General features: G+C 38.7%; 49 protein-coding genes and 1 other annotated feature (1 of these 50 cut by a window edge). Of the genes, 15 read left to right on the top strand and 34 right to left on the bottom strand.

Translation table 11 applies throughout. The features are described from left to right. The 10 genes from LI951_RS08135 to opp3b form a co-directional block, all read right to left on the bottom strand. A partial coding sequence (locus LI951_RS08135) for an adhesive domain-containing protein (RefSeq protein ID WP_229441825.1) occupies positions 1-1,965 on the bottom strand: 1,965 nt, incomplete at its 3' end. Between the two features lie 824 nt (positions 1,966-2,789). Next, positions 2,790-3,647 (bottom strand): AraC family transcriptional regulator, encoded by an 858-nt coding sequence (locus LI951_RS08140; protein ID WP_202064193.1) that lies wholly within the window; start codon positions 3,645-3,647, stop codon positions 2,790-2,792. Between the two features lie 1,534 nt (positions 3,648-5,181). Continuing rightward, positions 5,182-5,541, bottom strand: a complete 360-nt coding sequence (gene rplT, locus LI951_RS08145; protein WP_202064192.1) for a 50S ribosomal protein L20 — start codon at positions 5,539-5,541, stop codon at positions 5,182-5,184. 269 nt (positions 5,542-5,810) lie between these two features. Then, complete coding sequence (rpmI, locus tag LI951_RS08150; RefSeq protein ID WP_202064191.1) at positions 5,811-6,011, bottom strand: 50S ribosomal protein L35; 201 nt, start codon at positions 6,009-6,011, stop codon at positions 5,811-5,813. 60 nt (positions 6,012-6,071) lie between these two features. After that, positions 6,072-6,593, bottom strand: a complete 522-nt coding sequence (gene infC, locus LI951_RS08155; protein WP_202064190.1) for a translation initiation factor IF-3 — start codon at positions 6,591-6,593, stop codon at positions 6,072-6,074. A 63-nt stretch (positions 6,594-6,656) separates the two neighbouring features. Beyond that, positions 6,657-6,790 (bottom strand) — a sequence feature (ribosomal protein L20 leader region). Between the two features lie 542 nt (positions 6,791-7,332). Then, positions 7,333-8,436: a transposase gene (locus LI951_RS08160; RefSeq protein WP_229441826.1), complete on the bottom strand. Its 1,104-nt coding sequence runs from the start codon at positions 8,434-8,436 to the stop codon at positions 7,333-7,335. 487 nt (positions 8,437-8,923) lie between these two features. Further along, a complete protein-coding gene (locus LI951_RS08165; protein WP_202064188.1) occupies positions 8,924-9,883 on the bottom strand; it encodes an ABC transporter ATP-binding protein in 960 nt (319 codons plus the stop codon). Next, a complete protein-coding gene (locus tag LI951_RS08170) occupies positions 9,883-10,947 on the bottom strand; it encodes an ABC transporter ATP-binding protein (protein WP_202064179.1) in 1,065 nt (354 codons plus the stop codon). Before LI951_RS08170 ends, LI951_RS08165 begins: the two co-directional genes overlap by 1 nt. Positions 10,948-10,952: 5 nt before the next feature. Then, a complete protein-coding gene (gene opp3C, locus LI951_RS08175; protein WP_202064177.1) occupies positions 10,953-12,005 on the bottom strand; it encodes an oligopeptide ABC transporter permease in 1,053 nt (350 codons plus the stop codon). After that, positions 12,005-12,946, bottom strand: coding sequence for an oligopeptide ABC transporter permease (gene opp3b, locus LI951_RS08180; RefSeq protein WP_202064175.1), 942 nt, complete (start codon positions 12,944-12,946; stop codon positions 12,005-12,007). Before opp3b ends, opp3C begins: the two co-directional genes overlap by 1 nt. 87 nt (positions 12,947-13,033) lie before the next feature. Between opp3b and LI951_RS08185 the strand changes: the two genes are divergently transcribed. Continuing rightward, entirely contained in the window at positions 13,034-13,384 is a 351-nt protein-coding gene (locus tag LI951_RS08185) for a DUF3899 domain-containing protein (RefSeq protein ID WP_229441827.1), read from the top strand. 74 nt (positions 13,385-13,458) lie between these two features. Here LI951_RS08185 and LI951_RS08190 read toward each other — a convergent pair whose 3' ends face one another. Next, positions 13,459-15,141: a peptide ABC transporter substrate-binding protein gene (locus LI951_RS08190; RefSeq protein WP_229441828.1), complete on the bottom strand. Its 1,683-nt coding sequence runs from the start codon at positions 15,139-15,141 to the stop codon at positions 13,459-13,461. 334 nt (positions 15,142-15,475) lie between these two features. Here LI951_RS08190 and LI951_RS08195 point away from each other — a divergent pair, with 334 nt between their 5' ends. The 7 genes from LI951_RS08195 (at position 15,476) to fni (ending at position 23,158) form a co-directional block, all read left to right on the top strand. Beyond that, positions 15,476-16,108, top strand: a complete 633-nt coding sequence (locus tag LI951_RS08195) for a pentapeptide repeat-containing protein (protein ID WP_229441829.1) — start codon at positions 15,476-15,478, stop codon at positions 16,106-16,108. A 703-nt stretch (positions 16,109-16,811) separates the two neighbouring features. After that, positions 16,812-17,033, top strand: coding sequence for a hypothetical protein (locus LI951_RS08200; RefSeq protein ID WP_202064167.1), 222 nt, complete (start codon positions 16,812-16,814; stop codon positions 17,031-17,033). A gap of 1 nt (position 17,034) precedes the next feature. After that, a complete protein-coding gene (locus LI951_RS08205; protein WP_229441830.1) occupies positions 17,035-18,390 on the top strand; it encodes a tripartite tricarboxylate transporter permease in 1,356 nt (451 codons plus the stop codon). Positions 18,391-19,095: 705 nt separating this feature from the next. Then, positions 19,096-20,040 (top strand): mevalonate kinase, encoded by a 945-nt coding sequence (gene mvk / locus LI951_RS08210; protein ID WP_229441831.1) that lies wholly within the window; start codon positions 19,096-19,098, stop codon positions 20,038-20,040. Further along, on the top strand, positions 20,037-21,038 hold the full coding sequence (gene mvaD, locus LI951_RS08215; RefSeq protein WP_229441832.1) for a diphosphomevalonate decarboxylase: 1,002 nt from the start codon (positions 20,037-20,039) through the stop codon (positions 21,036-21,038). Before mvk ends, mvaD begins: the two co-directional genes overlap by 4 nt. Beyond that, positions 21,031-22,128, top strand: coding sequence for a phosphomevalonate kinase (locus tag LI951_RS08220; RefSeq protein WP_229441833.1), 1,098 nt, complete (start codon positions 21,031-21,033; stop codon positions 22,126-22,128). Before mvaD ends, LI951_RS08220 begins: the two co-directional genes overlap by 8 nt. Continuing rightward, entirely contained in the window at positions 22,109-23,158 is a 1,050-nt protein-coding gene (gene fni / locus LI951_RS08225) for a type 2 isopentenyl-diphosphate Delta-isomerase (protein WP_229441834.1), read from the top strand. The genes LI951_RS08220 and fni overlap by 20 nt, the downstream gene beginning before the upstream one ends. A gap of 408 nt (positions 23,159-23,566) precedes the next feature. On the opposite strand, the gene LI951_RS08230 is transcribed toward fni, so the two are convergent. The 3 genes from LI951_RS08230 to LI951_RS08240 form a co-directional block, all read right to left on the bottom strand. After that, positions 23,567-23,740, bottom strand: coding sequence for a hypothetical protein (locus LI951_RS08230; RefSeq protein ID WP_229441835.1), 174 nt, complete (start codon positions 23,738-23,740; stop codon positions 23,567-23,569). Between the two features lie 12 nt (positions 23,741-23,752). Next, entirely contained in the window at positions 23,753-24,109 is a 357-nt protein-coding gene (locus tag LI951_RS08235) for a hypothetical protein (RefSeq protein ID WP_229441836.1), read from the bottom strand. 103 nt (positions 24,110-24,212) lie between these two features. Continuing rightward, the gene (locus tag LI951_RS08240; RefSeq protein WP_229441837.1) at positions 24,213-25,388 is read right to left on the bottom strand and encodes an RtcB family protein; all 1,176 of its coding nucleotides are present in this window, start codon (positions 25,386-25,388) and stop codon (positions 24,213-24,215) included. A gap of 923 nt (positions 25,389-26,311) precedes the next feature. On the opposite strand from LI951_RS08240, the gene LI951_RS08245 reads away from it, so the two are divergent. Then, positions 26,312-26,980, top strand: coding sequence for a CPBP family intramembrane glutamic endopeptidase (locus LI951_RS08245; protein ID WP_229441838.1), 669 nt, complete (start codon positions 26,312-26,314; stop codon positions 26,978-26,980). 1,072 nt (positions 26,981-28,052) lie between these two features. Here LI951_RS08245 and adhE read toward each other — a convergent pair. From adhE to LI951_RS08275, 6 genes are all read right to left on the bottom strand, one after another. Further along, the gene (gene adhE / locus LI951_RS08250) at positions 28,053-30,650 is read right to left on the bottom strand and encodes a bifunctional acetaldehyde-CoA/alcohol dehydrogenase (RefSeq protein ID WP_229441839.1); all 2,598 of its coding nucleotides are present in this window, start codon (positions 30,648-30,650) and stop codon (positions 28,053-28,055) included. A 523-nt stretch (positions 30,651-31,173) separates the two neighbouring features. After that, positions 31,174-31,431: a GNAT family N-acetyltransferase gene (locus LI951_RS08255; RefSeq protein ID WP_267491711.1), complete on the bottom strand. Its 258-nt coding sequence runs from the start codon at positions 31,429-31,431 to the stop codon at positions 31,174-31,176. 336 nt (positions 31,432-31,767) lie between these two features. Then, entirely contained in the window at positions 31,768-32,055 is a 288-nt protein-coding gene (locus tag LI951_RS08260) for a post-transcriptional regulator (protein WP_202064440.1), read from the bottom strand. Between the two features lie 200 nt (positions 32,056-32,255). After that, positions 32,256-32,666, bottom strand: coding sequence for a preprotein translocase subunit YajC (gene yajC, locus LI951_RS08265; RefSeq protein ID WP_229441841.1), 411 nt, complete (start codon positions 32,664-32,666; stop codon positions 32,256-32,258). A gap of 59 nt (positions 32,667-32,725) precedes the next feature. Beyond that, positions 32,726-33,871, bottom strand: coding sequence for a tRNA guanosine(34) transglycosylase Tgt (gene tgt, locus LI951_RS08270; protein WP_229441842.1), 1,146 nt, complete (start codon positions 33,869-33,871; stop codon positions 32,726-32,728). 886 nt (positions 33,872-34,757) lie between these two features. Further along, positions 34,758-35,855, bottom strand: coding sequence for an iron-containing alcohol dehydrogenase family protein (locus LI951_RS08275; RefSeq protein WP_202064143.1), 1,098 nt, complete (start codon positions 35,853-35,855; stop codon positions 34,758-34,760). Positions 35,856-36,031: 176 nt separating this feature from the next. Between LI951_RS08275 and LI951_RS08280 the strand changes: the two genes are divergently transcribed. The 3 genes from LI951_RS08280 to LI951_RS08290 all read left to right on the top strand — a co-directional run bounded on the left by LI951_RS08280 (position 36,032) and on the right by LI951_RS08290 (position 39,924). After that, positions 36,032-37,495 carry an ABC transporter permease subunit gene (locus LI951_RS08280; protein ID WP_202064141.1) on the top strand — a complete coding sequence of 488 codons (1,464 nt, stop codon included), beginning with the start codon at positions 36,032-36,034 and terminating at the stop codon, positions 37,493-37,495. Then, a complete protein-coding gene (locus tag LI951_RS08285; RefSeq protein WP_202064139.1) occupies positions 37,488-38,210 on the top strand; it encodes an amino acid ABC transporter ATP-binding protein in 723 nt (240 codons plus the stop codon). Before LI951_RS08280 ends, LI951_RS08285 begins: the two co-directional genes overlap by 8 nt. A 562-nt stretch (positions 38,211-38,772) precedes the next feature. Continuing rightward, positions 38,773-39,924: a pyridoxal phosphate-dependent aminotransferase gene (locus LI951_RS08290; protein ID WP_229441843.1), complete on the top strand. Its 1,152-nt coding sequence runs from the start codon at positions 38,773-38,775 to the stop codon at positions 39,922-39,924. Positions 39,925-40,233: 309 nt separating this feature from the next. Here LI951_RS08290 and LI951_RS08295 read toward each other — a convergent pair whose 3' ends face one another. The 4 genes from LI951_RS08295 to LI951_RS08310 form a co-directional block, all read right to left on the bottom strand. Next, positions 40,234-40,845 (bottom strand): hypothetical protein, encoded by a 612-nt coding sequence (locus LI951_RS08295; protein WP_229441844.1) that lies wholly within the window; start codon positions 40,843-40,845, stop codon positions 40,234-40,236. A gap of 219 nt (positions 40,846-41,064) precedes the next feature. Further along, complete coding sequence (gene rsmA / locus LI951_RS08300) at positions 41,065-41,952, bottom strand: 16S rRNA (adenine(1518)-N(6)/adenine(1519)-N(6))-dimethyltransferase RsmA (protein WP_202064134.1); 888 nt, start codon at positions 41,950-41,952, stop codon at positions 41,065-41,067. Next, entirely contained in the window at positions 41,949-42,521 is a 573-nt protein-coding gene (rnmV, locus tag LI951_RS08305; protein ID WP_229441845.1) for a ribonuclease M5, read from the bottom strand. The genes rsmA and rnmV overlap by 4 nt, the downstream gene beginning before the upstream one ends. Continuing rightward, on the bottom strand, positions 42,518-43,288 hold the full coding sequence (locus LI951_RS08310) for a TatD family hydrolase (RefSeq protein ID WP_229441846.1): 771 nt from the start codon (positions 43,286-43,288) through the stop codon (positions 42,518-42,520). Before LI951_RS08310 ends, rnmV begins: the two co-directional genes overlap by 4 nt. A gap of 735 nt (positions 43,289-44,023) precedes the next feature. Between LI951_RS08310 and LI951_RS08315 the strand changes: the two genes are divergently transcribed. Next, positions 44,024-44,611, top strand: a complete 588-nt coding sequence (locus tag LI951_RS08315) for a hypothetical protein (protein ID WP_229441847.1) — start codon at positions 44,024-44,026, stop codon at positions 44,609-44,611. 115 nt (positions 44,612-44,726) lie between these two features. On the opposite strand, the gene metG is transcribed toward LI951_RS08315, so the two are convergent. The 10 genes from metG to LI951_RS08365 form a co-directional block, all read right to left on the bottom strand. Then, the gene (gene metG, locus LI951_RS08320; RefSeq protein ID WP_229441848.1) at positions 44,727-46,736 is read right to left on the bottom strand and encodes a methionine--tRNA ligase; all 2,010 of its coding nucleotides are present in this window, start codon (positions 46,734-46,736) and stop codon (positions 44,727-44,729) included. A 193-nt stretch (positions 46,737-46,929) separates the two neighbouring features. Further along, positions 46,930-48,318 carry an amino acid permease gene (locus LI951_RS08325; protein WP_229441849.1) on the bottom strand — a complete coding sequence of 463 codons (1,389 nt, stop codon included), beginning with the start codon at positions 48,316-48,318 and terminating at the stop codon, positions 46,930-46,932. A 22-nt stretch (positions 48,319-48,340) separates the two neighbouring features. Then, entirely contained in the window at positions 48,341-49,204 is an 864-nt protein-coding gene (locus LI951_RS08330) for a GRP family sugar transporter (protein WP_229441850.1), read from the bottom strand. A 276-nt stretch (positions 49,205-49,480) separates the two neighbouring features. Further along, positions 49,481-50,506: a two-component system sensor histidine kinase SapS gene (gene sapS / locus LI951_RS08335; protein WP_202064122.1), complete on the bottom strand. Its 1,026-nt coding sequence runs from the start codon at positions 50,504-50,506 to the stop codon at positions 49,481-49,483. An 18-nt stretch (positions 50,507-50,524) separates the two neighbouring features. Next, positions 50,525-51,199 carry a two-component system response regulator SapR gene (gene sapR / locus LI951_RS08340; RefSeq protein ID WP_202064120.1) on the bottom strand — a complete coding sequence of 225 codons (675 nt, stop codon included), beginning with the start codon at positions 51,197-51,199 and terminating at the stop codon, positions 50,525-50,527. Between the two features lie 217 nt (positions 51,200-51,416). Beyond that, positions 51,417-51,899 carry a TrmO family methyltransferase domain-containing protein gene (locus tag LI951_RS08345; RefSeq protein ID WP_229441851.1) on the bottom strand — a complete coding sequence of 161 codons (483 nt, stop codon included), beginning with the start codon at positions 51,897-51,899 and terminating at the stop codon, positions 51,417-51,419. A gap of 48 nt (positions 51,900-51,947) precedes the next feature. After that, positions 51,948-52,775 carry a MerR family transcriptional regulator gene (locus LI951_RS08350; RefSeq protein WP_229441852.1) on the bottom strand — a complete coding sequence of 276 codons (828 nt, stop codon included), beginning with the start codon at positions 52,773-52,775 and terminating at the stop codon, positions 51,948-51,950. A gap of 40 nt (positions 52,776-52,815) precedes the next feature. Continuing rightward, positions 52,816-53,007: a hypothetical protein gene (locus tag LI951_RS08355; RefSeq protein WP_229441853.1), complete on the bottom strand. Its 192-nt coding sequence runs from the start codon at positions 53,005-53,007 to the stop codon at positions 52,816-52,818. 165 nt (positions 53,008-53,172) lie between these two features. Further along, positions 53,173-54,285, bottom strand: a complete 1,113-nt coding sequence (locus LI951_RS08360; RefSeq protein WP_229441854.1) for a 3D domain-containing protein — start codon at positions 54,283-54,285, stop codon at positions 53,173-53,175. 210 nt (positions 54,286-54,495) lie between these two features. Next, positions 54,496-55,335 carry a putative ABC transporter permease gene (locus LI951_RS08365; RefSeq protein ID WP_202064113.1) on the bottom strand — a complete coding sequence of 280 codons (840 nt, stop codon included), beginning with the start codon at positions 55,333-55,335 and terminating at the stop codon, positions 54,496-54,498. Positions 55,336-55,543: 208 nt separating this feature from the next. On the opposite strand from LI951_RS08365, the gene LI951_RS08370 reads away from it, so the two are divergent. Both LI951_RS08370 and LI951_RS08375 read left to right on the top strand, forming a co-directional pair. Then, positions 55,544-57,280 (top strand): ABC transporter ATP-binding protein, encoded by a 1,737-nt coding sequence (locus LI951_RS08370; protein WP_229441855.1) that lies wholly within the window; start codon positions 55,544-55,546, stop codon positions 57,278-57,280. Further along, a protein-coding gene (locus tag LI951_RS08375; RefSeq protein ID WP_229441856.1) for an ABC transporter ATP-binding protein crosses the window boundary here: on the top strand, positions 57,270-57,671 show its beginning. Its footprint extends 1,365 nt past the window's final position; the window shows 402 of its 1,767 coding nt (coding positions 1-402); it begins with the start codon at positions 57,270-57,272; the stop codon falls past the right edge of the window. The genes LI951_RS08370 and LI951_RS08375 overlap by 11 nt, the downstream gene beginning before the upstream one ends.

Here is a 57,671-nt window from a genome sequence, read left to right on the forward strand (position 1 = left end):
AGGATCTGTAATTTCTATTATCACATTAGGATCTGCTTCACCTGTTACCGTGTATCCATCCACACTGTCTCCTGTAATTTCTGCTGTTGGTGTTTGTAAAGTAATATCTTCCGGAACAACTACTTTTGCAGGTGCACTTTCATTCCCTTTATCATCCTTGGCAACCACTGTTAATTCTTCTAATGGATTCACTTTATCTGCTGGGATCTCCACCACATAATTACCATTTTCATCGGTTTGTCCGATTCCCACAACATTACCATCAGGATCTGTAATTTCTATTATCACATTAGGATCTGCTTCACCTGTTACCGTGTATCCATCCACACTGTCTCCTGTAATTTCTGCTGTTGGTGTTTGTAAAGTAATATCTTCCGGAACAACTACGTTTGCAGGTGCACTCTCATTCCCTTTATCATCCTTGGCAACCACTGTTAATTCTTCTAATGGACTTACTTTATCTGCTGGGATCTCCACCACATAATTACCATTTTCATCAGTTTGTCCGATTCCCACAACATTACCATCAGGATCTGTAATTTCTATTGTCACATTAGGATCTGCTTCACCTGTTACCGTGTATCCATCCACACTGTCTCCTGTAATTTCTGCTGTTGGTGTTTGTAAAGTAATATCTTCTGGTACAACTACGTTTGCAGGTGCACTTTCATTCCCTTTATCATCCTTGGCAACCACTGTTAATTCTTCTAATGGACTTACTTTATCTGCTGGGATCTCCACTACATAATTACCATTTTCATCAGTTTGCCCGATTCCCACAACGTTACCATCAGGATCTGTAATTTCTATTGTCACATTCGGATCTGCTTCACCTGTTACCGTGTATCCATCCACACTGTTTCCTGAAATTTCTGCTGTTGGCGTTTGTAAAGTAATCTTGTTCTCATACCAAACAGAGGTTTTTCCATCACTGTTGATCACCCAATCCAGGTCAATCAAATTGTCTTTAACAACTGTTCCATTAAAAACAGCATTATAAGGAACTGTAGTATCAACTCCGTAACTTTCTAACCGCTCAAATGTAGGGTCAGTAATTAGCGTTGGAATATCTATAGAAGTATCGCCTAATAATACGCCGTCTCCAAATTCATTAGCAATATTTCCAGTCGTATTGACAACACCTATAGCAACATTAATGGCACTAACAAATGCAGCTTTTGGAGCAATCAAGGCGGCATTTATTGCTGCTGCTATTGTAGAAGAAAATATATTATTTCCAGTCGCCTGAAGACTGTTTGTAGCAGTTTTCAGATTTTCCAAAATAATATTAATACGTTGCGCAATAACTAACGCTAAACCATCATCAAATTGCGCTACTATTTCTTTTTCATTACTTGTCAAATACTCGTCTACATAAAAATCAGCTTGCCCAAACTGAGCTAAATTATTAAGTAAATCCAGTTGATTGTGAATTTCATCAACATTAAATGTGATACCTGTCATGCTGCCAAAACCACCATTAATAACATTTTCAGTAAATGAAAGGAATGTGTTGGCGGCACCAACCAAGGTTTGTATGAATCCTATCTGATCCATTCTTAATGTCACACTTGTATTAATATGTGCTTGCCCATTTGGAGAAACTAACCCAACTAATGGTTCTGGTATTGCTAGTACAGCAGCCTTATTACCAGATAGCGCTACCGAAGCTCCAGCTAATTCATTTCCGCTAATCGTAAAATTTACTTGCCTAGTTACTCCCTCTATAGGGTAAGGTGTTTCAAATGAAGTACCACTATTATTATTTGCAATTAAATTAGTAAATATTTCACCTTGAAGAGCAGCCGCTTCAACTGTCTGAGGTGCTACTAACAATGTTGCCGGTACTACTGCACTTGTCAAAAGAATCCCAGTTGTTGCAACATTCATCAAAACAGATTTTCTGCTTAACGAGCGTTTTCGACTTTTACTGTTAAATAATCTCTTATAATCTCTACTTTTCATTAAATATCACTTCTCTTTCAATTTTTTTGATAGCAAACATTAAGGAAGTAAAAACATTACATTAGAACTATTTAACTTCCTTTACGAAACTAATTACCGATTATCATCTAATGAAAATACTAATTTTTGACAATAAAAAACAGATTGAAAAAACTAAAAAGAGAAATATACTCTCTATAATTTGTTTTTTAATCTGGATTTTTATTAGTATCAGTAGCATTCCTTATTCAAATTTTATTAAGAATAACTGTACTTGGGATCTATTAATAATCCAGCTATTCTAAAATCAGCTGACAGCTCCCCACTGCTACAATAAAAAATCTCTTAGCCCTATACTGTGCTTTTGTCTTTTATATTCGAAGTGGAAATCGTAGCTGTAATACATACTTACAACACTTCTCATTTTAAAATCACCCCCTTTGATACTTTCTTGCCTATTACCAAAAATACTTTGTACATTTTAACTCACATACCTAGATGTACACTTTATGTCTTTTTGATATCACATCCTTCTAATTTTATTAAAAGAATTTACGTGCCTAGATAAATCATTTCTTTTTGATACAGCTCCTTTTATTCAATAATTTGTTTATTTCAAGTTTACATCTATACCAATTATAATTTTGTTATTTCGTAACCTTTTTCACATAAACATAAAAAACAAATAAATCAGACTTAAAAATATCTTTAACGACTAAATGAATATATTTTTATCTATACTGAATAAAACACATCTGGATCAAAAATATATCAAGATCAGATTATGTGCTAAATTCTATGTATTCCAGTTAACAACTTCTTTAGTCAAAGATAACATGTAACAATCAGTCAAAGTTCTCATTTTTATTTTTTTTATTCCCAATATTTTTTTTTCTAAAATTTTGCGGTGTCATTTTGTAATAATTTTTAAAGTTTCGTATAAAGGATTTTGCATCATAAAATCCCAGCTGTATTGCAATATCTTTGATTTTTAAATCCGTTTCAAGCAATTGAAATTTAGCATCATTCAATCTCCTAAATAAAATATATTTATATATGGTCATACCAAATACTGATTTGAACTCTTTTCTGATTTTTGACTCCGATAATTCTGAAAGAGAAAATAAATCATCCAGAGAGATATCCTCCAAATAATGAGAATCTATAAATTCTTTGATTACTTTAATATCTTTATCCATCATTTTCTTTTGAATCAATGATTCATCTCCTGCACTTTCTGTATCCTTTGATTTTGAATACATTTCATACAGAATCAGATTGAGATAGCCATATAGACCCATTTTTTTATTAATCAAATTTTGCTCATTATTGGCAACCTCAATAAAATCTTCAAAGAAGGTCGCAATTTTTTTTGAATTTGATTTTCCTAAATTAAACTTGCTATCCCTTCCCAAAAGCGAAAACATATACGACTTTACAAGAAAAATTGTAAGTACCACATTTTCTTTGCGATATTTTATTCTTGCTGAATGTGGTACTTCCGAGTTAACTACAATAAAATCACCTTTTTCCAGCGAGTAAATCCTATCTGAAATCTGAAAATAATCAATTTTTCCACTTTTGACATAATTAAGTTCTATTTCATTATGCCAGTGTGGCTCTATTCTCCCCCCAATCTCTTTTTGAATTAAGTATTTAAAATTAGCATCTACATTTGCTTCTACAAATTTATATTTGATCATTTTCTTCTCCCCTCAATCTTTACTTTTTAAAGCTGGTTTTCAAATGACAATCACCATTTTTTAACTTCCTACAACTATTTTTTCATTGAATATCCATCAAGCTTTCATCGTCTGTTTTTATATATACCAATTTTTTATAAAATCATAATATTTCTTCATATTTTGACTCCCCCCTATATAATCCTTATTAAAATAACACTGTATCTATAGTATGTCTATTAATTGTTCTCTAAATATTTCTAACAATGCTTTTAAATAACGATCTATTACTATAAAAAAAATAGTGTTATTCAATTTATGCTTTTTTCATTAACAAACCTTAAAATGAATATTATTTTTTCAAAAACTGATAGTTTTAAATATAACGCGCTTTCTTTATTCTTTAATTCATCAATAAAGAACTTCTTGTTTATCAGATAAAAAAGTACTATTAAATTATATTTAGTTAGTTTTTTTCATCCCAAAATAAATATTTCAATTCTTTGTATTTCCAAATGAAAACTGTTGTTCATCTACATTTTTTATACTCTTTTAATTTTCCAGCAAATAATTGATGCTGTTTAGAAAGTAAAAGCTTCACAATGATTATATTTCTATTAATTCACATTTAAAGCATCTATAAATTGTTTAAAATAACGAAAAAAAATTTTTGATTTTATACATAAATTTCCAGAATTTAGTAGAAAAAGATGAAGAAGTATAGACCTTTCCTATATTAATTCTAAATTATTAACTTCATTTGATAGTGGATAACTCTTATTAATGCTTCCATATAGACATGCATGCGTAACAATCAATTAGTTTATAAAACTTGATTTTATTCCTCAAAAATAGCTTGTATACCTCAGTTATGTATACCTCTCTATTGGACTACTACTATTGCTCTAACTATAGAATCTCAAGAAAGCGCTTTCTGAATGAGGTTGTATTCATATTATGCTTTGATTAATTAAACAATAGGAGCACAAACAATACTTTGAATTTACCCAAAGAATAGGAATAGAAAAACCAAAGAGGCAAATCACAATAAAAAACATGTGATTTGCCCCTATTTTAATCAGAAATAAAATAAAAAAATACCCCTCTTTCTATGTTAACGTTGAATCATCACAAAACAACGGTTAAACAACGAGAGGAGCAACTTCACTTTATCATGAGATCAATTGATTTACATCTAGTAAAAGAAGAAGTGGTTGCTTTTTCAGAAAAAACTTGTCCTGGGATTTTCTAACCCACAGCAAAAATTCATTCAGAGTATGGTTTTTAGACTGGTAAAAGAACGGATATTCCTCGCTTCCTTTTATCAACCGGGTATTGGAAGAGTCCAACTAACTGAGTTCAATATTATCAGTTCCATTTTTGCAAGTTTTTTATTGGAATGATATAAGCACAATAGTCAAATAAATTAGTGATCATTCATTCCAGAAAAAGAAGTAATTAATCGCAAATACATATAAAGACTGGAACCCTGTTCATTCGATTTTTAAGGGGTGTGACAAACTATGTCACACCCCTTAAAAATTATATAGTTAAATTATTTATTTAAAGCACCTTTTGCTTGATCTGCTAATGCAGTAAATGCTGCTGCATCATTAACAGCCAAGTCAGCTAACATTTTGCGGTTGATGTCGATTTCAGCCAATTTCAAACCGTGCATCAATTTTGAGTAGCTTAAGCCATTCATACGAGCCGCTGCGTTGATACGAGCAATCCATAATTTACGGAAATCACGTTTTTTCTGACGACGATCTCTGTATGCATAACTGTAAGATTTCATTACTTGTTCTTTTGCTGTTTTGAATAAAGTATGTTTGGATCCGTAGTAGCCTTTCGCTAACTTAAGGATTTTTTTACGACGTTTACGGGTTACTGTTCCACCTTTAACACGTGCCATGTTGATTTCCTCCTAAATATCTATATCTCTTTGAATTTTTTTATTTTTCGTTACAAGAATCGGCCGCTCAAATAATTGCAGCCTTTCAAAATTTAAATTTTGAATGAAAGGAGTGAATTAATCGCAGACAACATCCTGGAAATAAATCGTAATATCTCAAAAATTTATAAAGTAATTTTTAGATATTTCTCAGAATTAACTGCTTTTGCTTCTACGATTCTCACTTTGTTACAACGCTCAAGTCACATAGAGATTATTACAATCTTCTATTATTTCATTCTCGCTAATTGTTGGCGAATACGTTTGAAATCGCCAGCTGATACCATTCTTGCTTTACGTAATTGACGACGTTGTTTTTTAGTTTTACCGTGGAAACGGTGACTTGTAAACGCGCGAAATCTTTTTAATCCGCCTTTACCAGTACGCTTGAAGCGTTTCGCTGATCCGCGGTGTGTTTTTTGTTTTGGCATGACTAATTTCCTCCTCAAAATCTTTTGTTCTAACGAACATATCCATTGATATTTCTCGAATTACTTGTCGTTTTTCGGTGCCAGCGTTAGAAACATGCTGCGTCCATCCATTTTCGCTTTCTGTTCCACTGTAGCAATATCTGCAGTTTCTTCAGCTAAACGATCAAGAACTTTTTGACCAATCTCTTTGTGGGTAATGGCACGGCCTTTGAAACGGATCGAAGCTTTCACTTTGTCTCCCTTTTCCAAAAACTTGCGTGCATTACGAAGTTTTGTGTTAAAGTCATTGACATCAATTGTCGGACTTAAACGAACTTCTTTTACGTTGATCACTTTTTGCTTCTTACGAGCTTCACGCTCTTTCTTCTGCTGTTCAAAACGGAACTTACCATGATCCATTATCCGTGCTACAGGTGGTTTTGCTCCTGGAGCAACAAGGACTAAGTCTAGGTTCGCAGCTTCAGCTATTTGTAGAGCTTCAGCTTTAGTCTTTACACCTAATTGTTCACCATCTTGTCCGATCAATCGTAACTCACGCGCACGAATGCCGTCGTTCACCATCATATCCTTTGCTATGGTCATTCACCTCCAAGTTTCTTAGAGAACATCAAGCAGAGTAATTGATCCGATTTTTCCTCTCATAAAAGAGTATAAAAAAAGCCGGTCCCATAAGAACCCGCGTTAGCTCACACTTATATCTTACTGATATAAGGAATCTACTTATCCGGCCCAGTGATATGCTCAACTTAGGCGAGAAGCGGGTGCTTCTGCTTTTATTTCTCAACTAAGATAGTATAAAACAAATTTGATTGTTTGTCAACATTTTAAATTTTTGAATTTATCCAAAATAAAAACTAATATGAAAAAAGAGAAGTCAATCTAAACAAATTCTTTATAACAAGGAACCGCCTATATTTTACCCTGAATTCTTCTGAACTGTATCAATCTAAACGATTTTGCTTCTCTTTTTCTAAAAATCTTTCTTTGAGTCTCTCCAAACCAAATCAACACTTCATTCGCGGCATGTTTTATGGCATTAGTAAAGTACAAATAGTGATTATTTCTAATATTATTCATGTTCTTGAGAGACCTTCTATTTTCAGAAAAACAAACGACTATGCAGAAGTTCCGCTTCTTTTTATCATTTTCAACTGCTTCGTTAAATAAAAAAGTCACCCTCACTGATTAGCCAAGGTGACGTATTTGTCCATTTAATAATTAGTGAACTGCATGTCTGAAATCAGAATGCTTCCTAGAAAGAGATAATTTGGATTATCTTATATGCCCTAGGCTATCCCTGTAGTCCCTACAGTTTTTATACTTACTTATTTTTTAATCCTTGAAGCAGCAGTTGAATACTGGCATCTGTTTCAGAATCTTCCTTTGCCAGTTCCAGATCAACATCACCAATTAGTCCATTCTTTAAGCTGACAGCCATCTTTTCATCACATTTTTTCAGCTTGATCAGCTGCTTGTCATGCCACGTCGCTTTATACTCCAGTTTAGAAACAAACAAAGCCCATGAGACATCGGAGACTCGCTTATTCAGTTTGTAGTTTCTGCAGAAGTCCTCCTTATGGGCATCTTCCACACAGATAACATCATAGGTATCAATCAGTTCTGTTGTTACTTTATTTAAGAAATCATGACGCTGATTCAAAAGTTTCTCCCTTAATTTAGCAACCTTCATTTTTTGCTTCTGGTAGTTTTTTTGATTCAGCAAATCCAATCCTTTTCTACCAGCCAAGTGTTTTTTTCTTGCCAGTTTCTTTTCCTCTCGTCGAATTCTCTGTTCTATTTCGTCAGTCAGCTGGTCATTATCTATTTTTTGACCATTTGATAAAACCGCAAATTCTGTCTGCCCAAGACTGATTCCCACAGCCCTATTTGTCTTTTCCTTGCAATGAATTTTTTCCTCACAAAGAAGAGAAACAAAATATTTACCGCTGGGAGTTTTGGAAATCGTTGCAGATTTAATTTTACCCTTTATCTCCCGATGTGCCTTAACTTTCACAAATGTTTTTAATTTCGGAATTTTCAAATAATTTAAACCGATAATTTTTATTGTTCCTCCCTGATTATTCGTCGTATAGGAGGTCACCGGATTTTTCCTGGATTTCAATTTGGGAAAACCAACATTTTTTCCCGTATAGTAATATTTTAACCCTCTTTCCAAATAGACCTGCGCATTTGCCAGCGCAAGGCTGTCGGCTTCCTTTAAAAAAGGATATTCTTTCTTATATTTTGCAGGAGTGGGAGGCTTTAAATGCAGATCGGGATTTTTTTTAGAAGCTCTGTACTGCATGATCCGATCCTGCAGCAATAAATTATGAACCAGACTGACACTGTAAAAATTTTTTTCAAAAAATTCAATTTGGGAAGGAGTTGGATAAAGTCTATATTTATAGGCCTTTAATACTTTCACCAATCCACCGCCCTGTATGAGCCAACGAATAAAGAACCCTTGGCGAATAGAAGACTTCCAACAAGTTGTTCCATATCCAGCCAGCTTATATTTTCTCTATTTTCATTTATACACCGAATATAATACAAAAGAGGTCGGGACAAAAGCGATCAGCTCCGAGAATCAAGAAAAAATATCCGAAAATTGTCAAGGAATACTATTCATAAAATGAATAGCTGTGAATGGATACCTTCCTGGAGCTGCTATTATTTTCAGGATCATTCGGCTTAATTCCGAAGGAGCTGCTTTTGTACCGCCATTTATTCGGGGTTAGATATGAAGAGAGTTTGAAACGTTATTTCTGTCCCAAACTCCTTTGTATGGCCAGTCAGAGAACTTAAAAGTCAGAATCATCCGATACTTTCTCTGACTGTATAACAACAAAATAATCATCCGAAAAATTTTGGAATCTCTCATCCTATTACTCAGTTTTAAAAAGCGCCACACCTCACTGATGTGCCTGTGCTTTTCTATTTTCAATTTTTTCATGATACATTTCAACTTCATCTTCTGAACAGTAAACATAGTGCTCTGGAGCCACTTCACGCAATTTGCGCTCTTTTCCATCTTCCGGCTGCGGTTTATAAATAATCCGTTTACGTGTACGTTCGTAGTCAGGGTCCGGCAACGGAATCGCAGAAAGTAAACTTTCTGTATAAGGATGAACACCGAAGTTATAGATATCATCACTTGAACCCATTTCAAGCAGTTTTCCGCTATGCATTACACCAATACGGTCACTGATATGTTTCACCATTGACAAGTCATGGGCAATAAACAAATAAGTTAAGCCTGACTCTTTCTGCAGATCCTGAAGCAGGTTTACAACCTGAGCCTGAATCGATACATCCAATGCAGAAATTGGCTCGTCACAAATAATAAATTTAGGATCAACTGCCAATGCGCGGGCAATTCCTATTCGCTGACGCTGTCCGCCAGAAAACTCATGAGGGTAACGAGATGCATGATTCGGATCAAGTCCAACTACTTTAAGCAATTCTTCAACCTTCGCTGTCCGCTCTTTATCATTATTTACCAGATGGTTAATATCTAATCCTTCAGCGATAATGTCATTTACTTTCATTCTAGGATTTAGAGAAGCATACGGATCTTGAAAAATCATTTGAACTTCCCGTCTAAACGCCTGCATCTTCTGTTTGGAGCGAATATCAGCGATATTTTCTCCATCAAAAATGATTTCTCCAGCTGTCGGATTGTACAGACGAATAACACTTCGTCCAGTTGTTGATTTCCCGCTGCCTGATTCACCAACCAATCCAAATGTTTCACCTTCATAGATATGGAAACTAATGTCATCTACTGCTTTTACTTCATCTGGACGGCCAACATTGAAATATTGCTTCAGCCCTTTAACATCTAAAAGTAATTTACGTTTTTCAACATTCATTAATTAGCTCCTCCTGTTTCTGAAAAATGATGACGTTCGTTATAAAGAGCCCAACGTCTTTGTATTTCTGCTGGAGGAGTTACTTTTGGTGCTTGCGGTGCTAAAAGCCATGTCGCAGCTTTATGCGTAGGAGAGACTTCAAAATATGGAGGAGCCTGCTCCGCATCAATTTTCAATGCAAATTCGTTTCTTGGATAGAAGGCATCCCCTTTGGGAGGATCCAGCAAATCGGGAGGAGAACCGGGAATCGCATAAAGTTTTTCCTCAGTCCCTTCCAAAGTCGGCATTGACCCCAACAGTCCCCATGTATATGGATGCTGCGGATTATAGAAGATTTCTTCTGAAGTCCCGACTTCGACAATACGACCACCATACATAACTGCCACACGATCAGCTACGTTGGCCACAACCCCTAAATCATGGGTAATGAAAATAATGGAGGTACTGATTTTTTGCTGCAAATCTTTCAGCAATTCCAGAATCTGCGCCTGAATTGTTACGTCCAACGCAGTCGTTGGTTCATCTGCAATCAGTATTTCTGGGTAACAAATCAAAGCGATCGCAATAACGATCCGCTGACGCTGACCACCTGAAAATTGGTGAGGATAGTTCTTCAAACGCTTTTCAGCATTCGGAATCCCTACAAGCTTTAACAATTCCAGCGCCTGAGCCAATCCTTCGCTTTTTGAAACTTTATTGTGCTTAATCAGCGATTCGGCAACCTGTCTGCCAATCGGCATTGTCGGGTCTAAAGAAGTCATGGGATCCTGAAAGATCATCGCAATTTCTTTCCCACGAATCGTCTGCATTTCTTTTTCAGTCTTTTTAACGATGTCAGATCCTTTAAACAGAATCTCACCCTTATCGATATTCGCATTGTCACTTAACAGGCGCATGATTGTTCTAGTCGTTACAGACTTACCACTGCCTGATTCACCAACGATAGCCAGTGTCTCACCTTTATGAAGATCAAAGTTCACACCGCGAATGGCATTGACTTTTCCTGCGAATGTATCAAAAGATATGTGTAAATCTTTTACTTCCAATACTTTTTCCATAGTCATTCACTCTACTCTTTCATCTTAGGATCTAAGGCATCACGCAAACCGTCAGCCAGTAAATTGAAACAAATCATAATTACAGATAATGTTGCTGCTGGTATCCACATCAGGTATGGCAGGAATCTGAAGGTCTTATATCCTTCATTCAACAACGTACCTAGTGAAGCAGTCGGCGGTCTCAGACCTAAACCGATGAAACTCAGGAATGCTTCGAAGAAAATTGCTGCTGGAATACTGAACATCATTTGAACAATAATGACACTTGAAATATTAGGCAGGATATGTTTTACAGCGATCTTCAGACGGGATTCGCCCAAAGTCTGAGCAGCTAAAACAAATTCCTGATCCTTCAATTTCAAGGTCTGGGCTCGAACAATCCTGGCCATCGATATCCAGTTGGTCACGACCATGGCCAAAACAATTGAAAGAATACCTGGATCAAAGACAGTCAGCATCAAAATCATAACCACCAGATTGGGAATCCCGGAAAGAACTTCCAGAATACGCTGCATTACTGTATCAACACGACCGCCAAGCAATCCTGATATCAGTCCATAGGTTACCCCTATCGAAATATCCAGTACAGCTGCAATGAATGCAATCAACAGCGATACACGTGTTCCCATCAGCAAACGGCTCAGAACGTCACGTCCAAGTCCATCTGTTCCCAAATAAAAACGCAGATCATCTGGAACGTTTGCCTGTGCGTATTTATCTACAATCTGTCCTGCAACAACCGCTTTACCATTCAAGCCATTAATTCCATCCAAACCCGGAATTTTAGGCGGCAGGTTAATATACGAGATATTCTGCTTTGTCGGATCATGTGGAGATAACCAAATTGAACCAATAGAAATAATTACAATGACCACTAAAACAGCCATTGAAATAACCGCAGCTTTATTTTTCTTTAAACGGCGCCATGAATCTTGTAGGAAGCTCAAAGACGGCATTGCAATCCGTTCTCTCTCTTTAGTCGTCGAAGCATCAAGAAGCTGAAATTCATCAGCAGAAATATTTTTAATCGTATCTGGTACTTTATTCAAATTAATACTTTCCATTAGCTTCGGTCACCTCCTGAAACACGGATTCTCGGATCAACCAATCCATACAACAAATCGACAACAAGAATAACTATAACCAATAAAGTGGAATAAAGTATCGTTACAGCCATAATTGTCGGATAATCATTTGTCATGATTGATTTAACAAACTGCTCCCCGATTCCCGGGATAGCAAAGATATTTTCAACTACCAGTGAACCTGTCATCAAACCAACAGCCAAAGGTCCCAATAAAGTGATCAATGGGATCAAGCTATTTCTCAAACCGTGTCTGAATGCCACTTGCCAGCGGCTTAAACCTTTTGCTCGAGCCAGCTCTACATAATCACTGTGCAGCACCTCCACCATCTCGGTTCGAATGAATCTGGCTGAGTCTGCCATAGGACTCATCGCTAATGCGATTGTCGGTAAAATTGTTGAAGCAAATGTTTCCCATTTTGCAATAGGCAGTATACCCAATTTCATTGCAAACACATACTGCAGCAGCACGGCAAAGACAAAGTTGGGAATCGAACGCCCTAAAATTGCCATTAATGTTGCCAACGTATCCACCCAGGTATTTTGACGCATTGCTGCGATAATCCCCAGTAGTATACCTACAAATGTACCGAATAGAATCGCCTGTCCTCCTAATTGTACAGACGGACCGATACGATTAATCAAGAGTTTGGCTACCGGCTGATTTTTAAATTGGAACGAAATCCCAAAATCACCCACCAAAAGATTTTTTAGATAAATTCCGTATTGAACGATAACCGGTTTATCCAGCCCGGACTGCTTGTTCAACATGGCAATTGTTTCAGGACTAAGTTTTTCTTGGTTGGTATATGGAGTACCAGGTAATAATTGCATTAAGAAAAACGTAATCGTTGCGATTAACCACAATGTGATTATCATGAAGAAGACACGTTTAAGAAAATATTTCCCAAAACTGTTCAAGAATGACACCTCCGAAATTATTTTGACTTCAACAGCTGTTTTCGATAAAGTATAGACAATAAAACTAATATAGACAAGGATGACCTCATGAAAAAGTTAAAATGGTCTTTTACCACATTCGTTATTTCAAGTTTTTGCATTTTTATCTATCTGTTCCTGATAAAAAAATCAGTGACTATCCAATCAGTATCAGATACGTTCTTCATCGTTTCACTTTTCTTTCTCATTATCGGTATGGCCCTATGGATTATGTCTTCAGGATTTTTTGATAATTTTCAGTACTTCATGAAAAAAGCGCTTCGTCTGAGAAAGAAAAACGAACCGAAAGAATATATCCCATTCTCAGAAATCGGTAAAGCCCATCGGCTGTACTGGCTTACAACAGGGGGATATTTACTGATTCCAGCTATTGTTTCTTTACTATTTTACTTTTTCTAAGCAAAGATAGCAAGAGGACCGTTGTCTTTTTAAGAAGACAAGGGTCCTTTTGCTATAAACGGCTCATTTCATTTTTATTCTGAAATGTATGTCCATTTGTAATCATATTGTGCTCCAGCAGGGTGGAACCCAACATCTTTTACTTTAGCTGCACGAAGGTGACCTTCTGCTTTTTGATAAAGTGGAATGACACCCATTTCACCGATAATAATCTTCTCAGCATTTACCATGTCATCCCAGCGTTTTTCAGGATTGTTGGCATTTGTAGTAGAAGCTGATTTCAAATAGTTGTCATATTCAGTATTTGAGTATTTACCACGGTTGTAAGAGTTGTCTGTGATAAACAAGTCCAGGAAGCTGCTTGGATCAGCATAGTCTGCTCCCCATCCGCCCATAACTACATCGAAGTCGCCTTTGTTTGAACGATCAAGACGTACAGAGAATGGTACAGGACTCAATGTCACAGTAACTCCGTCAAGTGTTTCCTGAATAGCACCTTGGATGTACTCAGTTACTTTCTTGGAAGAATCTGTATCAGAAGAAAGGATATCAAATTTCAGTGAATCAATATTCAATTCCTTCTTCGCTTTTTCCCAATACTCTTTTGCTTTGTCTGCATCGGCAACAATATCATCGCCTGCATCTTCAACAAAGTCAGCCCCAGTATCAGGGTTTTTAGACATATCAGCAGGTGTTAGTCCTTTAGGAGCTACTGAACCATCACCCAGAATTGAATTAACCAACGCTTCACGGTCGATAGAATAAGAAATTGCTTTTCTCAGATTTTCATTTTTAAATGGAGAATCATCATCAATCTGGTTCAACTCAAGATATTGAGTTGTTGCTTCTTTTTGGCTTACATATTCTGGATCGTTTGCCATTTGCTGTGCCAGCTCACCAGTTAAGATTACGTCATCTGTCTGTCCGTCCTGGAATAGGTTCAGTGAAGTTGGTGCTTCTTTAACAACACTTACTTGAACTTCTTCCAATTGAACTGTGTCAGCATCCCAGTAGTCTGCATTTTTCTTGTATGACCACTCAGTGTCAGTCCCCGGACCATCAAATCCGTCTAACACGAATGGACCGTTATAAACAGCATTTTCACTTGTTGCTGCATATTCTTTTCCATATTGCTCCACAATGTCTTTTCTTTGCGGGAAGAATGAAGGGAAGGCTAATAGGTAATCAAAATAAGGAGTAGCAGATTCTAAAGTAATTTTAAGTTCATAATCACTGACTGCTTCAATTCCCAATTCTTCTTTGTCTGCTTCACCATTTACAATCTTGTCGCCATTTTTAACTGGTGCAAACATGTAGCCGTATTCTGAAGCTGTTGCAGGATCAACGGTACGCTGCCAGCCAAAGACATAGTCTTCTGCTGTTACAGGTTCACCATCTGACCATTTTGATTCCTCATTCAGCTTCAATGTATAAACTAAACCGTCATCACTGACTTCTGCCAATTCTGCTGCTCCTGCTGGGATCGGTGTGTTATCCAGATCCAAACGATATAATCCTTCATACACATTGTTTAATGCAGTAAAGCTGATAACGTCTGTCGCTACAGATAAATCTGCACTTGGCATTTCCTGCTGCTCGATCACACGGTAGATTTGTTCTCCGCTGGCTGTTCCATTATTAGTTGAAGAACTTGCTGAATCATCAGTTGTTCCTCCACCGCCTCCACATGCTGCAAGCAAGAGTGTCGTACTAAGTAATGTTACTGCACCTAAAGTAAATGACTTCTTTAACTTCATCCCTTTTCCTCCTAAGAATAGTCGTCTTCATTTTTCAGAAAACTCAGAATTTAATAATTATTTATGCTATGGGTTATAGTTTACATTCTTAATATTAAAAAATCAAGAAAAATCTTATGCTATCTTAATAATCCCTCAAAGAAATTACTTCAAGAAAAATATTAATATCTCAAAGTCTTTGTTACACGGCACCTTCTAGGAAAATACTTAATAATTTATGCTGTGTATCCCCATTCTATTCTAAGAATCCTCATTTTTCATTTATGATTTCATAAAAATAAATCTCAGTGTTAGTATATAATGAGATAACTTTAATTAATGAAGGAGAATTTATATGAAAGAAAAAAAGAGAATTGTGCCTATTCTTCCTGCCGGGCTGACAGAGAATTCTCCAACTTTTGAAGACGAATCCATTATTGAAACAATTTACATAGAAAATCAGCGGGTAGACGGTGCAGATTTTCACCATTTATTTTTCAAGGAAAGTTATTTCAAAAGGCTCCAGATTTCTTCCGGCTTTCTTAAACAATTTGAATGCATAAATGTTATTTTTGAAAATTGCGATTTCTCAAACACTGAGTGGATTGGTGCCGGCTTTCATCAGGTAGAGTTCCGCCAATGCAAATTAACAGGTACAAATTTTGCAGAAAGCTATTTGAAGGACTGTCTTTTTACCGACTGTATGCTGGACTATGCTTCATTTGCTGCTTCAACAATGAAAGTTGTTCATTTTGCTGCTTCCAGTTTAAGACAAAGTGATTTCTCTGAGATTGACTGGCAATACCTTCGATTAACAGACTGCACATTAACACAAAGTCAGTGGTTCCACACACTGTTAAAGAATCTTGATCTTTCAAAAAATCAGTTTGATACGATAGCAACGTCTCCAGAATCCATACATGGCGTAATTGTCAATGCAGAGCAGGCTTTGATTCTTGCGGAGACACTTGGGATCATTGTAAAATAGGTCAGAACCAATTTGCTTTCCGCTTTTACAAATAAGAAGAAACAAGTACATTTGAATTTAATTTTTTCTTTAGAAATAGGAGAAAGAATTTTACTTACCTTTTCTTTTTAGATAAACTGGTGAGGGTTAACTTGTGAAAATATTAGAATCGCAGGCGAGTCTTTCCGTCTGCTTTTTATTTGGGATAAAAGAGGCCGGGACAGGAGGGCTCAGCTTCGAACACTAAGCAGATATCATGCAACATCTACTCTGACAAGTTAATCATAGTGCTTTATGACAACAAGAAGGAATAACGAAAATAACAAAAAAGCTTGCGGGAACATACCGCTATATTTTGAATAATCGCAGACCCCTCTGCATATGGCCTAGGCTATGACGAGTGTTCAACGAGGAAACATCTATTTTTTTACAAAATAGTGATTCTCAACAATTTCGGCTTATTATCGAAGAAGTTGTCTCTGCAGTTACTCGAGACATACAAAGACTGCTCCTACAGTTATTCATTGCAGTCTTTATGTGTACCGAATAACCACAGATACAAAAGAACCTTTTGCTTCTGTCCCGCCATTTATTCAGATTTCCGAATGCTATTAGTTATGTTGCAACCCCCAGTTCCTGCATTGAAGATCAGGTACTTCTGTTTTTTGAGCAGGTTCATTTGATTCTAACTGGATGACTTTACAAATCGAAAGGAGAAATAATCGTGAAAAAAGAATTTATAGAGGTTTGGGGAGATTTGGTCGCAATTAAAGACCTGATCATTTCAATTATTATTTGTAGTGGATTTACAATGGGTGCCTATTTTATCGCTCCTTCTTCCGATCAGACAAAACAGTTGTTTTTCGGACTTGGCGGTGCAGTAGCAGGATTTCTTATCTCAACGCTCTTAATTAAACCAAAACGTACTGTACAGGAGGAGAAATAAAATGGATTTTTCTTTACTTCTGCAGATGCTGCTGGCAATTTTCGGTGCTATTGTCCTCTATACATTTATCGGCTTTGTACCCGGTACAGATGAAACTTCTGTTTTAATGCCTGTTACGCTTGCCATTGTACTTGCAGGTGTCAAACCTATTGTCGTGCTTACATTTTTCATTTCAGCCATTATTACATTAAATTTGATGAATGCTATTCCCACGGCTTTGGTTGGGTTGCCCGGCGGTGTCATGTCCACTCCAATGATTGAACATGCACTGTTTCTGAAAGAAAAAGGTATGGCCGCTGCAAGTATTAAAAAAATGGCAACCGGCTCTGTTATTGGAACAGCTGTTGCTATTCCTGTCAGCCTGCTGCTGGCAAATATCCTTGCTCCGTTCTCAGAAACAGTAAAAGATTATGCCTCTCTGCTGTTTGTTGTCGGTGCAGTTTTCCTTGCACTAATTGGTAAAAACAAAATATTTGCATTGATCAGTATTATTCCTTTGGCATTACTGTTTCAAGGCCTTCGTTACTTATACTGGGGAATCGGAGCCGTACCACAGGAAAAAACAGTGACTACATCTTTCTTTTTAGGTATTACCATTGGTCCGCTGATTGTTTCTTTACTCGGATTACTGAACAAACAGAAGCGGGTTCAACTGCCGCGTCATGATAAAAAAGATATTTTTATCAAAAAAGCAGATGAAAATAGTGCATTAATGCATCCTTTAAAAACAATTACCAAAAAAGAAGCTGGAACCAGTGCTGTCGTTTCTTTACTGTCAAATTTCCTCTTTTTCCTGAGTCCAGTTGGGCTGACTATTCTATTTGGCGAAATCACAGCCAACAGAGAAATGGATCCAGTAAAAAGAGCAAGCATGGCAATTACATCAATGAGTGCACTGTCCCATGCAACCTATCTTTCCGGAGTGATTATTCCCCTGATTGCTTTAGGGATTCCATTGTCTCCTGTTGCAGTTGGACCGGCAAATGCATTGTTTAATGCACCTCCTGTCTTCACTCTGGATAATAATATCCACCATCTGCTATCAAAAAATGAATTTATTTTTGCTATTATACTGGCATCTGTGATTGCTTCAGTTGCTACCTATTTAATTGCGATGAAATATGCACAGCAGATGACAGCTTTTGTTTTGAAGAAAATACCACATGAAGCGATTTTAGGCTTGTTTGTTGCCTTTATCTTTTTATTAGCCTACATGGATGCAGGTTTTATCAATGTATTCGGCGTTCTGCTTGTGGGAATTGTCTGCGGCACGTTGAATAATATGGGGGTCAATTACGGAGTACAGTTCATGATCTTATATGCGGCTCCATGGATCACTGCACATCTGCTTTTCTAGGCACACAGAACAGTAAATACCATTAAACAATACGGATTGAATAAATGAAATAAACTATCTATGGCGTATCTGAAAATTATTGAGGTATCCGAATTACCAACGCTTCTCAAAATAGACACATTTGTATCGAGAAGCAAACGAGGTAAGACTCGTGATACAAGGATTTTCTACTGATGTAGGAACATCTAATGAAATTGCCAGTCTCACTAAGATAAATAAACTAGTGAGATGGTAAGCAATACTCTGATAGAGATACATGGGTTAAAATTTAGATCCTTATCAGGAGTTTGCTCCTATGCTTCTTCAAATGCTCGTCACATGTCTCAGGAACATACAGGACATGCTATATGCGCAGCCTCGATAAATATTCCTTGAAGAGGCTAACTCATCTAGGAGCATTAACAGGATGGTAGGCAATGCTCTGATTGAAATAACTAGGCAACCATTTATGTTCACCACTAAGAGATTGCTAGTATGCGAAGCTTTTATAGGGATAAATTTGTTAGAATTCATTCCGTTATAAAGAGATAACTGTATGCATATACCAACACGAAGAATGCGGGAACACTCTTTCTTTTAATAAAATCAACTCCTATCTATTTTTTGAAGACGTTCGCCACTAGAGTTCTCAGATACGTCCTGATATTAATTCATTCAGCTATTTCTGTACTTTATTCACTACTATGCTTAAAGGAAGTTAAATAAATGAAAACAATTAAACAAGGAATTGGCAAGGCTGCTGGGAAAATCATCTTAATCGGTGAACACTCAGTGGTCTATGGGGAACCGGCTATTGCTTTCCCTTTCCCCGCTGCTCATGTAACTACGACCTCTGTCCCTTCTGATATGATGACTATTGACTGCAGCTATTATTCAGGACCGATTTCCCACATACCCGCCACATTAAAAAATATTCGGGAAGCGATAACTCAAACACTGAATGTCTTGAAGAAAAAGGAATTTTTTTCTTTTACAATCACCAGTACCATCCCTCCTGAAAGAGGAATGGGCTCCAGTGCTGCAGTAGCCGTTTCTGTCATACGCAGCATCTTTGATTATTATGGTTACACTTATACGCCGGAAGAACTGACTGAGCTGATTAATCATTCCGAAAAAATTGCCCATGGCAATCCAAGCGGAATCGATGGGGCGGCTGTAAGCGGATCTCAGCCTCTATTTTTTATCAAAGGCCAACCTTTACAGACCTTTCCGATGAATCTGAAAAACACCTTTCTGATTGTTGCAGATACTGGAATCAAAGGACAGACAAGAGCAGCTGTTCAGGATGTTGCTCATCTATTCGAATTAAACAATAAGGAGACCAGTTCTCACATTCAGAAGCTCGGAGAGCTCACCTTAGAAAGCCGCAATGCTATCCTGGAAGAAAACAGTCAACTTCTGGGACAGACAATGGATCAGGCACAAAAGATTTTATCTGAGCTGACAGTCAGCCATCCAGCAATTGACCGGCTGATACAGGCAGCAAAAATACAAGGAGCTTTGGGTGCCAAGCTAACCGGGGGAGGACGCGGAGGCTGTGTCATCGCATTGGCAAATTCACAGGAAACTGCTGAAAAGATTGCATCATCGTTTAAAGAAAATGGTGCTGTCACAACTTGGATTCAATCATTGGAGGATGAACAGGCATGAAAGTCGGAAAAGCAAGAGCTTATACCAATATCGCTTTAATTAAGTACTGGGGAAAGAAAGATGACCAGCTGATTTTACCGATGAATAGCAGTCTTTCATTGACATTAGATACTTTCTATACTGAGACAACTGTTTCCTTTGATTCTGCACTCCTAAAAGATCAGTTTTATCTCAACGATCAGCTGCAGAATGAAAAGCAGACTGAAAAAATCAGCCGCTTTTTAGATATTGTACGAAAGAACAATCAAACAGATTTATTCGCTCATGTCAAAAGTCATAATTTCGTTCCAACTGCTGCCGGTTTGGCCTCATCAGCCAGCGGACTGGCGGCTTTGGCGGGTGCCTGCAGTGCTGCCCTTAATTTAGATTTATCACCTAAAGAGTTGTCCATCCTTGCCAGACGGGGTTCAGGTTCTGCCTGCCGCAGTATTTTTGGCGGCTTTGCCGAATGGAAACAAGGAGACTCAGATAGTACGTCCTATGCTGAACAAATTCCGGCTGATTCATGGGAAAATGATCTGTCCATGCTTTTCGTACTTGTCAATGATGCACAAAAAGATATTTCAAGCAGAGATGGGATGAAGCGAACAGTTGAAACCTCCGTTTTCTATGAGGGGTGGCTGAAAGCTGCAGCTGATGATTTGTCTGCTGCAAAACAGGCGATTAAAAACAAAGATTTTATTTCTCTTGGAAAAACAGCAGAAGCCAATGCCTTACGGATGCATGCAACAACACTGGGGGCTACCCCTCCATTTACTTACTGGTCACCAGATTCTTTAAAAGTTATGAACTTAGTAAGAAGAGCCCGCACTGAAGGTATACCCTGCTATTTCACGATGGATGCCGGTCCAAATGTAAAAATCCTCGTACAAAGAAAAGATCGCGAGCAGCTGTTTCAGTTTTTTTCCGAGCACTTTGATAAAAAACAACTGATACTGGCTGATTCCGGTCCAGGCTTAAAGATACTATCTTCAGAAAGGTCGTTGTCGCATGATTGAAATTTCAGCTCCGGGAAAATTGTTTATCTCGGGTGAATATGCAGTTGTTGAGCCCGGGCATCCGGCAGTTATTGTTGCTATCGACCAGTTTGTCACAGTTACTCTTGACGAGGCAGAAGGAAACGGCAGTATTCAGTCAGAACAGTACCGCTCCATACCAGTCCGCTGGACAAGAAAAGAAAATGAACTGGTATTGGATACAAGAGACAATCCTTTTCATTATATTCTCGCTGCTATTCGCTTGACAGAAAAGTTCGCACAGGAAGAAAATATGAAGCTTTCTTTTTACCACTTGAAAGTTACCAGTGAATTGGATAATGCCAATGGACGCAAATACGGGCTGGGTTCCAGCGGAGCAGTGACTGTAGCTACAGTTAAGGTGTTGAATCAGTTCTATCACTTAAATTTGGATAACAAGCAAATTTTCAAGCTTTCTGCGCTTGCCCATTTATCTGTTCAGGGAAATGGCTCATGTGGAGATATTGCAGCCAGCTGTTATGGCGGCTGGATTGCCTTTTCCACCTTTGAACGTAAATGGGTACAGCAGCAGCTCGAATCCGTGTCTTTACGCGAGCTGCTGACAAAAGACTGGCCCAGTCTGATGATCGAACCATTACCTGTGCCGGAAAACTTACGACTTCTGATTGGTTGGACAGGAAGTCCCGCATCTACTTCTGACTTGGTGGATCAGGTCCATCAGTCAAAAGGAGACAAAGAATTATCCTATCATTCTTTTTTAGATAAGAGTAAAGAATGTGTAAAAAAAATGATTCAGGGATTTAAACGCCATGATCTGACTGCCATTCAAAGCGCATTAAGAGAAAACAGACAGTTGCTACAACAGCTAACCTCTCTTACCAGTGTTATTATTGAAACACCTGCTCTTAAAAGGCTCTGTGATTTGGCAGAAACATTTGGTGGTGCTGCTAAATCCTCCGGTGCAGGCGGAGGCGATTGCGGCATCGTATTATTTAAACAAAATTCTGGTATTCTGCCGTTAATTAATGCCTGGGAAACACAAGGAATTACTCCGCTGCCGCTGCATGTCTATTTTTATGGAGGAGAAGAATATGAAAAATCGAAAAGATGAGCATTTATCGTTGGCAAAAGCTTTTCATAAAGAAAGGGAAAATGATTTTGATCATCTGCGGTTTATTCATCATTCTTTTCCTGAAACAAGTACTGAAAAAATTGATATTTCCACTTCTTTTTGTCAGATGACTTTTCCCCAGCCGTTTTATATCAATGCGATGACCGGCGGAAGTGAACGGGCTAAGAAAATTAACCAGCAGCTGGGAATAATTGCCAGAGAAACCGGTGTACTGGTTGCAACAGGATCTGTGAGCGCAGCACTTAAAGACGCTGCTTTAGCAGATACCTATACCGTTATTCGGGAAGAAAATCCGCTGGGAAAAATTTTTGCCAATATTGGTGCCGGAACTTCTTTAGAAGATGCTGAGCGGGCCATTGATCTGTTTGGTGCTGATGGTCTGCAGATTCATGTCAATGCACCACAGGAACTGGTTATGTCAGAGGGCGATCGACAGTTTGCCGGTTGGCTGGAAACTATCCAGGAAATTACAGCTTCGATAAATGTGCCGGTGATTGTTAAAGAGGTTGGTTTTGGAATGAGCAGTGAAACATTGGAACAGCTGCTTGCTGCTGGAGTCAAGACAGTAGATGTCAGCGGTCAGGGCGGAACCAGTTTCACTCAAATTGAAAATGCACGCAGAAAAAAACAAGAGCTGACTTTTCTAAATGACTGGGGTCAGTCCACTATCATTTCACTGCTGGAATCTGGTAATTTTCAAAAGGAGCTGACTATTCTCGCATCCGGAGGTGTAAGGAATTCTCTAGATGTTGTTAAAGCGTTAAGCTTGGGAGCAAAAAGTGTCGGTATTTCCGGCACGATCCTCAAGCATTTACTATCTGACGGTGTAGATGCAACCATTGACCTGATTCAACAATGGGAAGCTGAAATAAGAATGCTTTACACGCTTCTTGGTAAAAATAATACATCAGCACTTGCAACTGCTGACATCATCTTCGATCGTTCCATCATTGACTGGTGTGAAAGTCGAGGTATTCCCTATCAGCATTTTGCTCAACGAAGCTCTTAAAACAAATGAAAAGCAAAACGACCTTCAGATGCTGGAACAATGGCGAACATCTGAAGGTCGTTTCTCTATTAATGAAAACACTTATCTTATCTGTCTCACTATTCGTTGTTTCTATTTTTATTACACAGAATACCAGAAATATACTAACCAATCAGCTTACACAAACCATTCACGTAACAAAGGAAAACTATGTTCAAATAGGGAAATATCCGGTGACCTTCTTTTTTGATCATTTTACATGCAGATATGCTAGTCTGTATAACTGATATTTGCTCTATAATAAAAGAAGGAGACCTGACATTAGTATGTCCCAGCCTCCTAAAGTCGAACAAACAGTACTCCAGTCTTTGTATATCCCTGTGGCTACTCGGTACATAAAAGATTGCTACGAGTAACCACAGAAGCAGCTCAGCTGCCTCTCATATTGTTCAATACTTCATCCCAGCTGCTGCCGACAGTTAAAAAGCCATATCTTTCATAGATTTCCTTCGCTCTGTGATTTTCTGGTATGACAACTAGATACAACTCTTTGTACACATCTGAAACTACCATTGTCTCCACTACCTTATCCAGCATTTTCACAGCCAGCCCTTCTCACTGACGATCCGGGTCAACAGCCAGATAAATTAGCAGCGGAATTTCTCTGAACAGTGAAACAATTGCAGTTCCCAAGACTTGGTCTGACTCAGTATCTTTAGAAATAAAAGAATATGTTCTGAGAAGCTCACCGTATTTTCCCTTAAAGCTTTCTGAAACTTCTTTTTCCCAATCCGACAAACTCTCGCCTCGATCATCCGGTGTATTTTTAAAAGAACGCCATAGCTGGCGGCTTAACTGCTGTATTTGTTCTTTATTGACATCCTTTAAGGAAACCATTTCATTCCCTTTACTATATTTATCCTGATCTGCAATTACCAATCTCTTTTTCATAATAATTTTCGTCTGTTCCATTTCTTCCCTCTTTCCAATGGGCTATATCTTCAATCACTAATGCAGCTTCCAGCTCGCAATCTTTGAATTTTCAGCTGCCAATTAGAAACACAATGATTGATGCTCATCCTTTGAAATTGTACAACGGCTGAATAATTTCCTGTACATTGACAGCAGGCTGGATATCCTCAAGCAGCTGCTTTACTGATTTATAAGCTTTTGGGGCCTCGTCAATTGTCTTTTTTGATACAGAGGTCGTCCAGATATTTTTCATGACATACTGATAGCTTTCCAAGCTGATTTTTTGTTTTGCCTCTGAACGACTCATTTGTCTTCCCGCTCCATGAGGACCCGAAAAATTCCATTCTGGATTTCCTTTGCCTGTTCCGATAATACTGCCGTCTTTCATATTCAAAGGAATAACTAGCTGTTCACCTTTTTGCGCTGAAACAGCTCCTTTACGAAGAATGCCATGTTCTAAATCCACATAGTTATGCGGACAGTCAAAGTCTTTAATCACAGACTTTTTCCACTTCATTCCTTTTAAAATGATTTCACCCATCAACCTGCGATTTTCAGCTGCATACGCCTGAGCAATTTTCATATCCGATAGATAATGGTCCATTGTTCGTCCAGTTAAATAGGACAATTCATACGGTATTTTTACAGTCTCTCTTTCAACTCTCAGTGCTTCTGCTTTACTTAAATCACCAAATCCCTGTGCCTTTTTCATTTCCAGCTTCAATTCTTTTCTCACTTGTGACAGCTGTTGGAAAGCAACCTCCTGATGGTGTTCAGCGATTTCCTTTCCAAGTATGCGGCTGCCGCTGTGAATAACTAAATAGCAGCCGTCTTTGCCTTCATTGACTTCAATGAAATGATTTCCACCGCCAAGCGTACCCAAGCTCCTCAAAGCCCAGCCTTTATGAATAGGCGCATGAACTTCGCCAAGCTCGAACGAACAAATTGGTTGAGAATGAGTTTTATGTCCACTGGGAATTTTAGATCGAATAATTCGATCCAGTTTATCAAAATTTAATTTGCAGTTCTTTTTAAGCTTCACAACATAAAGCCCGCAGCCGATATCCACACCGACTAAATTCGGAACAATTTTATCACCTATTTCAATAGTTGTACCAATTACACAGCCTGTTCCGCTATGAGTATCGGGCATAATTCGGATTTTGCTTCCTTTCGTAAACGGCTGATTGCACAGCCCTATAATCTGACCAATCGTCCCTTCACTGACCTGATCTGTATAAATTGTTGCTTCATTATATTTTCCTTGTATTGTTAACATTCTGATTCCTCATTTTCTTTAATTTTCCAGGAACGCAAAATGTTTTACGTTCCCGTTATTTAGTTATTCTGAATTCTTTCTTTTTTCCGCTCACTGGCAACACCTCCGCTATATTTATTAATCCTTACTGAAACGCACCAAAAAACCGCCTATCAAAGAAATGAATGGCGGTTTATCTATCTGAAAACAGACAAATCTATACTGTTAACAAAGAACGCATAAGATGATTCTTACACACATTCATAGCAACATCAACCACACAACCATTCTTCAATTCAATAATAACACGAGTCAAATTCATCATTATGCTCTCTCCTTTCATTTATTTGTCTGATATCATTTCCAGTAAAACAGATGATGATCAAAAAGCAGCTTCTTTTTGATCACTATTTCGTTCATCGTATCATGTAAGCGCCTGCTATGTCAATAACAATTTAAAGACAAACATAAATGGCTGTGGAAGCTGTATAAGCAGCCTATTTTCTTCCTGCTCCAAAGATTCACAGCTCATTCTTCGGGAATTCACTACAAAAAAATAACATTCTACTCACAGTTTCCAATCTATTTTAATTTATTTTTTCCCCTCTTCTTTAAATATTAACTTGATAAGTACTGTTTGTTTTTGCTAAACTTAGATATTGGTTTCAATTAGGCAACTCAAAAGAATCTATGAAAAACTAACCAATTAAATAACTGGTACACTTGACAGATAGCCTTCACCCTTGAGCATTCCAGCAATAAAAAGTACCGCAAAGAAACACACCAGAATTGCAGCTCCATGCGGCTCAGTGTAAAACGTTTACTTCACCACCTAGTTACAAAGAGAGGGAACCACTATCAGGTTATGAATCCTCGTATATCAAGAATTTGGAGGTTTTAGGTAAATATATTTTGAGTTGCCTTCAATTATTTAGGAGGAAAAAATGAAATTTTTAAGGAATAGTTTAATCGTTTTTGGGCTTTTTATTTTAAGCCAGCTTGGAACAACTGCTTTTGGCATAATCAAAGGCTTTACCCTTATAGGAGGACAGACTTCTCTCTCTCCGATGAATACTTTTATTACAATTATTATCACCGTTGCCACCATTGTGATCACAATGCAGTTGGCAAAAAAGCTGGGATTGTGCAACTTTAAATGGGATTGGCTGACTAAAAGAAATATAGGATTTATTCTGTTGTGCTATATAGCAGGAAGAGTGGTAGTTATTGGAGGTACCTTCCTTGGAGAAATGCTTTACGGACAGAAAACAACAGCGAATGATGAATTAATTGGCAAAATTTTTTCTGGAGAAAGTCCGATTCTTCTTTTCATGTTAATTGCTGTAGCTGCACCGATTATGGAAGAGATCGTATTTCGCGGCGGGATTATGGGCTTAATGTTTAAAGAGCATCCATTTATTGGACTGGCTGTAAGTTCAATCATCTTTGGACTAATGCATTCAGCAACTACACTTATTGAATTTATGATTTATGCATTGCTGGGCTTTATCATGGCTTATGCATACAAAAAAACAGAACGACTTGAGGTGGCTATCGCCGTCCATTTTGTCAATAATGCCATTGCAGCAATTGCATTGTTTAATCTGTTTTAGGACGTGTCTGAAAACATGAGTGACGAATATTTCCGCTATTTTTCTGGAACTCGTCGTCAGAAATTCTCGCCTATGCACCACATAACCTGCGCTTTCTTTCTAGATTTCCACCAAAAATTTCTGGAAAATTCAGATTTCACTATACTTTCCAGACACACCCTAGTAAACGAATCGATAATTAGAAAAACATGCAGAAGGACAGCGGAAAAAATCCGCTGTCCTTCTGCATTCCAGTATCTGTTTACCTTATAAACCAGGTCATACAGATAAAAATTCTGTGTTTCCCAATAGAAGTCATCCAACCAAATCAGTTTCACTAAAGCTGCACCTTTGTAACGTTGCTTCATCTTACATTCTGCTGTATGAGAAACTTAAGTAAAGAATCACTGGCATAATAACCTCCACAGATACCAGCCAGAATAATCCAAGCGTCTCAATCTTTTTCAAATTTCTTCAATTGTTCATCTTGATTACTAAAAAATATCAGCAGTTAAAAACATGAAATATTCTAGTGCACTAACCAAATTTTAAATTACAATAGAAGATAGTTTATAAATGATGTTCAATGATAGAAAGTATTAACCTGTATGCTTCAATGACAAGAACAAACAGCTTTAAACCTGTATTAAAGGCTTGCTTCTACGCTTCTTCGAATGCTCGGCGCATGTCTTATGTCATGTAAGAACTTGCTTCTACGCTTCTTCGAATGCTCGGCGCATGTCTTATGGGTCATGTAAGAACTTGCTTCTACATTTCTTCGAATGCTCGGCGTATGTCTTATGGTCATCTAAAAACTTGCTTCTGCACTTCTTTGAATGCTCGGCGCATGTCTTATGGTCATGTGAGAACTTGCTTCTGCACTTCTTTGAATGCTCGGCGCATGTCTTATGGTCATGTGAGAACTTGCTTCTACATTTCTTCGGATGCTCGTCTCATGTCAAGTAGTCTCATGGCTGCACATTCCTTGGATTAAAATCATAATTTACTTTTAATTTGGTCAATACACCAGTCAATGTTAACATAAAAAAACCCGCCCAGAGATTTCTCTCCGAACAGGTCCGTATATTAGTTTTTATGCATTGTATGCATCAATGATGATTTGTTTCAGTTCACTGATTAATGGTTCTTTAGGATTGGCAGTTGTACATTGATCTTCATAAGCCAGTTCAGCCATACGATCTACTGTAGAATCCAATGTTTCCTGAGTTACACCTTGTGCCTTCAGGCTCATGTCGATTCCTACTGCTTTACCCAGGTCAGCAACAGCATTTACTAGTGCGTCAACCAATTCTGCAGTGTTCTTACCTTTCAGACCCAGGAATTTCGCAATGTCAGCGTAATCTGTGTCTGCACGGAAGTAGTCATATTTAGGGAACATAGCATGTTTTGAAGGATCTTTGGCATTATAACGGATAATATGAGGCAATAGAATTGCGTTCGTACGTCCGTGAGGAATACCGTATTCTCCACCAATTTTGTGTGCTACTGAGTGACAAATTCCCAGGAATGCGTTTGCGAATGCCATACCAGCCATTGTAGAAGCGTTATGCATTTTTTCACGAGATTCCATATCAGGAGTGTTCACTGATTTTTCTAAATAGTCGAAGACTAATTTAATTGCCTGCAGGCTCAATCCACGAGTGTAATCTGATGCCATAACAGACACATAAGATTCGATCGCGTGTGTCAATACATCCATACCAGTATCTGCTGTTACTGATGCAGGAACTGACATAACAAATTGAGGGTCAACGATTGCTACATCCGGTGTCAAAGCGTAATCAGCTAATGGATACTTCACATGCGTATCGCTGTCAGTGATAACGGCAAATGGTGTTACTTCTGAACCAGTACCTGAAGTTGTAGGGATACATACAAACTGAGTTTTCTCAGGCTTGTCGATCTTGTACGTACGTTTACGGATATCCAGGAATTTTTGTTTCGCGCCGAAGAATGAAGTATCTGGGTGTTCATAGAACATCCACATTCCTTTCGCCGCATCCATTGCAGATCCCCCACCTAAAGCGATGATTGTATCTGGCTTGAAGTCAGCCATAACTTTTGTTCCGGCATAAACAGTATTTGTAGATGGGTTAGGTTCCACATCAGAGAATACTTCGATTTTCACATCGTTTTTACGCTTTTGTAATTCTTTACGAACGGTATCAGCATAACCGAATTGAACCATCCCCGGGTCACAAACGATCATAACACGTTCAACATTTTCCATTTTTTGCAGGTACTGTAATGAGTTCTTTTCAAAGAAAATTTTTGGTGGTAATTTAAACCATTGCATATTATTTCTCCGTTTCGCCACAGTTTTGATATTGATCAAATTGATTGCAGATACATTCTTAGAAACTGAGTTTTTACCGTAAGAACCACAACCTAATGTCAATGAAGGAATCATTTCGTTGTAGATATTACCGATACCACCTTCAGCAGATGGAGAGTTAACCAATACACGACAAGCTTTCATGCGGATACCGAATTTGATTTGCAGATCTTCATCTTCAGTATGGATAACTGCTGTATGTCCCAGTCCACCTAATTCAAGCATTGCTTCACAAAGATCAAACGCATGAGCTGAATCTTTTGCTTTCATCATTGCCAATACAGGAGAAAGTTTTTCACGTGACAACGGATATTCAGGTCCGGCACCTTCAAGTTCTGCAACTAGAATTTTTGTTCCGGCAGGTACTTTGATACCAGCTAATTTTGCGATGTGTTCAGCAGAATATCCTACAATTGCAGGGTTTACTGCGTATTTGCCTTCGTTCATTACAGCGTCTTCAAGTTTTTGTAATTCATTTGGTTTAACAAAGTATACTTGATGCGCTTCGAATTCCGCTTTAACTGCTGCATATACATCTTTATCTACGATAACTGCTTGCTCAGAAGCACAAATCATACCATTATCGAAAGCTTTTGAAACGATCAGATCGTTTACTGCACGTTTGATTTTTGCAGATTTTTCAATATATGCTGGCACATTACCGGCACCAACACCTAAAGCTGGTTTACCAGTTGAGTAGGCTGATTTAACCATTCCAGGACCACCAGTTGCCAATACAATTGCAACACCAGGGTGATTCATCAACATAGATGTTGCATCAATTGATGGTTGTTCGATCCATTGTACACAGTTTTCAGGCGCACCTGCTGCAATCGCTGCATCACGAACGATACGAGCTGCTTCAGCTGAACATTTTTGAGCGCTTGGATGGAAGGCAAAGATAATTGGGTTTGCTGTTTTCAAAGCGATCATTGCTTTAAAGATAGTTGTTGATGTTGGGTTAGTCGTTGGAGTAACTCCACAAACAACTCCGACTGGTCCGGCAATTTCAATTAAACCTGTTTGCTCATCATTACTGATTACGCCAACTGTTTTATTGTGCTTAATGCTGTTCCAGATATATTCTGAAGCATACATGTTTTTGATTGCTTTATCTTCTACGATACCACGACCTGTTTCTTCAACAGCCATTTTAGCTAAAGGCATATGCTGATCTAAAGCAGCCATTGCCATTTCATGAACGATATGGTCAATTTTTTCCTGATCGAAGCTCTCCATTTCTTTTAAAGCTACATTCCCTTTTGCAGCAAGCTCGTCGATCATCGCTTGAACGTCAGTTACCGGAGCTTCCTCTTTTTTCTTTGTCTTTGCCATTGTAATCCTCCTAAAATAATTTATCATTAAGTTTCTTGTTAACTATTTCACATTCATATCATACAACATTCTTTTTCTCTTGTAAACAGTTTTTTGTGATTTTTTTCACAGTTTCAAAAAAATTATTTATCTAAATGTTTTCGCAACAAAAGAATTATAATAATAAGGACAAACGAGCGTAGGCCAGAAATAAAATTCCAAACTCTCTTCGTATCTAACCCCGAATAAACGGCGGTATAAAAGCAAAAATTCTTTTTGCGACGAGTAACCGCAGGAGCAACTCCTTCGGAATTAAGCCTAACTATCCTGAAAATATGAGAAACTCCAGGTAAGTATCAATTCACAGCTATTCATTCTATGAATAGTGTTCCTTGACAATTTTCGGATATTCCTTCTTAATTCTCGGAACTGATCGTTTTTGTCCCACCCACATCTTATAAGTAAGTTGTCTATTTTTATTTTTTAATAAAGTTTATTTTCCGATTGCTCAATATTCCACAATAAAGGCATATTATTGCGTAATTCATGTTCTTTTATAATACATGACTTCTGATTTAGGCATAGTTTCTTCAAAATCAAACTGACAATATAAACATTTGGCTTGACCATCTGCAATCAGGCTGACATATGCTTCGTCAGGAATCTCTGAATCAATATAACACTTCAGTTCTGCCATAATCTGTTTTACCAGATCTTTTCCCTGATACTCAGGGTCAACAGCAATGTCCACTACCTGATAGACAGTCCCTCCATCCCCGATAATTCGTCCCGTACCAACCAGTTTTTTTCATCCTGCCACAGAGTAACACAGCAATAACTGTTTTGTAATGCCTTACTGATATATTATGGATTTCTTGGAGATAGTCCTGCTTTTATACGCTGTTGCTGAAAGTCCTCTGGAGACGACAGCTGCAGCGTTTATTTAATTAAATTTGTCATTTTTATTTTCCTCTCTAAAAAAAACGATCAGACAGTCCTCTCACCGCCTGATCGTATATATTCTTTTTTTATATCTATTGTTGAATAAACAGTCCTATGTTCCAACAGCAGCCTCTTTCTGCTCAACTGGAGAACAACCAATCAATAAATAAAATTCCAGTCCAACTCATCCGTCCGGCTATAAAAGATCTTGAATATCTTTCCAGTCGTTAAAACGAAAGGGACTGGTTTGTGCCATCAGCTGCTGATAATCAAAAAAATCATTTGGCTGAATATGTAAAATGTCACTTTTGCATTCTTTAATTGATAATTTCGCCTTGTCCTTCCAGCGATATGCAATCAAATAATTAAGCAGCTGCGCTTCATCCACAGCATTGTACCCATCTTCATGAAAGGAGCGGCATTTCATTTTTATTTCTTTAGACAAAAGCACCTTTTGATGCCAGGATAACTTTTCTATCTTAATCCCCTCCCAAAAACTTCCAGTGAAAAAAAGAGCTCGAGACAGAAGAGGTCGCTATAGAGCCCCTTCTGTCTCGTCGCCTATTCGGCTTTTAAGAGGATAGGGCAGCCGTTATGACTGTTCATCCCCTCCTGTCTTCTCATTCACACTCATTCCAAGCATACAAAACTGCTTGAAAACGAACTTGCTCCTTTATGCAACGACTATTCTTTTGTTTCCTCTTGCTCTTCAGTACTATCATCCGTATCAATATCTGTAATCGTTTCTTCTTTCTCCAAAACAACTGCAGCCGGTTCTTCCATTTGTTCAATTGGTTCCGAAGTTGAAGTAGTATTTGGTTTCACTGTTCGAATAGCGCTATGATCAAACTCTAAAATAATTCCTTCACAGTCAATAAAAACTGTTTTATTCACAGAATCAATCTCAGAAACAACACCATGCAAACCACCGATTGTAACTACTTTATCGCCAACTTTCATGCTATTCAAAAGTATCTGACGTTCCTTCTGCTGTTTCTTTTGAGAACGAGTCATAAAGAACATCATTCCACCTAAGACGACTAATGTCAAAATCATAGTAAATCCGTTGCCCATTATTTTCACCTCACTGTTCATATAATCACTCTTAACTGTAACAAATAATACAAGATAACACTAGCATTTTACTGCAATTCTTAGAAACTTTTCGCATTTTCCTTATTGAAACCATACTCTTCAAAAAAGGCTTGTCTGAATTCCAGAAGCTGATCATCCATAATCGCCTGACGAACCTGCTTCATCAAGTTCAACAGGAAGTACAGATTATGATAAGAAGTCAGTCGAATACCGAATGTTTCATCGCACTTGATTAGATGACGTATATAAGCACGTGTATAATTTTTACAGGTATAACAGTCGCACTTTTCATCCAGAGGACGGAAATCTCTTGCATACTGCGCATTTTTGACAACTAGTCTTCCCTGAGATGTCATGCAGGTGCCATTACGGGCAATTCGTGTAGGCAGAACACAGTCAAACATATCGATTCCGCGAATAACACCGTCAATCAATGAATCCGCCGTACCAACTCCCATGAGATAACGAGGTTTGTTTTCCGGAATCAGCGGAGTGGTAAACTCAAGAACTCGATTCATTTCCTCTTTCGGTTCGCCTACAGAAAGACCGCCAATGGAATAGCCCGGAAAATCCATGCTGATTAAGTCTTTAGCACTTTGACGACGAAGATCTTCAAAGCCAGCTCCCTGAATAATGCCAAACAATCCCTGACGATCGGGATTTTTATGAGCCTTCAGTCCTCGTTCCGCCCAACGACTGGTGCGCTCAATTGAATCTTTCACATAATTATGGCTTTCATCAAAAGGAGGACATTCATCAAAGCTCATCATAATATCCGAGCCAAGCTTGTTTTGAATATCAATTGCTTTTTCCGGTGACAAAAACATAGGAGAACCATTTAAGTGATTCTTAAAGTGAACCCCTTCTTCAGAAATATTCCGCATGTCACTCAGTGAAAACACCTGAAATCCGCCTGAATCAGTCAGAATCGGCTGATCCCAGTTCATAAATTTATGCAGTCCGCCTGCTTCTTCCACTAAATCTTCTCCTGGTCGAAGCCATAAATGGTATGTATTGCTGAGAATTACCCCTGCACCCATTTCTTTCAATTCTTCCGGCGCCATTGTTTTAACTGTTGCCAAGGTACCTACAGGCATGAACATGGGTGTCGGGAATGTGCCGTGCGGAGTGATTAATTCTCCCAGACGTGCACCTGTATGTTTTTCTTTTTTTATTAACCGATAACGAACGGCTGGTTCAGTCATTCATTTCCCTGCTTTCTATATCAAAATTCATCCTTCCCCATCATACTGTTTTTCCATTCTCATTGCAAGATTTCTAAGGATTCCTTTATTTATTTAAGGTATCTTTTATGAAAGAAGCCAGGACAAACACTCATGAGGGCTATCGCCCACACCAAACAGAATGAAAATAAAAAACGATCGACCTACATGCTATTTCCTGTCATACTAAAGAGGACAGAAGAGCTTCTAGATCGATCGCTTATTGAGGTTCTTCTCCAAGTTAACCTTGAGGGACAAACTAGATCGTTCTACTTATTTGCCCCTGCGGTTACTCGTCGCATGAAAAGATCTGTACCAATCATTAGGTCACAGAACCTGCGTATAAAAATAAATTATTTCTATAAATAGAATAGCTCCTTCTGTACATTTTTTCAAGGGAAACCCAATCGAATACAGGTATTTTTCTTTCGGAATAAGAAGGAATACCGGACACAAAAAAACAGTCGTAGCGACTGTACATTTGATGGTACGAATTATTTATCGGATATTTTCCGATGCATCCCGTTACCAAGAACTTGGAGAAAAACAGTTACAAGAGAAAAAGACTACTCTAACACTTACAGGCGTCAAAGTAATCTAAACCAAATCTGGCTAACTACGAATAAAGTAGGAGGTAGCCTTTTTTTGTTTTTTGAGGTGTTTAATTTTCGTATAAGAAGTGCTCAGCTTCAAGCAATAAAAAAGAATTCACTAAAATTGCTTCACAAATTTTTGGTGAATTTCTTTTTATTGTCAGAGAAGTTACTTCTGTCCTGCCATTTATCTAAATTTTTATATACTGTAGTTTGTTTGGTATTGCTGCTTCAGATTTCTTCATCTTCTTTTTTTATTCAATATCGGCTGTCTTTTATGCAGAATTTTTTTCTGCCATAAATACTTCAAGTGCCTGCATTGCCTGATAAACGACCTCCGGAGTAATTGTTTCCTTCATATAATGAATTGTTTCATGAGGAGCAGCTGCCCGCTCAGCGACAGCTTTATACTCAGCATCAGAAAGTGAAAATCCCAATTCTTTCAGAGATGCCGGCAAATTCATTGAACGGTAAAACGACAGTAATTCTTCAATTTCATTCCATTTATCTTCAATTACCAATTGTACAAAAACACCATAAGCCACTTTATTGCCATGCAGCTGATGATGGCTGTCAGGTAAAAGTGTGAGCGCGTCATGAATAGAATGTGCACCTGCAGTTCGTCCATAGTCATCACCAAATCCGCCAACCATACCGCCGAGCAGAATATTCGTTTCAATCACATTTAAAAATGACTGATTCAGTTTTCCAGTCTTCATCGCTGCAATCGCCTGCTCACTGTCCCTCAGAAGTATCTCCCTGCATTGTCTCGCAGCAAACGAGGCAACGCCAATTTCAATCGGCTGAACCGTCAGCTGTGAAATCATTGTATCAGCTTCATACCACTTTGCCAGTGTATCGCCGATTCCCGCCACCATCAGGTTAACAGGTGAATGAAGGATAACGGAGGGTTCAATTAAAATCAGCGAATTGCTCACTGGATAAACATCATACCGATCCATTTCTCCATCCTCTTTATACACAACACTTAGTGGTGTATACGCAGCACAAGTAGCCGCCAAAGTAGGCAAAATAATGATTGGAATTCCTAACTGGTATGCTGCTGCTTTTCCCAGATCAGAAACTGTTCCGCCTCCGACTGCAACAATTCCAGACATTCTCTCTTCCTTAGCATATACAGCTGCTTTTGCGATTTCTTTATCCGTACACCTGCCGCCATATGCCATAAACTTACTGTATATATTCTCAAATTCTGGAAAAAACGGCTTTGCCGCTTGCCATGAATTCTTTCCATGCAAAATCAAAACCCGCTTTAAATTTCTTCTCTGCAAATGGTCTTCCAATCCATTCCATGCTCCTTCACGGCACTCATATTCCTGAGGTGCACCTCTAACAATTAATGACTGTTCCATCTATTTGTTACTCCTTAAACTATTTTTATTCAACCTTTTTTCTGAGGTGTAATTTCCTCTTTTCCTTTAATACAAACTATGATATGATAAAAAACATCTGAAAACAATAAATTTTTATACATTTACACCGATTATTAAGAATATTTATTGAATAGTTTATCAAAGGAGTTCAGTTTATGAAAACTTGGAAAAAATTTTTTACCCTTATTCTGCCTGTACTGATAGTCGTTCTATCATTACTTCCAATTAAGACAGCTTTTGCAGAAGAAACTGATGCAGTTTATGACAAAATCATGGATAGAGGAGAATTAATTGTCGGTTTATCTGCCGACTATGCTCCTTATGAGTTCCATGCTAATGTAGATGGAAAGGATACAATTGTTGGTTTTGATGTTGCAATCGCACAGAAAATCGCGGATGATCTTGGTGTAGATCTGAAAATTGAAGAGCTGGGATTCGACGCCTTGCTCGGTGCACTGAAAACCGGCAAAATTGATTTAATCATCTCCGGTATGGCTCCCACAGTTGAACGACTGAAAGAAGTAGACTTCTCAACGGCCTATATGAATGTGCAACAACGAGTGATTGTTAGAAAAGAAGACCAGAACACCTTTAAAACAACAGACGACTTTGAAGGAATAAAAGTCGGTGTTCAAAAACAAAGTACTCAGGAGGAACTGGCAAAAAACGAGCTGACTGGTTCCATCCCAACTTCACTTCAAAAGGTTCCGGATATCATTATGAACTTGAAAAATAAAAAGGTCGATGCAGTTATTCTGGAAGGACCTGTTGCTGAAGCGTATGTTGATCGTAATGACGACCTGGTGTTTGCGGATGTAGAATTCGTGGAAGGCGAAAAGCAAACAGCTATTGCAATGGCTAAAAACACTCCTATTCTAAAAGAAAGAGTAAATGCTTCTATTCAAACCATCAAGGATAATAATTTACTGGACGGCTACAAAAAGGATGCCGCAGCTTTAATGTTTGAAGATAATGAAAACTTTATTCAAAAATATGGCAGGTTTTATCTGAACGGTGCCGGCTATACAATCTTCCTTGCCTTTATCGGTGTGCTTTTCGGTGGTATCCTTGGCGGGATTCTGGCATTGATGAAACTGTCTAAATCAAAAATCCTGCGAGCTCTGGCTATTATTTATATTGAATATGTCAGAGGAACACCCTTACTGGTTCAAATTTTTATTGTTTACTTCGGAACCGGCGTTTTGGGACTGGATTTATCTAAGCTGGCAGCCGGATGTATTGCACTTTCACTGAACAGCGGTGCATATGTTGCTGAAATTGTACGTGCCGGAATCAATGCGGTAAACAAAGGTCAGCTGGAAGCTGCACGTTCACTGGGAATGACTCAGCCCCAGGCAATGCGCTACATTATTCTGCCTCAGGCAATCAAAAATATTCTTCCTGCACTGGGAAATGAATTTGTTACAGTAATCAAAGAATCATCGGTTGTTTCTGTCATCGGTGTATCCGAGCTGATTTTCCAAGCAGGAAATGTTCAAGGTGCAAGCTTCAAGCCGTTCCTGCCATATCTGGTTGTATCACTAATTTACTTTGTATTGACATTTACCATTTCCCGTCTGTTGGGTGTGGCTGAAAGGAGAATGAGTACGAGTGATTAAGATTGAAAATCTGCATAAATCTTTTGATAAAAATGAAGTATTAAAAGGAATTGATTTAACAGTAAATGCCGGTGAAGTGGTGGTAATTATCGGTCCTTCCGGCAGTGGTAAAAGTACATTCCTTCGCTGTCTGAATTTATTGGAGCAGCCGACTGACGGAAAAATTGAATTTGAAGGTAAAAATCTGTTGGATAAAGGAACAGATATCGACGCACTTCGTCAAAAAATGGGCATGGTTTTCCAAAGCTTTAACTTGTTTCCGCATAAAACCGTTCTGGAAAATCTGACAATCAGCCCGATTAAAGTGAAAAAGGAATCTCCCGAGCAGGCAAACACCAAAGCCCTTGCTCTTCTGGAGCAGGTTGGATTGAAGGAGAAAAAGGACAGCTATCCTTCCAGTTTATCTGGTGGACAGCAGCAGCGTGTAGCAATTGCCCGTGCTCTTGCAATGAATCCCGATGTCATGTTGTTTGATGAACCTACTTCTGCCTTAGACCCTGAAATGGTTGGAGAAGTACTATCCGTAATGAAAGCTCTGGCTGTTAAGGGAATGACTATGGTGGTTGTCACACATGAGATGGGCTTCGCCAGAGAAGTAGCTGACCGTGTCATCTTCATGGATGCAGGCGTCATTCAAGAGGAAGGAACGCCGGAAGAAATCTTCGGTAATCCAAAAAATTCACGTACACAAGACTTTTTACGTAAAGTGTTATAAAATAGACAGAGTCTGGCTGACTAATAATCACTTAAGTATATTGGAAACCTAAAATTATGTGTTTGATTTTCAGAGGGACTGTGACATAAGTATGTCTGAGATCCCTAAAACTGAATAAACGGTGTTCCATTCTTTGTATGATTCGAGCATTCGAAGAAGCGTAGAAGCAAAGCCCCTCCATGCTTCGAGGATCGGAACGAAGTGAGAACCGTAGACGCAGAAAAACGGATACAGCGTAATGTTTTGTCTCGAGAATCGTTAGACTCGTAGAGACAGCAGTTCTGGAAATAAGTCGAACTATACTGAAAATATGAGTAGCTCCAGGGAGGTATCAATTCACAGCTAGTCATTTTATGACTAGTGTTCCTTGACAATTTTCGTATAGTCCGACTTATTGACATAAATCACTACGATTGACTCGTCAGAGTAGATAATGCATGTTACCTACCTGGTTCTTGAGACAGAACACTTCTGTCTCAACCTCCTTTTTCTATACATATGAAGAATAAGAATCGGCAGCTTGCTTTTGATTATTTAATTAACTGAGAAAGAGTGATGGAAAATGGATATTTCAAAGATCGCTATACGACATCAGCAACCAGTAGAAAATATTTTAATGGATATCGCCACTTTGGCAAAACAAACACCTGATTTAATTGACCTTTCTTTAGGCGATCCTGACTTGATTACAGACGAACGAATCATTGATGCAGCATTTACTGATGCCAAAGCCGGTCATACAAAATATACGGCTTCTGGAGGCAGCAGCGCATTTATTGATGCTGTGGCTGCGTTCTATAAAAAGCAGTACAATTTATCGTTTCTTCCCTCACAGGTTCGTGCCACAGTAGGCGCCTTGCATGGAATGTATTTGACTCTGCAGGTAATACTTGATCCGGGAGATGAAGTGATTATTCATGAACCGTATTTTTCACCGTACAGAGATCAGGTTGTTTTTGCCGGTGGTATCCCGGTTTTTGTTCCTACTTATGAAGAAGACCAGTTTCAATTGAATATTGAACTTTTAAAACAGGCAATTACAGACAAGACAAAAGCGATTATTATCAATTCGCCAAATAATCCGACCGGAGCAGTTTTTTCAACAGAAATATTTAAAGCTATTGCAGATTTAGCCATTAAACATGATTTTTATATCCTTTCTGATGAAGTGTATGAAGCATTCTGTTTTTATGATGAGTTTACCCCGATGGCAGCCTTTGCACCGGAGCATACAATTACATTCAGCAGCTTCTCAAAGGCATTTGCAATGACTGGCTGGCGAATCGGCTATATGATTGCACCGGATTACATTAATGCTGCGGCTAAACTAATTAATGAAAGTGTAACTTATTCCGCTCCTACCCTTTCCCAGCAAGCGGGAATTTATGCATTGGAACACTCAGAAACACTTATTCCTGAAGTTGTCTCTGTCTTCAAGGAACGACTTGAGTACATTCAAAAAAGAGTTGCTGAAATTGATTTCCTTTCCATGCTTCCAGTAAAAGGAACCATGTACGCATTTATCAATATTGAAAAAACCAGCTTAAACTCTATTGCTTTTGCAGAAAAGGTGTTAAAGGAAACAAAAGTATTGGTCATTCCCGGGAAAGCATTTGGAGAGACGACTGGTGACAGTCACGTGCGCTTAGCGGCAACACAGGATCTTGAAGAGCTGAAAGAAGCCTTTGACCGAATGGAAAAATTATCTTTTTGAAAAATACATTAACCACCCATTTACTAAATGATATTACAACTGGAAAACCTTTCCCGCTTCATTAATTTGGCATTGACGTTTAGCTGTCCTGCCGCGTTGATTAGTGATTTACAGCAGGCAAATCATATTACAGCAATTGAAAAAGATAATTTAAAGGCTAGGCTGCCCGGTGCTTAATTATCTTTTTGATTTTGACGAAACATTGGCTGCTTCTAAATAATTCAGTGTCTTAGCCACTATTGAAATCAGATTTAAACAGAAAAAGCAGACTCCGTGCCTATTAAACTGACATGGAGTCTGCTTATTTTATTATGATTTTACGGTTGAGGAACGCGACAGCAGCCTTTTTGCACTTGTGAAGACAGGAATATCCGTCGTTTTACTTAAACTGCCGGCAATAAAGTAGGCAAGGTTAAAATCAACCAGACTGTGGATGATTCCACCCACACCCATCAAAAGAAGAATTGAGTAGATATAACCATCAGAATAATAGGTTCCCGGTAAGTTGCCCAGCGTATAGAAAACAGTGATAACAACCAGCTCAGCAGCCGAGTGAATGACAGCAATCACTAAATTGAATAACTGGAAACGACCATTAAGCAATGAAAATTTATCAGAATGCAGTGCGACTTCTGGATGTTTATTTAGATAAACAGCTCCAATCACTGCAAAAACTAAATGAGACAATGCCCTTAATGCGATAATTGGTGTTGCAGACAAAAAGAATCCAAAGCCTGTTCCCAAAGAAACCGCAATTGCTGCTGTTGGTGAAATAAACATCGCCAGAAATACCGGAACATGACTTGCTAAAGTAAAGGAAGCTGGTCCTATGGTAATTCTTGGCATTACCATAGGAATAATGATTCCCATCGCTATCAGAAGCGCTGAAATAGTCAATTCTCTAACTGATTTTTTTCTCATAATTTCCTCCCGTATATGTCTTGACACATTTGTTGATTCTTATTCTATGCAAAAACAAGAGATGTGTCAAGACACCCTCCGGATGATTACGTTTCCAATTTCATTCATGGAAAGAAACTTTAACAAAATAAAAAAACCAATCAAAGAGCCCTGCCCTCAGCTTCCAGATTCTCCTCTGATTACCGCAGGTTTCAGCATATTTGACTGGGTCTGTTTATTTTACGATTTATATTTTTCCATAGTATTGCTTAGTCGGGCAAACTCTTCCAGAGAGAGTGTTTCACCTCTTCGGGAAGCATCAATCTCTGATTCTTCCAAACTTTTTTTCAACCATTCCACTGTAGTCTCATCTTTTCCATAATAATGGGTCAGATTATTCCAAAGTGTCTTTCTTCTTAACTGGAAGGATGCTTTTGTCAGTTTAAAAAATTCTTTTTCATTACTGACATCAACTGCAGGTGTTTCCCGCTTTTTCAATGTAATGATTGCAGAATCTACATTCGGTTGAGGAACAAAGACAGTCTTTGGCACAATAAATGCCACTGCTGCTTCCATATAATACTGAACAGCGATGGATAATGAACCGTAGGCTTTTGTCCCCGGAATCGCAGAAATTCTATCGGCTACTTCTCTCTGCATCATGACAACCATTTCTGAAACATCCAGATCTGATTCTAAAAAATGCATCATGATAGGCGTCGTAATATAGTATGGCAGATTTGCTACCACCTTAAGCGGCAATTCATCATTTTTAAAGACTCTGGCAGTCTCTGCAGACAAATGCGTCTTCAGTACATCTTCATGAACCACGGTCACATTATCATAAGGAGACAGCGTATCTTCCAGTACAGGGATCAAGCGATCATCGATTTCGAAAGCCAATACCTGCGCTGCATTCCTTGCCAGTTGTTCTGTCAGCGCACCAATTCCCGGACCAACCTCGATTACATTGGTCTGTTGATCAATTTCTGCTGTATCTACAATTTTTCTTAGAATATTTGGTTCCGTCAAAAAATTTTGTCCTAAGCTTTTCTTAAATGAAAAGCCGTGTTCCTTTAGTATCTCCCTTGTCCGGGAGGGAGTTGCAATATCTTTATAATCCTTCACAGTGATTCCTCCACTTTTGCCATTGCCTCTTTCAATTCTGTTTCAGTGATTCGAAACATTTGCAGGCGTTTTACCAGTTGCTTACTATTTGTATAGCCGATACGCAGTTCATCACCTAGTCGTTCCCGGCGTTCTTTTGCATTGGCTCCTGCTATTAAACCATAGTCCAGTAATATCTGTCTAGAAATTTCCTGATAATTATCTGTTTCAAATGTCGGCGTGACCACTTTTCTCAGCGCTTCGATAATGGCTTCATCACTGGCATGTTCCACACCTAAACTGCTTCCTCTTTTTTGAGGTTCAGCCAGACGACGGGATAAGAAAGCATGCTTTGCATCCGGCACGACCTCCATAATGATTTTACGGATTTTTTCTCCTGAATAGTCCGGATCAGTGAACACAATGACCCCTCGCATTTCCTGTGCATGCTCGATTTGAGCCAAAATATCTTCATTAATCGCAGAACCTATAGTTTCAATTGTATCTGCATCGACGACTTCCAACAGCCGACGGGTGTCATCTTTTCCTTCGACGACTATAATTTCCTCAATTTTCATCTTCTCTGTCATTTTTCAATCTTAAAAAGCTGATGAGCGCTTTGGGTCGTCTGCTGCGCCAACTCTTCCCAGTTCATATTTCTCATCTCAGCTATTTTCTCCACAACATAACGTGTATAGCCTGGTTCATTTCGTTTCCCTCTGTAAGGAACCGGAGCCAAATAAGGAGCATCAGTTTCAACCAGCATACGATCCAGCGGAACCTCTTTTGCAGACGCCTGTATCTCAACTGCCTTTTTAAAGGTGACAACTCCGCTAAAGGAAATATGCATTCCCAGATCAAGAAATTTTTTCATCCATTCCTCATCGCCGCTATAACTATGCATAATTCCACCGATATCTCTGACATCTTCTTCTTTTAGGACCTTGTAGGTATCCTCAATGGCATCCCGCATGTGAATACTAATCGGCAGCTTCATTTCCTTTGCTATGGCAATCTGTCTGCGAAATACTTTATCCTGAACCTCTTTCGGATCCTCCATCCAGTAATAATCCAAACCTATTTCACCCAGCGCAACCACTTTAGGTGTCGTTAAACGTTCCTGCAAATTTTTTTCAATTTCAGCAGTATAACTCCCTGCTTCAGTTGGATGCCAGCCAATAATACTGTATATATCCTTGTACTTCTTGCTTAGCTCCAGCGATTTTATAATAGTAGGTGTATCAAAACCGACAACAGCCATTTCTGTCACACCTAACTCTTGCGCACGTTCAATAGTCTCCGGTATATCCTCATTAAATTGCTCTGCATTCAAATGGGTATGTGAATCAAAAATCATCTAACTTCCTCCTTGCCATTATCACTCTACCATATTTTAACAGAAACAGGGAGAAAGAAAAGCTGCAAGCGCCTGTTTAGCTCACGAATGATATAGGAAACTGACAGAGTGACGCTCTCTGTCACTATAGGCAGTTTATCTTATCATTGAGTGAGCTGGTGTATGCAGCTAGACAATAAGAAAAGCTAAACGAGTCGCTTAACTCATGAGCGATAAAGGTAAACGAAAAATATGATGCTCTTTATCATGAGGTTCGTTTACCTTTATCGTCGATTGAGTTGACTCGTGAAGCTGGACAATAGAAAAGCTGAACGAGCTTGTTCAGACTATGAGCGATAAAGAAAACTGGTTAAGTGATGCTCTTTATCACTTGGACAGTTTATCTTATCGTCGATTAGTCTAGCTCGTGAAGCTGAACAATAAGAAAAGCTGCAAGCTCCTGTTTAGCTCACGAATGATATAGGAAACTGGCAGAGTGACGCTCTCTGTCACTATAGGCAGTTTATCTTATCATTGAGTGAGCTGGTGTATGCAGCTAGACAATAAGAAAAGCTGCAGGCACCTGTTTATCGTATTGCTGGTGAAGCTCTTTCAAAGTACGTATATTAAACCACACAACTAATCCCTGCTCCCGACATCTTCCTGCTTATTCTCCTCCGCCTCAAGCCTGATGCTCTTTCTTCAATTTCCTGTTACACTGCTCTTACATTTACTGTAGTTAGGAGTTGATTTAAGTTGAAACAAAGTGATACTTCCAACCTGTTCAAATCGATGATTGCACAAAAGGCAACTGCAAATCGAAAAGATCAGACACAGACACTCTGGCATTGGATTCTTCTGATACTTTTTGCCATGCTTACATACGCTAGCATGTTTCAACAAATACTTTTAATTGTTCTTTTGATTGGGGTTACAGCTGTCGTAAAAGGACCCTTAATGCTTTTGTGGGGCAGTATCTATTCTGCGCTCGTTGCCTTTTTCCCGCCAATTACCATGTTGCTCTCCATTTTATTTTTTGTATTGAATATCGGCGCTGCCGCAAAAAACTGGCGCATTACGCTAGTTGGGTTTTTTTTCTATCTCTATCCGCTACTTGCCCGTCTCAGCCAATCCTTACTAGATATCAATTCCCGCTGGATTACTCTATTGCTGTTAACAATTGGGATTACAGGCTTTCATTTTTTACTGAAATGGCTTTATCAACAATATTTCACCAGCCACAGTTTAATGGTAACCATTGTCAGTATGCCGCACACTCTCTTTGTTCTCTTCCTTCCAAGCAAAATCCCTGGTTTGAAGAAAACAAGGAAAACAAACTATTAATACACTGCTGTTCGTACGATCAAATCGTAAATGAGTAATTTCATTACGGTTTGATCCTTTTTGTATGTTATGAAAATAGGACAACCATCAAAACAGATGATTGTCCCAGTCTACTTTATGCAATAATTGACCCATTCGGCATATCTTTTGGTGCTTCAATCACTTGAAGCTTACCATCTTTATCTTCAGCAGAAAGAATCATTCCCTGACTGATCTGACCTCTCATTTTTCTAGGTTTCAGGTTGGCAATAACAGCGACCTTAGTCCCAATTAAAACACTTGGATCAGGATAGAACTCAGCGATGCCTGAAAGAATCTGACGATCCTGTTCATCTCCGGCAGCCAGACGAAACTGCAGCAGCTTGTCAGCACCTTTTACTTTTTTGCAGTCAATAACCTCTGCCACTTTTATTTCTATTTTATCGAAATCTTCGTATTTAATTTCCTTCTCTTTCGTAGAAATCAGTGTTGTCTCTTCTGGATCCCATTTAATCTCTTCTTCTTGGTTTGGTGCTTTTCGAGACATTTTCTTTTGAATATACGTTACTTCAGTCTCCAAGTCCAGACGAGGAAAAATAGGTGTTCCCTTTGTGACAACTTTTGCACCTTCAGGAAACTCGCCAAAATGAATGGCTTCCATGCTCATTTTTTCAGAATCAAGTCCCAGCTGATCAAAAACTTTCTTCGGTGTTTCAGTTAAAAACGGCTGTAAAAGAATGGCAACGATTCTCAATGACTCCGCCAGATGAATCATCACGCTGTTCAATTCATTTTTCTTCTCTTCATCTTTAGCCAGAATCCACGGCTGTGTTTCATCAATATATTTGTTGGCACGTGAAATGAGTGCCCAAAGCTCTGCAATAGCTGTATTGAACTCCATCTTTTCCATTGCTTCGTGATATTTGCCGATCACATTTGCAGCTGTAGTGGAAAGCTCACTGTCAAACGGTGTTACTTTAGATGCATATTCCGGAACATATCCGTCACAGTATTTATTAATCATTGCAATTGTACGATTCAACAGGTTCCCTAAATCATTGGCAAGATCATAGTTCATACGTGAAACAAAATCTTCCGGCGTGAATACACCGTCACTGCCAAAAGGAATCGAACGCAGAAGGTAGTAGCGCAACGCATCCAAGCCATAGCGATCAACCAGCATATCCGGATAGACAACATTTCCTTTTGATTTGGACATTTTACCATCCTTCATCAACAGCCAGCCATGGCCAAAAATCTTTTTAGGCAAAGGCAAATCCAGAGCCATCAGCATAATCGGCCAGTAAATGGTATGGAATCGAACAATCTCTTTTCCAACCATATGCACATCTGCAGGCCAGTATTTTTGGAACAGACTGTCATCATCAGAGCCATAACCCAAGGCAGTTATATAATTGGATAATGCATCAATCCACACATAAACTACATGTTTTGGATCATTTTTCAATGGAATTCCCCAAGAGAATGTTGCTCTGGAAACTGCTAAATCTTCCAAACCGGGTTTGATAAAGTTATTGATCATTTCGTTTTTACGTGATTCAGGCTGAATAAACTCAGGATGCTCATTATAATACTCAAGAAGACGATCCGCATATTTACTCATACGGAAGAAATAAGATTCTTCTTTTACAAGCTCTACTTCATGACCGCTTGGCGCTTTCCCGCCAATGACATTTCCTTCTTCGTCACGGTACACTTCAGCCAGTTGAGTTTCAGTGAAATATTCTTCATCAGAAATTGAATACCAGCCTTCATATTCGCCTAAATAAATATCGCCCTGCTGCAGCAGCTGATTGAATATTTGCTGAACAGCCTTCACGTGGTAGCTGTCAGTAGTACGAATAAACTTGTCGTAACTGATATCCAGTGTCTTCCATAGCTTCTGGACATCTGCGGCCATTTTATCAACATACTCTTTGGGCGTTACACCAAGTTCGTTTGTTTTTTGTTCAATCTTCTGTCCATGTTCATCCACACCTGTTAAATAAAAAACGTCAAACCCCATTAAACGTTTATAGCGAGCTAAAGCATCACAGGCGATTGTTGTATAAGAATTACCGATATGTAATTGTCCGCTTGGATAGTATATAGGTGTTGTAATATAAAATGTTTCTTTTTGCGTCATTTAGAAACATCCTCCTTTTTTAGTTTTCAGAAGTACCTTCTTTTTACTCCTAAACAGTATAACATAATTCGTTGAATTTTCACTATAAATACTGGTTTTTCTCAAGCCTTTTCATTATAGAAACAAACAGATTTTGTCCTTGAAAAGGAACAGAGAGAGAGAAAGCATTGCTGCTTTCTCCCACTTAATTTCTCTATATTTTCTTATTATGAAGATTACTGTGCTTATACCCATAGGCAAAATAAATCACAATTCCCAGAACCAGCGCTACAGCAAAAACCTTCCACGTAGCTGCCTGCAGCTGAAGCATCAGTCCGCCGCTCACAATGATTAATACAATTGGAATAACGGGAACAAATGGAATGCGGAACTCGTCTTCTTTCGGCTCTCCCATCATACTTCTCAAGCGAATGATACCAAATCCCATAACAATAAGGTACATTAGCGTAACAATATTTGTCAGCTCAGCCAGCAGGTTTAAAGGAAAGATTCCTGCAAAAATCATCGTTGCAGCTCCGGCAACATAGGTTGCATTTTTCGGTGTATGTCTTTTCTCATCAATTTTTCCCAAGAATTTTGGCAGCAGCCCATCTTTACTAATTGCATAAATGATCCGAGCAAGGCTGTACATCATGGCAATCGTTACTGTCAGCAGAGTCAAAATAGCACCCACAGAAATAATCCCTGCAACTGCATCCATTTCAACAAAACGCATGGCAAATGCCACCGGATCTTTTACCCCCAAAGAAGTGTAGGGTACAATACCAGTCAAAATCAGTGTAACAACGATATATAAAACAGTCGTAATAATGATGGAGCCAATAATCCCTTTTGGAATATCCTTTTGAGGATTTTCAACTTCTTCAGCTGCCATACTGACTGCATCAAAGCCAAGGAAAGCAAAGAAAACGACTGCTGCTCCGCTCAATACACCGGAAAAACCAAACGGCATAAACGGCTGCCAATTATCAGGCTTCACATAAAAAATACCCACTAGAACAAATAGCGCAATAATGCCGAATTTTACAAAAACCATCAGATTATTTAGACGCAACGCAGTTTTCGCTTCTAGAGAAACCCAAAACGTTACAAAAATCAACACAACTACAGCAATTAGGTCAACATAACTTCCCTCAGCTGCGTTATAGGCACCGCTCAAAGCCTGCGGCAATTCAATTCCCATACTGCTTAAAAAGCCCTGTACATATCCTGACCAGCCAGAAGCAACAGAAGAGACTGCCAAAAAGAATTCACAGATAACCAGCCACCCGGTCATCCATGCAACAACCTCACCAAAAACAACATACATGTATGCATAAGGTCCGCCAAGTACCGGTATTCTGGACGCAAATTCTGCATAACACAACCCGGAAAGAATAATTGCTACTGCAGCAACTAAAAAGGACAGAACCAGAGCAGGGCCTGCATTTTCTTTTGCGGCAACACCGGTCACGACGAAAATACCTGTACCAACAATTGCTCCAATCCCCAGCATAATCAAATCGATCGTTTTTAAATTTCTTTTCATTCCATTACTTTCTGCTGAAGGAGCAGTCAGAGCTTTTTTTCTAAAAATTGACATTGTTATCCTCCTAAAAATCAAATTAAGCTTTCATATACCCCAATAATACACCGCCTGCAATAATCAGCAAACAGCCGTAAATGACGAAGCGGATTTCTTTTTTCGTTTTTGCTTCTTTTAAAATGAAAATACCGCCAATTGTAGAGATAATAATTCCCATCTGGGAAAGAGAGAAACTGACAGCCAGACCAATTTGCTGCATGGTCAGAAGCATACAAATATTCCCCAGACCCCATAAAAGTCCGCTGACTGTATTTTTCCAGACAAACGAATCCACCTTTGTTTTCTTAAAGGCGAAAAAGCCGGCACCTGCAAGCATTCCGATACTCTGTGGAAAAATAATTGCCAAGGGGTCCAAGCCGGCAGCATTAATCATAATGGTATATGCGCAATATCCAGCTGTTGAAATAACAACTGCTCTTAAGCCCTTTCCAAAGGCAGGCAGGCCGTCAGTAACAGGTCTGTCATCAGACTGATCTCTTCTTACAGTCAGATAAGCACCGCTGATTAACATCCCTAAAGCAGTTAAGCCTAAAACGAAATCCTTATTGGTTTTCCATTCTCGGAAAAAGACAGCACCTGCAATTGTATTAACAATCAGCTGCAAGCCTGTTGATATAGGAAGACCAACTGAGACTCCAAGAAATTTCATTGCATGAAATTGCTGGTTTTGTCCAACACTCCACAATAAACCGGATAGAAGTCCCACAACAATTACCGGCAACATAATGACAGGCCGCATGAGAATAAAAATGATGACTGAAAGCACCCCTGCACCTATTGTCATACCCAGCGTCTGCTGGTTTGCATCACCGCCGATTCTCCCGCTGACCAGCCCAATACTGCCCCAAGCAAACATTGGTACAAGTGCTAATAATATATCCATCCCTTTCTCCTAACTTAAGTATTCCTCCAACAGTCTAACAAGAAAAAAGGAGCGTGTAAAATGAGAATATGGTGAAAAAAGAGAGCGCCGAAGAATGCAGAGATATTTTCCCTTCAAGTTGCTGAGAAATATGGCATTTCTGATTACCTTGTCAAACATACTTTTTAATAACTTAGAATAAAATTTACTCAACAGTAAACAAAAAAATTCCCTCTTAAAAAAGAGAAGGCGGTAATGACCTCCTCTTGGACTGCATTTTCTATTTATCATTCAACCTCAGCGAATTTCATTATAATAATTGATAAAAGGAAAAAAGAGCAGCATAGTGGTTCCTTCCTGTTCAACTGATTCTGCAGATAGTTCGAGACCCAGTTTGTCTGCAAGCTGTTTGGCCAGATATAATCCCAGACCAGTAGAATGCTGTGCTGACTGTCTGCCGTTTTCTCCCGTAAACCCTTTGTCAAAAATCCTGTTGATATCTTTTGCGGGAATACCAATCCCTGAATCTTTTAATTCCAGACTAATCCCTTCCTTGTTCCGAGAAAAAACAACCGTAATTTTTCCTCTAGATGGTGTATATTTCACTGCATTGCTGATTAATTGTCTGAAAATAAACTCCAGCCACTTCCCATCTGTTAAAACCTTTTGATCCTCTCCCTCCAGAGAGAAACGTAGATTTTTCTGAATAAAAGAGTATGCCTGAGATTTTATGACAGACTGAACTACCTGTTTTAATGAGTATTCCTGAATCAGATAATCCTTTGAAAAGCTGTCAAGCCGGGAATAATAGAGGACCTGTTCCACATATTCATCCATCTTAGCCAGCTCATTCTCCGCCAAAGAATAGATGTCCTCAGAAAGATCATCCTCTGCAGAATCCAACAATAGTTTCAAAGCAGCTAACGGAACCTTAATTTCATGCACCCATGAGTCAATATATTCTTTATGCTCCTGCTGATTATCAATGATTTTCTCCATTACTTTCTGATGCTCATTCAGCAGGCTGTTCACATACTCCTGAGTCAGTATCTCCTCTGTCTTTGCTGCTCCTTTAAGATATTCCTCAAGAGGAGCCGGCTGTTTAGACAAGTCCAACTTCTGCCACCAGCGCCTTTTCAATAAAAAATCCGTGACCAGCAGTGCTATTAAACACAGCAGCTCCAGTATAATTAAATAACTGATCGTTGAAAAACTTAGCCTTGTATCAGGAGAAAGCCATACAACCAGGCAGGTCAAACCAATCAAAAAGAACCAGCCGAATAAAACGATCCGTTGATCTTTTAAATATTTCCAGAATGTCATCCTATCCTCCTGTCCGGACTATGGTACAATATAGCCCTGACCAACCTTGGTTTCAATGTATCCTTCAATACCGGCTTCTTCAATTTTTTTCCTTAAACGATTGATGTTCACTGTCAATGTGTTGTCATCTACAAACCGTTCATCTTCCCATAAAGCTCTCAGAAGCTTTTCTCTGGTCATTATTTTCCCGTGCTTCTTCATTAGTATATACAGAAGGCGATATTCATTTTTGCTTAAGTCAACAGATTCTCCGTTGATTTTCATATTGCCGTTATCCAAATTCAGCGTAATGCCATTGTGTTCCAGTACTTCGTTTCCCGGCTCAGAATAGTTGTAGGAACGTCTCAGCAGCGCGTTGATTTTTGCCACCAGTACATCTAGCTGAAAAGGTTTTGTAACAAAATCATCTGCACCCATATTCATTGCCATAATCATATCCATATTGGTATTGCGGCTGGAAATAAAGATAATTGGGAGCTTCGATACTTCCCGGATTTTCTGGCACCAGTAGTAGCCGTCATAGACAGGCAGATTGATATCCAAAAGAATCAGCTGAGGGTCTTCTCTTTCAAAATCATCAAACACTTGGTGGAAATCTGTCGTACCGAACACAGACAGCTGCCATTTTTCCAGTTCTTTCATAATCAGGCTGCGGATTGTTGCTTCATCTTCTACAATCATGATTTTAATCATCACTAATTCCTCCATCATGTTATTCACTACTATCTTACCTTATATAGAATATTTCGTCATGAATTCTGGGTCTCTCTTCTTCATTTTCATTTTTCTTCTTCATTTGTTTTTAAACTTGTGAAAAAAGAAACATTGAGTGCATCATATACACCCAATGTTTCTTCAATTTCAACTCTGCTTTTCAGCTTTTAGTTATAAACAGCAACAGACTCCAACATTAAAAATTAAATTCATTTTCCCAGTCAAAATCACCCGATGTCTCAACATTTTTAGGCCAGTGAGCACTCCATTCTGGAACCAGTGGCGTTTCGACACGATCTTCACTTGGTGTGTAAGGTTTGATATCCAACAGAGGACTATTATTTTCCGCATCAATATAATCCAGCTGAATTCTGCCGTTCTCCTTATCCAGATGAATCACGCCAGAAGTAGAAACCGCCAGCGGATTGGGTCGAACCGGAGAGCGTGTTGCAAAGATTCCCAAAATATCCGGTGCCTGTTTGTACGGGCTAGCAACTTGGAAAATCTCTCTCATCTCCGGCTGATCCATCTTATCTGGCCAGTAAATTACTTTTAAATGGCTAAACCCTTCCAGTCCTTCCAACGCCTCTGTATACTTTGGCAGCAGTTGGATAAAGCTACTCTTTTCATTGTTCTCAATATGACCGATTGCCTGTACTGTAAATGCTTTTTGCTCCATGTTTATCCCTCCTGTAATCACAGGATAAACCCTGCCATCATGTGAGGGTCAAGAGATTTTTTTAATTGGAATTTGAATTTCAATTAAATAATCTTCTGGCTTACTTCCCGTCTCGGGTCCCCTGTGACTTACTTGTCTGGTCGGCTTCAGCATTTCGTACTCTTCATTTTCTGAAAGCCAGTTGGCAAAATAAAAATAGGCTTCTTTAATATTCTCGTAAGGACCTAAAATAAAAATCGATGCTGCTAACGAGATTTTCTCTATCTGATAACAGGTCAATGGTTCTTTAACTTCTGCTGTCTCTTTTAGCTTCAAACAAATTTCTATCTCCACATCTTCTTCACGGTAGCCCTCATCATGAAAAATCGTAAAATTATCTGGTGCCTGCTTTTGATATTCCAGCGTTTCGCTTTCCAGAAGCTCTATAAATTCCTGCCATAAAGGACCTTCATGATAATAAGAGTGAATACGCTTTCGCAAGCTGACAATCGGTTCACTTGGCAGCTCTCGAAAAATCACATGGAAATCTTTCTCATCAGGATTTTCCATTTTTTCAAGAGTCTTCGACAAATAAAACAGACGCCGTTGTTCCTCGGCAATTTCTTGCTCAATCTGTGCGTATTTTTCCTTCAGCCTTTGCTGGAAATGTTCATCTGTCACTTCTTCAGCAATAAGTTCTTTAATCTCAGCTGTTGAAAATTTCATATTTCTTAATAAAATAATTTTTTGAACTTTTAGAAGCTGATTAACATGGTATATCCGATAGCCAGTCTCCTGATCTACTTTATGCGGATGCAACAGTCCTTGCTCATCATAATATCTCAACATTCGAATCGATACTTGAGACAGTTTTGAAAATTCCCCTATTCTAAACATAGCGGCTCCAATCTTTTTGTTTTTATACATGAAATCATTGTTACTGTACTAGCAGCGTAAAAACAATAACACTACCTGAAAACAGCAGAATCAACATATTAATGCCAAAAAATATTGCCAGTTTTTCCAGTCCCTCAATCTGCGTTTTTTTCTGGAGACTTCTGTAAAGGAAATAATTTCCTCCATAAACAACCACCATCAGCAGCCCTATGATTTCTATGCCAATTAACATAAAATAACTCCTTATCTGTCACTTCTCTTCTATTTATTGTAGTATAAGACGATTATTCTTAAAATCCTTTTTTACGATTTTGATATAAACAAATAGATGGGAAAGTCCACAATCAGAAAAATATAAAAAGGCTAAGCCCGCAAGCCCAACCTTTTACTTTAGTTCCTATTGTATTTCCACTCTCACATTATGACGTCGTCCCCAGCTAATACATTCAGAAACTGAGTTAAAGTGAACATCAATGATATGTCCCTTAATAGCGCCGCCTGTATCCCCGGCAACTGCATAACCGTAGCCTTGAACTATTACAAGTGATCCTAATGGAATGACACGCGGATCAACTGCAATGACATTGCTCTGTACTCGAAGGTCTATCCCCAAGGCAGTGATAAAACCTGATCCTGCTTCTGTATATGAATAAGCTGTAGATTCCATATACATGACCTGACCGCTTCCAGCACTCTCTCCAGTATTAGTATTGCCGCCTGAAACGGGCGTTTCAGTGGATGGCGATGTCTGTGATTCGTCTGATGCAGATAAATCGGAGTTTGCTGATGCAGTCTCAGCCAGTCTAGCTTCCTCTGCCGCCGCTCTCTCAGCTGCTGCCTGTTCTTCAGACAGACGATTTTGCTCAGCAATCTTCTTAGTATTAATTAATTGAATTGTTTCTTCATTACTTGCCAACTGTTCTTTTAAAGCAGCAACTTCTATGTCCATAGCATTTGCTTCTTCCTGCAGTTTTGCTTCATTTGTCTGTAATTCTTCTTGACTTACTCTCACAGTTTCCTGCAGTTCTGATAATTTTTCTTTTTCAGCGGCAAGGCTTTCGATCTTTTCTCTCTCTGCATTCTGCAAAACAGTCATTGCATACGCTCTGTTGAAAAAATCTGTTAGACTTTCAGATTCAAGAAGAACCTGCCAAGTCCGGGTTTCCCCATTTAACTGAATGGCTTTCATGCGATCCCCAATTGCAGTTTTTCGGCGATCAATATTTTGTTCTGTTACAATAATTTCTGCTTCAGAGTTTTTGATCGTCTCTTCTGCACTGGCAATATCTTCTTTAAGTTTTTCAATCTCAGCATACTTTTCATTAACATTTGTTAATGTCGTATCTATCTCTGCATTAAGAATTTGTCCCAACTCCGTTGCTTGCTGCTCCTCTTGTTCAAGGGAATCCAACGATTCCGCAGCAGCAATAACAGAAGGGAAGGCCAGATTTAATAAGATGATTGCCGATAAAAACGGCATCAGCCTTTTAATTCGCACTGAATCCAACACCTTTCCTATAATAAATCCTAACTCTATTTATTATACTAATCTTAAGAGATTATATTGTTTCAACTGTGTTACAAATTATTACATTTTAAAGATTTCTTAAGAATTTCTGTAACATTGATCTCTACCCATTAGTGTTTTTTTTTAATCAATTAGAAATAAATAAGCGGTTATTCTCTTAAAAATCACTTGTAATACACTTTTTTACATCTGTTACATTTTTTCTTTTTTGTTCTTAACAGAGCGAACCAATCCCTTCACTGTTTCAGAGTTGTTCAACGTATTCAATTTCAATTTTGGATAATTCTTAATCCAACGCCGCTGACTGAAGTTCAAGCGTTTCAAACGCTGATCAATTGCTGTATTTTTTCTTAGCTCATCAAAAAATGTCTGATGTTTTGTTATTTTTACAGATAATTCTTTTTCAACCGACTGCCTTAGCTCATTCAGTTCAGCAGCAAAAGCTTCTCCTCTTTCCAACATCGCTGCAGACAGTTCTTTCGCTCTCTTTTCAAGCACTTCATTCAGTTCATCTGTAATTTTCCTGAACTGCTGCATGTTCGTTACGGTATAAATCATGTCGGCGGCCAAAATTACAAGTAACACAACTGGGAGTCCCCACCGGAATCGTTCCTCTAAAAAATTTGCCAGAATCATTACTCTGGGATGAATGCTTTGCACAACCACAACACAGGCAATCCCCCAAAAAGCAGAAACAGGCAGCGCCACACGACCGTTAATGTTCAATGGTACATCTTTATAATCCCACCAGGATGCATGAAACATCTTTTCAAGAAAATAACTGGTAAGGTATTCCAACACACTGACCAGTATAGCAGAAAGGAAATATAGCAGAATAAGATTATTCTTAAATGGTTCCAGAAAATAGAGTACGCCCAAAATACCAAACCCATAAATCGGACAATATGGTCCTGCAAGGAATCCTCTGTAAACAAATCGGTCTGCTTTCAATGAGCAGTACACAGTCTCCCAAAGCCAGCCGATAAAAGAATAAATAAAGAAAAGTAAAATAAGTTCTACCCATTGATGCAATGAAATCGCTCCTCTTTTTTGCGGAAAACAGAGTTGGTTATTGATTTTCTCCTTAATCCATCAACTATCCTGTCCGTACTTGCCGGTGGACAGCTGTCGTAAAAATTACAAACCTCTCTTTATTGTAGCAAATACCTAACTGAAAAAGCGAGCACCTTTATTTGAAAGGAAAGTTAAGATACAATAAATAGACAAAGGTGGGGAAAAGATGGTTCAATTACTAACATATGCAAAAAACTATAAAAAACAAATAATTTTAGGTCCTTTCTTCAAATTTTTAGAAGCTTGTTTCGAACTGGTTCTTCCTCTCATGATGGCTCGCCTGGTAGATTCGGGAATACAGGAAAATAATTCTGCTTATGTCCTCAAAACAGCAGGCTGGATGATTTTGATGTCGGTACTTGGCCTGTTCTGTGTGATGATTTGTCAATATTACTCTTCTATTGCCTCACAGGGATTTGGAACAGAGCTCCGTAATCAGCTGATGAAGAAAATCAACACTCTTTCACATACCGAATTGAATGACTTGGGAACAGATACCCTGATCACCCGTATGACCAGCGATATCAATCAACTTCAGCTGGCTCTGGCCATGCTGATCCGCTTAGTCATACGTGCACCATTCCTAAGCATCGGCTCTGTAATTATGGCCTTCTACATTGATTGGCAGGCGGGATTGATTTTTTTGCTGCTGCTGCCTGTTTTTTGTCTTATTCTTTTTGTTATCATCAGAATAACCGTGCCATTATACAAAAAGGTACAGCAAATACTTGATCAGTTAAATCAAAGGATCAGCCAAAATCTAAGCGGTGTCCGTGTTATTCGCGCTTTCTCCCGCCAACAAACAGAGATTCAGCATGTGAATGAAACAACCGATAAACTTGCAGCTGTCTATTTGAGAGTTTCGAAAATATCTGCTTTTCTCACTCCTGCGACGACCTTGATTATGAACCTGGGTATTATCTTCCTCTTATACATCAGCGGGATTAAAGTATCTGTCGGCTCACTTCAGCAAGGAGAAGTTTTGGCATTAATTAACTATATGAATCAAATGCTCCTAGCATTGATTGTCGTCTCAAATCTAGTCATCATTTTCACCCGGGCTTCTGCTTCTGCTTCGAGAGTTAATGAAGTATTGGCACTAATACCAAGTATTACTGACTCTGCTGATGCACTGGACAATAGCACTGCAAATCAGGCAGATACTGACATTGTCTTTGATTCGGTCTCTTTTCGTTACCAGCCTGCTGCCGGATTGGCCCTGACAGATATCAACATTACCATTCCGAAAGCAAGTACACTTGGAATTACCGGAGCTACCGGGAGCGGGAAAAGTACGTTTATCCAACTAATTCCACGGTTCTACGATGTCAGTGAAGGGGCAGTTTCTGTTGATGGAATAAATGTAAAAGGCTGGTCACTAGACCGGCTGCGGCAAAAAATCGCCACTGTTCCTCAGACTTCTGTCCTTTTTACCGGAACCATTCGGGAAAATCTTCAATGGGGAAAAACAGATGCTTCAGACAAAGAGTGCTGGGATGCTTTGGCTACTGCCCAATGCAGTGAATTTGTTGAACAGCTGGATCTCGGACTGGACACGCCTATTAATGAAGGCGGCAGAAACTTTTCCGGAGGACAGCGGCAGCGGCTGGCCATTGCCAGGGCATTGATTGGCAAGCCGGAAATTCTAATTCTTGATGATTCACTGAGCGCGCTGGACTATCAAACAGATTTAAATCTACGGACAGCACTTGCCAGTGATTTAAAAGAAACAACACTCATTGTTATTTCTCAGCGAATCAGCTCCATTCGAAATGCCGATCAGATTCTTGTGTTGGCAGAAGGAAAATCAGTTGGGCTTGGCAGTCATGAAGCATTAATGCATACATCCAGACACTATCAGGAAATCGTTACTTCGCAGGAGGACTCAGATCATGCTGAATAAAAAAGCTTCAACAAGGTCATTCAGAAAGTTCCTGCCCTATCTTCTTCGTTATCGGTTGGAGCTTCTTCTCTCTCTGCTTCTTGGATTGGTCAGCGGGTGGGCAGCAGTGGCAACAACAGAGTATCTTGGTAAAGCTGTAGATACAATGATTGGAAAAGGGAATGTAGTTTCTTCTTCTCTCTATACAATCCTTGGTCTTTTAGCAGGTATCCTGTCTATTACAGTGATCAGCCAGTGGCTGATTCAGCTTTTAGGAAATCGCGTATCGTACCTTTCTGTCGCCGAACTTCGTAAAGATACTTTTAGAAAATTAAATACTTTGCCTCTTAATTACTATGACCAGCATTCTCACGGAGACATCGTCAGCCGTTTTACCAACGATATGGACAAT

This window comes from Enterococcus sp. BWT-B8 (assembly GCF_020567625.1).
In the GTDB taxonomy this organism is placed as follows: domain Bacteria; phylum Bacillota; class Bacilli; order Lactobacillales; family Enterococcaceae; genus Enterococcus_L.

Coding starts and splice junctions, on each gene's coding strand:
- LI951_RS08140 (WP_202064193.1), bottom strand. CDS start 3,647: ATGATCAAATATAAATTTGTAGAAGCAAATGTAGATGCTAATTTTAAA.
- rplT (WP_202064192.1), bottom strand. CDS start 5,541: ATGGCACGTGTTAAAGGTGGAACAGTAACCCGTAAACGTCGTAAAAAA.
- rpmI (WP_202064191.1), bottom strand. CDS start 6,011: ATGCCAAAACAAAAAACACACCGCGGATCAGCGAAACGCTTCAAGCGT.
- infC (WP_202064190.1), bottom strand. CDS start 6,593: ATGACCATAGCAAAGGATATGATGGTGAACGACGGCATTCGTGCGCGT.
- LI951_RS08165 (WP_202064188.1), bottom strand. CDS start 9,883: ATGAATGTTGAAAAACGTAAATTACTTTTAGATGTTAAAGGGCTGAAG.
- LI951_RS08170 (WP_202064179.1), bottom strand. CDS start 10,947: ATGACTATGGAAAAAGTATTGGAAGTAAAAGATTTACACATATCTTTT.
- opp3C (WP_202064177.1), bottom strand. CDS start 12,005: ATGGAAAGTATTAATTTGAATAAAGTACCAGATACGATTAAAAATATT.
- LI951_RS08185 (WP_229441827.1), top strand. CDS start 13,034: ATGAAAAAGTTAAAATGGTCTTTTACCACATTCGTTATTTCAAGTTTT.
- LI951_RS08190 (WP_229441828.1), bottom strand. CDS start 15,141: ATGAAGTTAAAGAAGTCATTTACTTTAGGTGCAGTAACATTACTTAGT.
- LI951_RS08195 (WP_229441829.1), top strand. CDS start 15,476: ATGAAAGAAAAAAAGAGAATTGTGCCTATTCTTCCTGCCGGGCTGACA.
- LI951_RS08205 (WP_229441830.1), top strand. CDS start 17,035: ATGGATTTTTCTTTACTTCTGCAGATGCTGCTGGCAATTTTCGGTGCT.
- mvk (WP_229441831.1), top strand. CDS start 19,096: ATGAAAACAATTAAACAAGGAATTGGCAAGGCTGCTGGGAAAATCATC.
- mvaD (WP_229441832.1), top strand. CDS start 20,037: ATGAAAGTCGGAAAAGCAAGAGCTTATACCAATATCGCTTTAATTAAG.
- LI951_RS08220 (WP_229441833.1), top strand. CDS start 21,031: ATGATTGAAATTTCAGCTCCGGGAAAATTGTTTATCTCGGGTGAATAT.
- fni (WP_229441834.1), top strand. CDS start 22,109: ATGAAAAATCGAAAAGATGAGCATTTATCGTTGGCAAAAGCTTTTCAT.
- LI951_RS08235 (WP_229441836.1), bottom strand. CDS start 24,109: ATGGAACAGACGAAAATTATTATGAAAAAGAGATTGGTAATTGCAGAT.
- LI951_RS08240 (WP_229441837.1), bottom strand. CDS start 25,388: ATGTTAACAATACAAGGAAAATATAATGAAGCAACAATTTATACAGAT.
- LI951_RS08245 (WP_229441838.1), top strand. CDS start 26,312: ATGAAATTTTTAAGGAATAGTTTAATCGTTTTTGGGCTTTTTATTTTA.
- adhE (WP_229441839.1), bottom strand. CDS start 30,650: ATGGCAAAGACAAAGAAAAAAGAGGAAGCTCCGGTAACTGACGTTCAA.
- yajC (WP_229441841.1), bottom strand. CDS start 32,666: ATGAACAGTGAGGTGAAAATAATGGGCAACGGATTTACTATGATTTTG.
- tgt (WP_229441842.1), bottom strand. CDS start 33,871: ATGACTGAACCAGCCGTTCGTTATCGGTTAATAAAAAAAGAAAAACAT.
- LI951_RS08275 (WP_202064143.1), bottom strand. CDS start 35,855: ATGGAACAGTCATTAATTGTTAGAGGTGCACCTCAGGAATATGAGTGC.
- LI951_RS08280 (WP_202064141.1), top strand. CDS start 36,032: ATGAAAACTTGGAAAAAATTTTTTACCCTTATTCTGCCTGTACTGATA.
- LI951_RS08290 (WP_229441843.1), top strand. CDS start 38,773: ATGGATATTTCAAAGATCGCTATACGACATCAGCAACCAGTAGAAAAT.
- LI951_RS08295 (WP_229441844.1), bottom strand. CDS start 40,845: ATGAGAAAAAAATCAGTTAGAGAATTGACTATTTCAGCGCTTCTGATA.
- rnmV (WP_229441845.1), bottom strand. CDS start 42,521: ATGACAGAGAAGATGAAAATTGAGGAAATTATAGTCGTCGAAGGAAAA.
- LI951_RS08310 (WP_229441846.1), bottom strand. CDS start 43,288: ATGATTTTTGATTCACATACCCATTTGAATGCAGAGCAATTTAATGAG.
- metG (WP_229441848.1), bottom strand. CDS start 46,736: ATGACGCAAAAAGAAACATTTTATATTACAACACCTATATACTATCCA.
- LI951_RS08325 (WP_229441849.1), bottom strand. CDS start 48,318: ATGTCAATTTTTAGAAAAAAAGCTCTGACTGCTCCTTCAGCAGAAAGT.
- LI951_RS08330 (WP_229441850.1), bottom strand. CDS start 49,204: ATGGATATATTATTAGCACTTGTACCAATGTTTGCTTGGGGCAGTATT.
- sapS (WP_202064122.1), bottom strand. CDS start 50,506: ATGACATTCTGGAAATATTTAAAAGATCAACGGATCGTTTTATTCGGC.
- sapR (WP_202064120.1), bottom strand. CDS start 51,199: ATGATTAAAATCATGATTGTAGAAGATGAAGCAACAATCCGCAGCCTG.
- LI951_RS08345 (WP_229441851.1), bottom strand. CDS start 51,899: ATGGAGCAAAAAGCATTTACAGTACAGGCAATCGGTCATATTGAGAAC.
- LI951_RS08350 (WP_229441852.1), bottom strand. CDS start 52,775: ATGTTTAGAATAGGGGAATTTTCAAAACTGTCTCAAGTATCGATTCGA.
- LI951_RS08355 (WP_229441853.1), bottom strand. CDS start 53,007: ATGTTAATTGGCATAGAAATCATAGGGCTGCTGATGGTGGTTGTTTAT.
- LI951_RS08370 (WP_229441855.1), top strand. CDS start 55,544: ATGGTTCAATTACTAACATATGCAAAAAACTATAAAAAACAAATAATT.